Below are 54,240 nucleotides of genomic sequence, written 5' to 3'. Positions count from 1 at the left end.
CATCTCTGCGTAATCGCAAATATTCATCGATTGGAAGCTCCTGTATTTGATAATAGTTTAAGCCGGTGTGTTCATGGATTAAGCGTTCCCAGAAGGTTGTGCACTGGTATCGCTGTTCCCCTCCGTCTCCCTCCTCTCCGGGGATTGAGGGGATTTTGAGTTTGGGTCACTCACCTGCCCAGTTACAAATTTTACGTATTCAAGGAAGAATATCTGTATGTCTTCTATGTCAAGCAATTGTTCAATGTATTCTTTCGCTATTTTCTGCCCTTGTAGGTTATTAGACAAAATTTCAGCGGTTAAGCTGTACACATAATCAACTTGCTCTTTATCATCAAGCTCCAGCGATGCTAAAGCATCCTGCAAATCTACAAGCAAATCAAACACTCGTTTAGTTGGCATGCGCACCATTATTGTTGTGCCGTCCGTAAGTTTTACGCTCAAAAAGCGCTTCTTTGTCTTTGTAAAATCAAGCACCAATATTCACCTCCTAAAACGAGAGGGCGGCTTGATAGCCGCCCTCAAATTACGCAGTCGGTATCTCCTCTTCGTAAATAATTTTCGTGCCTTCGTTATCCATCGGTAGCGCCTTAAATTCGGCATCAATGACTGTCTCTTTGTCCTTGGCAAACGCCAAAGTGAAACCTGCCTGATTGTTACCCACAATTGTGACACGTATGTCTCCATCTACAGGATCCTCATGCACAAATCTGAGTACATACTTCTTGCCGTCCTGATTATTCAAACCACCAATCTTAACCGTTCGCTTGCCGGTCAAAGTATCCTCCGTTACCCTTGCAGTAGAGCACAGCTTGGCAAGAGTTGTGCCACACCAAGTCATTATACCGCTCTTAAACGTGACTTCTTCCTCTGTGAGTATAACTTTGCTTACCAGCCCTAAATCATCTTTTGCTTCGTAATACGTGGGCTTGTATTCAAGCGTTGCACCTCCTTGGATTAGCCCCAGCAAATTATCTTCTGCCTCTAAGGTCGCATCATCTGGAATCGTACCTGTAAACTCCATAATATATAACTTCCCCGACCCCAATACAATTTTCTCTTCTGCTGTAGGCATAAATTAACACCTCCTAAGTTTTTCGATTAAATCGAATTCATATACAACCTGAAAGAGCTTTTGATTGTCAATCCATGCTTCCGTTTTTCTATAATGAATTTTTGCGCTATCGAGTATAGCCTCTAACTTGGCCTCAGCCACCAAATCTTTTTTGTCCGTATAAAGTTCAACATGCACAACACTGCTTCGTATCAATGCTTCACTTGTATCGGCGCCATAGTTATCTTCATCAGGCACCCAGTACACTATGAACGGCGGAAGAGGCGGAGGATTGTTTTCGCTTGCTACAAAATGATGATAAGCCACAGGATATCCTGTTTGTTTCAGCAGCGTATACAGCTCAGCCAATGTCATTCTTTATCGCCTCCTCTATGCGCCGCCCAAGCTCTGCAATGGCCTTCTCCTCATTCGGCTTTATATGCGGTATGCCTGCTACTCTGCCACCGCCACGCTTGGCGTGGCCGTATTCCAATAGGTGTGTAAGCTGATAATGTTTGCTGTTGTATACTCGCACTTTTTTCATCAGCTTATCCTCATATTCCACTTTGGACGTCCAGCTTTTCGCATAAGCTCCGGTCCTTTTCGGGCTGTCCCGTTTCAAATTCTCCACCAGTTCTGCAGCAACATCATCAACTACCCCTTTGACCTTATTGGTCACCTCTTCAGAATATTTCTGCAACTCTTCAGCGATAACCGCAGATATGTCATATGGGCTTGCGGTTCTAACCATTTACAACCACCTTCTCGCAAAATTAATTACCAATCACTCTTTCACATGTCAGCCTGGTTCTTTCGCCCCGGGTTTCGACACGGATTATGCGGTACATAACACCATTATGTTTCAGCTTATCCTCCCCCTGATATTCAAAAGAGTATATCTCGAACATTTTTACCGGACGCAAGCCGGTCATAGCGGCGCTGTAGTATTCATTGGAGCTGACACTGTATTCATTTGCGTAAACCATACGCTCAACCGGTGTTTCAATTTGGTTGCCGATCTCATCTTCGGTAATGGTAACGCTGATTAAATAAATCACATCTTTAAACCGCATTGAGCGCCACCTCTACCGTCTCGGGGCCGTCGATATAAACGCTGCCGGTAGCAGTTTGATAACCAGCCTTCGATACCACATAATCCAAGTCAATTCCTGTCTTGGTAACAGTAAACACGGCCATGCCTTGGGAATTTGTCAATTTGGTTATGCCGTTGGCTGTAATAACCGCATCATCAATTGGCAAACCACCGGCGGTTATGATGAAAGTGATAACATAAGAGTTATAATCTTCGGCCAAAGCCAGATGCATCTTAATCATGTCGTAGCTTTTTTGTAGACGGTCGGCATCCGGGTTATCAAAACCAAAATTAGCTTTGCAGTAAGTAATAATAGCTCGTTTTATCAATGGATCAGTATCATCGTTTGCTTTTAAAGTGGTAACACCAGCCAAAATTAAATCGTACCGTGCAGCCTCAATCAGATCTAAGATCTCAGTATCGAATGCCGCGTTAGTTATCCTAAGGGCAGTTTTAACATCGTCAAGCAGTGCCATCAAATCACCACCTTAAAATTGATGGGCAGGGATAAGCCGCCCTGCCCATTAAACGTTGCTCAGTATAAAATTCATTCGCTAGCCTTATCTTTCCTTTTTCTTTTTTGTTGCGATCTTGGTAATTTAGCATCTTCGTCCGGGGCAATTGTAGCCGTCTCAATTTCAGAAAAAGTAAGCGGGACACCTTCAAGGTATCCCGCTTCTTGCAGTTCGGCAATGCGCTTTAAGTCGTCTGATTCGTACACATAGCCGGAATTGTATGGCTTATTCGTATGCTTATCGATAAACGCCTTTATGACTTTGAACTTCATTCCCTAAGCTACCACCTTATACAGCTGAAGCCTTCTTAATTCGCAGGAATCCGTTCTTGCTTACCACGTTGCCACCGGCGAAGATGACACCCTTATGAGCAATCATGCCCTGCTTGAATTTATAATCGGTAGACCGCATTACTTCCATATCGCTGAAAATGCACAACATGTAATTGGACAGCGGGCCATAAGCCATGCAGTACTCGCCAGCTGCGGTATTCGGGTCAGAAATAGCCTTGCAGGCGCTGTTGATTATGAACGGTATTCCGTCTATGGTCCCAGTGTTGCCGTTAACCACAATGTTATGCAGTTTCTTTCCGTCCGCTGTGCGCAATTGACTGAAGGCTTTGAGGTCCTTCTTGTTCAGGATTAAAACAGCAGCATCTTCGACTTCTTCATCTCCACCATAGCTGAAGATTATCTCATCCAGCGTCTTATCATCAATTGTAGCAATTTCTAGGTCAGTAGCTGGGTCAATTGCGGTAGCGGCAGTGGAGAATATACCTGCTAAGCGATTGGGCCCACCAGTTCCAATGAGGATCTCGCGCGCCAATTTCTTACGGATTGCAATACGGATGCCGCGCATTACTTCGGCATCATAATCAGCCGCAGGCAGTTTTTGAAGTTCCTCGGTATCCTCGGCATATGCCGTAATCTTAGCTTTGATAATATCGGCATAACCAAAGGCCGGCTCCGCTTCTGCATAGTCGGCCCCTTCTGCCGTATAATCACCGATGCCATAACCGACTAAATATGGCTGCTTGAACGATTCTCCACCGTTTAATACCTTAATCGTTACCCTGTCAACCAAGGAGCTTACTTCATTAAAAGTCGGTCTGATATCGGTAGCTTGATGCTGCGGCAGAATGATGTTACTGGTTCCAACGGTAACGGCACGGTTTTCTTTGAGTGCTTGTCCTCTCTTCTCGGCCTCTTCTCTCTCTTTGGCAGCACGATCTTCTACCGTTTGACCAAACTGAGCAACTTTGCGCACTTGCTTCTCTTCTCCTCCCTTATCATTCTTAGTATCGGGCTGAGATACAGTTGTACCCTTAAGCGCTTCAATTACTTGTATGCGGGCACGCAGTCTCTTTTCTTCCTCTTCCAATTGGCGAAGCTCTTCCTGGATTTTATCCAGATCAACGTCCTCACCGTTTTCTAACATAGCACGTATTTCTAATTTGCGATTCTTTATTTCCTCAAATCTCTTTTCGTACATTCTTCCTCATCCTCCTTAAGTTTTTTAAGATATTTTAGAGATAAGTTCTTAAGATCAACTTCTTCCGCAACTTTTCAGCAGCCTCCGCTGCTTGGCGTTCAGCCTCCGCCAACGCCTCGAAATAATTTCTTGCGGAAATATACGTATCTTGATATGCCGGGATATCCACCGCCGACACATCCCAGATACGCTTAAATCTCAATATCTTTCTAGTGCGGGTTTCTTTATCATAGGCTTCTTCAGCAACAGTAAAGGCGAAGCTCATCTTATCGATGTCGCCTCGCCTTATAAGCTCGTATAAGTCTCTACCTGCTGTGGTATTGGCCAGTTTAGCTCGCACTAACAAGCCTTTATCATCTGGAATAAGTTCTAGAGTTTTGTTTCGAGTCCTGGCCATAACCATAACATTATCGCTGTGATTATATTTAAAAGGCACATCTCTTAAATCTGCGCCATCTAAAGCACCTCTTACTATAACTTCGTAATACTTTATACCGTCTATTTCATACATTAATGTTGGACTATCATAAACAATCGCCCGGCCTTCGACTATCATTTCATTTTCATTATCTTGCACCGGTTCTAATGCTCTAATTTCGGCCAGTCGGATTTCTTTTTGAGCAGGATTCATCTTCTTTTCACTCCCCTCTTTAAATTGGGTCATACACACCGCATATCTTTGTTTTTCGTCAGGGAATTCGCTAATCATTGTTTCATCGCTCATACAGCGTTTTATAAATTCATCCTTCGTCTCACCGTCTTTAGGCTTGGGTATCGGCATTATCATCACCATCCTGTAAAATAAAAAGCAGTGTTTTATACTGCTTATTTGTAATAATCGTCTGCATATTTCCACTTATAGCCTCCACATGTCTGTCTTTCTCCATTACAGCATTTGGATATATGTTGCCTGGTAGCATTTGTTTGCTTTGCTGCTTCAGTGATGCTCTCAAACTCTCTAATAAATTTGCCTTCAAGCGATAACTGCACTACTCTTTTAGCCACGGGTGATAATGCTCCAGTCCTTCCCCTCCTTTTCTCTTTCTGTTCTTCAGACATTTTCCTGCCTTTTAATGCTCTACTTATTTTTTGTCTATGCTCTTCCGTAAATTTTCTGCCATACATAGGATTGTTTTTGCCCGTGAAATCAGCATGATTTTCCCTCATATTTTCTCTGGCCTGTTCGCTCCTCGGCTTTCTCATTTTAATCCTAATATATTCTGGTATTTTCTTACCCTTCCAATAATTCTTATGTCCGAGCTCTGCGCGATTTTTCCCATATAATGGATGATTTTGCCCACTAGCAGAAAAGTTTGTGGTACTTTCTGATTCGTTGTATCCATATTCTCGGTCTGTTGTTTTATAAAAATCAATATAATATTTTTCACGCTTCCTAAGTTTATCGAGACTTTTATTATTTACATCATTAACTATTTCAATTATCTCGAAAGTAAAACATTCCTCTCCGTATATATCAAATGCTCTTTGTAAATGAGTTGAATGATGTTTTCCTTTTCTGAGAAGATTAAAATGCGCATTTTTCCTTTTTTCGGGATGTATAGTGCTACCAATATAAATTTTGTTATTTACAATATTCTTTATTGCATAAACGCAAGGACAAAAATCCATAATAAAAACCACCCTCCGCATGAGTAGTTAATTGCCCGCCTATAAAATTTGCTAAACGTGGGAAAGAGCGCGGATACTCCTTGTCGCACCGGTTGATCAGGCCGGTGCTATCCCACAATTTAACTATATATCATTATCATTGTTATTATCAACTTCATTATTATCAACTTCGCTATCCTGTTCGCTGGCTTGTTTACCTAACTGATATTCATTGGCCTTTGTTGCATCAATCATATCAAGTCGTCTTAAAGGTATGTCGCCGCCTTCGATTGGCGCTAAATTTAATGCCTCTCTCCACTCATTCGGAGTCATAGCGCCACGATCGACCATTTCTTTTAAGTTAAGCTTAGTTTTCATACTTGCATATTGGAGTCTATTAGATTCAAAAATAATTTCATTGCCGAAGCCCCTCTCTCGTTCTGTAAATAGTTTTGATGTAAATTCTAGAGATAATTGAATAGCCAAAGGTTCCAATACCGATTCATAAAACGCTTCATATTCATCTTCTGTGTACTTACCCATAACGATATTTTCATTTACACCGAAATAACGAAATATTGCATCTCGAAGTTCCTTCATTTGTGGAGCATTTATTATTACGGGCTGATTTTTTAGTTCAATATAATCCGCTTTGCCATCTAATGCAGCGACACCACCGTTATTTTGAACCGATAAGTATTCCGAAACAAATCTGTCACGGCTTGCCTTTATATCTGCTTCCTTAAGCATTCCTGTATATTTCAGAATCCCACGAAGATTCGCCGATGTTTTTACAGCCTGCGCCAAACCTTGATTGGTAGTGTGTATTGCCTCCAATGTCGCATTTATCGGTGTATTGTTTTCGCCAATTATATCGTTTTTATAAAAATGCCGCCTTAAATGGATTACTTCGCTATAAGGCAATACCGCTGGTTCTCCCGAGCCTCCGAAATAAAACTTAACGTAAATTGTGCCAGTGGCATCCTCTAAAAATTCTGCCATCGTGCAATTGACGGGCCAAATCGCGACCAAATTAGTACCATCCCAAATGGGATATGCAAAAGCATTATTGTCAATCATAAGGGTGGTGACAAGTTTGTACAAGAAATCATATGCATTCATGTTTGGGTTGGGCCGAACCTGCAAAAGTCGTTCTATCTGACTATTCATGGGAATTATTTGCCCGTTCACACGGCGGATATGTCTTGCTTTAAGCTTTGCGGCATTTCTAGCGATTGCATCTACAGCGGCCCTGACCACATCTGCCTCATATGGATCACCGCCCCATGGTGTAAAAATTGGCGTATAACCATTCAATATTTGTAAACCAGATAATGTTCTTCGGGCCCGAATAGCACCAAAAATTTTTTGGAAAAAGCTTCTTTTTTCGGCCACATCATCACCACCTTTTAAATCATGGCCATATAATCCTGCAAATGATTGAACAGCACCGTGTAAGCAATCAATAAAGAAACAGCGCCATCTATGCGCTGCCTGTTTCTCTGCCCCTTGTTCTGTCCCTTAACAGGTTTTATATTGTCGTTTTCGTCCCGTTTTACTTGTACGTTCGTCAAGCACCATTTTAAAATAGGATTATTGTTATAATTGATTTTATGTGCCTTTAAATCTGCTTCCAACTCTTTCATTGGTTGAGACAATGTTTGATAGCCCTGTCTTACTTCTATCATTTGAAATCCGTAACCCTCCATCTCCTGAACCCAGTATTTAGCATTCCAGGGGTCATAACCTATCCAGAGTGGAGTTATGTCATATTCATTCATCATTTTTAAAAACCATTCTGTTACCATGTGATAATCAACTTTATTGCCAGGTGTAACAGTAAGCAAATCTCTTTCTCGCCATTTATCGTATGGGATTTTATCTTCTGTAACTTTTTCCTCAAGGCCCTCTTCTGGCAAGAAGTATCGTTGTATGCAATATTTTTTATCGCTGCCCGGTTTCATAATCAGCAATGTTGCACAGGTTAAATCTGTTGTGCTAGAAAGATCAACGCCGCCAACCGCATAAGTGTTGCGCAACTCCTCTATATCAAATGTTTCTTCGTTGTTTATTTGCTCAAAGGTCAGCCAGCTCCCCGCCACCGTTTCACGTATATTAAAGTCTTTTGTAAGCACCGTTGGCAAAAAGTTTGGATCGTCTTTAGCCCGCTCCACAAAAGCGGCTAATTCCTCATAATTCTTAATAGTTCCTAAACCCGGATTTGCCTTTTCCCAAGCCCGAAAGTCAGTCCACTCACTGCGATCATCTAGCTCATAGATAAACGCTAAAAAACGCTCATCCTCTATCAGCCCATCTAAAACTTTGCAGGCATAGCTATATATATCGTCAAAGATACATTCACGCACAAAACCCGCCGTAGTAATCATAAACAATATGGGTTGCTCTCTAGCAGTCATTGACTGCTTCATTACATCATAAAGGTTTCTATCCTTAATTGCGTGAAGCTCATCCATAATAACACAGTGGCTGTTCAAGCCATCTAGGCTATTACTCTCGCTAGCAAGCGGCTCAAATTTACTGAAAGTAACTGGAAAGTAAAGGTCAGTTTTACGTTTCTTTAGATGTTTCCTAAGAGCAGGGCTTTGGCTTACCATGTTACATGCTTCGGTAAATACAAGTCGGGCCTGATCCTTTTTTGTTGCGATCGAAAACACTTCAGCCCCGCCTTCGCCGTCCCCGACTAGCATATATAATCCCAAAGCACTTAACATTGTAGTTTTCCCATTCTTGCGCCCTAGAAGTATGAATACTTCTCTACAACGTCTCAAACCCGTTTCCTTGTGTACAAATCCATAAATTGCTTGAATAATGGCCTTTTGGAAAAGTTCTAATTTAACCGGCTTACCCGCCCACTTGCCTTTACTATGTTTACAAAAAGTCTCAATAAACTCGATGGGCTGATTGGCCTTCTCTAAATCAAAAACCCACGGGTCACGTGGGTTCTCCAATTCTTCAACAAGTTTTTGGAATTGTTGTTTTAACCTTTTGCAGGCAGCAATTTCGCCTGACTGAATTTTATTCCAATACTCCAAAATATAATTCGTCATGCTCTCTTCGCCTTCCTTACGAAGGCCATCAGCTCGTCATCAATGTTAGGCAGGCGGGCGAGCAACTCCTTTAATAAAGATTTGGGTATTTCATCCCACCAGCCCAATCTTTTTAAATATCCACCACAAACTTCACATACATTACCGTCTATCTTCTCCCAGCCTGGCTGATAATGGCCACATTCAGCACAAACACAAAGCATTTTCCTCCCTTTGAATTTAGGGGCAATAATCATCATCTCTTCATCCTTTCGCCTTCTTCACAAATGCCATTAGTTCATCCTCCGCTTGTTTCGCTTCTTCTTTTGGTAATAGTTCCAAAAGCTGTTTTATAACATTCGAGTAATTCCTTACTAGCACATTGTAAGCCTTGCTAGCAGGGTGTTCTATCAACACTCTCTGTTTCCCCTGTTCAAACAATGTCACAGGTCCTTCAGTGTTCACGATTTCCTGCAATTCCATTAACGTGGCATACATGAAAGCAGCCTGTTCTTTAAGTCCCTTGATTATCTTCTGCTTATCTTCAGGTATATTCTGGAAAAACTTATTAAGTTTTCGTAATTCCGACTTTATCAGTTTATCTTTCTGTATTTTATCCAATTTTTACCACCACCTTATTGCCCCATTAACCCCCCCTCGTGCGCGTAACCCGGTGCGGGTTTTCGGAGGTCCCGCCGCCGGTTCCCCAGCCAATCATCGATTTTCATCACTGGGGGGGGAGTGTTAATTGCTTCATATAACAATCCACACATAAACCCTTTTTGCGAAAAGCTAATTTATCCTTTCTCTGCTCGGCATTACCAATTATTCTTTTGCGCTCTTTGTGTCCACAAGAGTAAACGACCGTTTCTATTGCCGACCCATATTCAATATGGGCATCGGCCATAGCTACAACTCCAAGAAAATCAGGTAAACATTTATACATTATCATCTTTTGAAAAAAGAAATACACAATAAACAATAACCGCTTCATAATCGATTCTCCTTTACCAAATCCCCATTCTCATCAAACATCAATCCTTCCGCAACTGGCAACTTTGCGCTGTGCTCTTTGTTATGGCAATCCTGGCATAGTGCTTCTAAATTATCCCAGTTCAATGTTATATTTGGATCGTGTATGTTTTCTGGCGTTAGGCGTGTTTTATGGTGTGCTATAGTAGCAGCGCCGCCACATCGCTCACAAATAAAAAACTTGCTTTGCAAAAAAGCAAGCCTGCATTTCTCCCATGCTTTGCTATTGTAAAATCCTCTTGCCCATTCCTGTGCCATATTCACCACCAAATAGAAAACACCCATCACATGATGGGTGTTATACTCGCCATTGATATCCACATTTTAAACATTTAATAAAGCCGTAATGTTTCTTACTTGTCACAGCTCCAACAGCTCCCCATAGCGGATTGAGCAATACCGTTCCTGCTACTGCTCTGCCTATCGATAATCTTTTACGTCTCTCCACATATTGCACAGAAGTGCTTAAGCATTTAGGACAGTATACAGCGCCTTCTTTTTCTAGTTGTTCAATCCGTTCTTGTCTGGCTGCTAGTTCACGCTCCCGTTGTAACCTTGCCTGTTCTTTGCGTTCTATTTTCTTCTGCTGCTTTGCTCTGTATTCTTCATCAATATCTACTTTTTTCAGTGCTTTTACTAACAATATTACCGCATCAATCAGCCATCCAAATCCGAATATGCCGCATGTTAAGAAATAAAGAAACCCCATGCCATACTCTTTGCGATAAAACTTATGCAGTCCAAACCATCCACCAAACAAACAAAGCCAGAAGTCTTTCATATATCAATCCCTCCTTTAAGCATTTTCATGCTTTCATTATACCGCTTAAAGAAAGGATTTTCTACTGTTGTATTATCTAAACACTAGCCTATGCGGTTGCGTAATTGCCCCATGCTTTCGCACTACTCTACCCGAATACGTGCTTGGCTTCATCAGCTCAATGATATCTCTATACGTCAACCTTTCTGATTCGGATACATACTCATCCAGCAATCCAAACTCCCTGATAAGTCTAACCCATACGTCAGGTTGCTTTTTTCTGATTATTTCGCCGATGGTCATTTGCTCACCACCTTCATGGGGTTTGGGCATCCTATTGCCAGTTCTTCCAGTCGTCTTTGAGCATCTTGTAATACGGTATAAACTCTCCCTTACACCTCTTTATGGTTCCTTCGTCATCCACGTGGATTTCCACAATCCATCCGCCCACCATTGCAGCCACTTGCTTCCCTTTCATGTACGGTGTTTGTGCTTGAAAACAGCCCACTTGGAATGTGTGAATATTGCGATAAAACAAATACTCCGCCTTATGATAATGCCCTACAGCCAATACATTTGGTTTGTCGCCACCCTGCATTGCATCAATCATTTTTTGGGTTTTATATGATAATGCGTAACTTTGGCCATCAATTGGATGCCTCAATTCTAATGTACAATTAGGTGTCAACTTTATTATCGCATTGTTCATTCCCAAATACTTCATATCAGGTCGCTTAGCGGCAATAGCATATCCAATATCGAATCCCGCTCGCTTAATTAGGCTTTGGTCGTGATTGCCTGTTATGAAATGTGTTGTTATTCCTGGCCTTTGCGGGTAGTTCTTCACAATCTCTTCAACATGTTCATCTGCACCCTGGTTATAGCATTCATATTTGTGTCCTATTCTCATTTCTTCGCCTTCGTCAATATCACCGGCGAGGTATATATCTTTTATCCCCTCATGAGCGCAGATGTCATAAAAATCGTGCAGATGTGTTATCTGCACGTGTTTGCTGTTGAAATGCGTATCTCCTATCAGGCCAAAGCGGATGATTTTATCCCCCCGCCAGTCCACCTCGATGATATTTTCCTGCGGGACAATGTCCTTACAAAGCCTTATTTCATCACCATTTATTTCAATCTGATAGCCTTCTTCTTTTAGGTCCTCTATCGTGGCCAGCACCATCCGCTTGCTTAGGTTGTATTTATCCATCAATTTCTGGATCGTTGTGGGCTTCTGTATATCGTTGAATATTGCCTCCTGCAGGTCAAATTCTGGTTCTTTCCCCTGCCGGTATAATGGATGGTTTCTCACCCAGCTGCGAATCCTGCTCTCTTTCATTTCCCCGTACCGTTCTTGTACCAACCTGTATACTTCCGTCCAACTTTTGCCCTCCACACACTTTAAATGAGCAGCATAGTCTTGAGGTTTCATGGCATCACCTTATCTATTTTTTATGTGTCTTAAATGACGCCTCAAACTATTGAAAGTAATCTCTTGCATACTTGCGAATTCCTCAAGCAAATTCTTGTAGTATTCTTCATCGCTACCACGGCTTTCTCTGTTCAATCTTCTTTTGCGCACCTCTTCAATTCGCTCACGAGAAAACTTATATATTCTTTCCATATATCCACATAACTCCTTGCCAACATCTAAACATGAATAAGCAGGACATTTTTTTGTTGACACTACGTGCAGAAAAGTCCTGCGCCAAAAACTGCACTTGAAAAACAATTTGCTTATAAAGCAGTCGCTTTACCAGTTAAGTTATGTTAGCATGTGGAGCTGGAATAGGAATTTACACCCTCGGGTCCCGCCCCTACCCATCAATAGGGTGTTACACCCGCCCGTCGATTTAAACGGGCAACCAGTTTATTCTTACTCCGCATCCTTTGCGTCCTTCCGCCACTTTATCAAACCGTGCACAGCCAGCACAAAATATATCGCAAACAGTATCGCCTGCGAATATGCGCCTATCATGATGTCGTATATACACCAAAAACCGTTCGTGAAAAGCCATATAACGAAACACCAGCGTTTTTTATAAACATTTGCCACCGTGCCGATTATACTTAACACCGTCACCGCAATTGTCCAGTCCACTTTTCGCCCTCCTTTGGGCATAAATAAAAAACCGCCTTTCCGGCGGTCGCCCGCGAAACACGAGCCCCAGAAGGGATTACCCTTCATTAAACAAACTTTGAATACAATTTTACATTGTAATAATATCACAGAAAAATCGGACAAAACGGACAAGTTTATTTCTTTTTAATAGATGTCATAAAGTCATCATGTTTCCTCAACTTCTCAGTCAGAGTCGCCACAAAATCAGTGAAAAGAGGATTCTCTTTAAGAGGATTTTCTTGTTGCTTAATTATCTCATTCAATTCCCGATTGATTATCTTAAATAATTTTCTTTTTATTGCTTTTATCATTTTCTTACACCTACCCGCATTATACATTATAAATCAAAAAGTACTCCTATTCCTGCCATTTTTCTGCCAAATTGCTATTCAATATTAATTAAGCCTAATTGCTGCGCTACCGTTATAACCAATTCACGCCGCATTCGGAAGTATGTCCGCTCTGAAACTCCTAGCTCAATCATAACTTCCTGCCAAGGAAGGCAATCCTGGTATTTTAATTTAAACAGTTTTCTATGATCTTCGGTAAGCATTGCCAAACTTCGTTCAATCGCCTGTATTGTTTGCTCGGCATGTGCAATAAAAGCAGATGATACCAATTGAAGTGCTTTTTTCGCGGTAGGATCACCGGGCCCAGATTGTACTGCTACCTCTTGTAAACCCGGCGAGCTTTCCAAAATTGATTCTTTGTATTGTTCTAGCATTTGCTTGGTATTATCGTAATTATATAACTCATGTTCTACATATCTAAATACTCTTTGCGCAATTCTCACTTCTTAATTTCCTCCTTTGTATAATTATTGCTCCCATATAATGCCGTAAACATGATATTTCTCTTCAAATGCCTTCATACCGATTGTGTGAGCCTCGGTATGATGTTTACGGCATAAGCATATCTTACGATGTTTGCTATCATCAATCTTGGTTCTATCTCGCCCAATGCCTATACTATCGACATGGTGTATTTCGCCTGGCATACCGCACACGCAACAAATCCTTTTCTGCAAGCACATGATTAAGTACCTGTCCACATCATCAAAGCCGTCTGCTGGATTCTCGCTTAACGGTATGCCCATCTCAAAGCACAGGTTGATGAGGTATTCAATATAATCCGCTGCCAACTCTCGGCTACAATCTGACAAGCTGAAATCTTCCCATTGACTATTCTGTATAAATTCTTGTTTGGTCTGTTCTTTGAGGTTTTCGACGCTTTCGCCCGTATATGCCTCCATATCCCGTAGAATGGCGTATATCTTCTTTCGTTGTTCTGGTGAAATCTGTTGTAATCGTCTTGCTTGTTCTTCGTTATCTATTACTAGTTCAGCAATCAGTGGCATGTCCATAAAATTATCGATGTGTCTCAACACTTCTTTGGCCTGTTTTTTGTCCAGCTCAAGTGTCAATTTCATACTCTTTTTTAAGCCCCTATAGGTATCGATTCTGCATTTAAACCTCACCATACTCCCTCCCTTTCAAAATAGAAGGGGCACACACAACGTTATCGTTGTCGAGTGCCTCCGGTTTTCCGGTCAGCTACTTTTTTATTCCATAATAAGTATCTTTGACTTCTCCCCACCCTGGAAGGGGCGAGGCTTCTTGACAGCTCCGAATTTCAGGCCGTCTTCCCTATTGGGTGGATATCCCACTCAATAGGGCAACACAGGTGTGGCGTGTACCTCACACCTGTGGGGCAAGCCAATAGCCCTACTACTTTGTTTCTTATAACCAAGCCCCATCTTATAAAGTTCCTCAACTAAAACAGCCAGCCTTTTGTGATTCAATTCTGTCCCCACAAACCGTTTACCGTTTTTGTATGCATTTATGCCAACCAATCCCCGTCCCATGCATAAATCACCAATGCACTCATAATCTTCGTTGGCACAAATCCACGCAATGATATCTTCTTCGTCCATACCATCTAATTTCGGTTTCTTGGCCTTATTGGAGCCTCGCACTACATAGCATAGTCTGTCTTTGTTGTGATAGTACATACTATTGTAAAAGGTAACGTATTTGTATAATCTGCGCATCTCGATAATGAAATCTGCCAAGTATTCTTTGCCTATCTCAACATAGCAACTTTTTGGGTTTATCTGCGCTATGCACTCAAACAGCCGTTTATAAAACTTTTCATAGCTATCTTGATAATCCGCTCGATCTGCTTTTGTATAAAACGTATTGAGATTGCCTAAATTCCATGGTGGATCCACAAAAATTAAATCCGCTTTCAGCATAAATTCTGGAAGTGGATAAAATATATTGTGCACCTTCACCATGCTACCATCATCAAAAATGACTATTTCATTTTCTGCCAATGGATGTCGTTGATAAGCACCGCCATAATCCCACTTATTCATCTTCATCCACCTCTACAATCACCCAAGATTTTGAATATGTCTGATTCTTAAATAATTCTGCTATTCCAGTAATTTGTTTAAGTCGGTAAACCTCCTCAAGTTCCATGCCTAACCTATGGGCAATATCTTCATCGCTTAATCCCTGCTCTACCAATGCTCTCACCAAATCGCCCATTAATTCCACTTGGTGGACGCCTCTCGCTCTATTAAATTGTACCGTTGCAGCCATCCGTTGTGATATGTCATGATTTAAAACAATTATGGGAAGTTCTTTAGCGCACAAATAATCTTTCATGATGGTATAACGATGGAAACCATCTATAATCACATATTTCTCCAAATCAGGATCCCATATTGTAACCACAGGATAACAGAAACCATTAGCCATTATTGATTCTTCCAATAGTCTCATATTGTTTTCTGGCACGTGGTTAGGATTATAATTATTGGCCTGCACTTGCTCTATCGGTACAATTCTTACATCAAGACAGGGTATAGCTACATCGCCTTTTGCTGTTTTAATGTATTTCATAAAATCTCCCTCCATTTCTTAATTTTTTCGTCTCGTGGGTCTGGCTTATTATCAATCGGCAGGTTGTTTTCATAATCGTTTAATATTAATTGCCGGCATTGTTGCCTCGCCACATAATTATTATTGAGATGCTTGGCAAATCGCCTTTCAAAAATCGCTTTCTTCTCTGGATCGGGATATGTTTCTAAAAGAAAATCCCTGTACTCCATCCAGTTTTTAAAATTCTTGGGCAGTTTCCTACATCTTAAAAGCTTATTATCCTTGCCATACAAATTGCCTATGCTTATACCTTTAATGCGTTTTAATAGCTTGTCGTACGTTTTGGGTTCAAACTCCGGCAATTCCACCAATGCTTTAAATGACTTTTCATGTATCAGACTAGATACGCGTATTTCATTCATTGGCATTCCTTTCTTCCACATATAATCATAAATTTTTGAATATTGCAATTTATGGTCGTAAATATACTTCCATACATCATGATAATTCCAATCATAGAGAGGATAAAAATTATATGTGTTTTCCTTTTTTGTGCTCCAAAATATGTTTTTGTAACCGGGATTTTTGGTTACTGCCCGCCAGCGGTTGGGACTTTCCGTTGCCCTTAATCCAATTAAAAATGCCGCCCCGCTTTTATATCTTTGAAAATTTTCCAGCGCATCATAAAACCCAAAGCCTTTAACCTTATCTCTTATTGTTTCTGTCGCTGGGTCCCATGGTTTATGTTGTATTGCAAAAGGTTTCTTGCTGCGCATCCATATTTTGTGCTTTCCCGCTTCCCAGCATATTAACTGGCTTTCATTTAGACTGGTTGCGTTGGTTAAATGAAATTCTATCTGGACCCACAGCGGTATTGTGTTTTCAGGATACAAGCTGAGTATATACTCAATTTGTTTTACGGTGCTTTCATAAACAACCTCCTCATCTAAAAAGAATATGCCTATCTTGCGATTTCGTTTGTGCGCTTCTGTTAATGCCAGATGTGCCAATACTGTACTATCCTTGCCACCGCTAACCGAAACTACTATATCTTCAAATTCATCAAAAATGTATGCAATGCGCTCCCTTGCGGCTTCCAACACATTTTTATCCGTGTACACCTGTTTTAGCATAAAATTCACCTAGCCTTTCAATCCATTTTTGAAGCTCATTGAAATAATACAAATCAACCTTAAGACCGGTATTTAAAAATGTGATATGTCTCATCCCCGTTTTCTTGAGAAAATCATTAAAATCAATTCTGTTGTGCGGAAAATCAATAATTATATAATCGCCCGGCGCAGCTTCTTTGTATGTAACGACATTGGGCAGATTAAAACGTTTATTGCGTGCCACATACATGTTTTGTGGATTAATATATTTCTTTTTGAGATTGCCTGCCCAAATATGTAATTGTCTGGGAATCGTGTCTGGGTCCTTCATGCCCAAATTATCAAATAGCTTTTCCTTCTCTTTTTGATAATTTGCCTTATCTTTATCGGTAATTGGCACGTCTATTGTTTCCGCCGTATAATACACTGGTTTTATCATTACATTTTCGTCACGCACAAAATAATAGCTAAATGATTTGCCTTTATATTTTCCTTTGTTGATAAAATCTAATAATATCATAAAATCTTGCGGCTGCTCAATAAAAGGAAAATACTCAAATACGATCTTATGTGGTGTCTGGTTGCAATAATGATGTGCACAATTGTATGTTAATTCGCTTCTATTTTGCGTGCGCATACATTCATTAAATATTAGCAATGTTCTTTCATCGATAATTTCAAGTAATGGATAGAATACTTTGTACATAATGATGTCTTTATATTCCACGTATCGCATTTCAATATTTGTCTCAATAGTTAATGGAAATATTTCAGGATAGAAAACTATCATTTTAGCTATATCATGCTCTCGTAAATACTGTTTTATTATTGACTGCTTTTCAGCATTATTTAATCCTATACATATCATGTCGCCACCTCCACATTAAAACTCCATCAAGATTGCTGTTACCAAACTTGTCAAACTCAGGGTCAAAAAAGGTGGTAAGCCGTACTTTATCCCATCCTACCACTGGCGCATACTTATCATAAATGCTTGCGTAAGGAAGATCGTTGCTGAAGATAAATGCCCATACATCCTTCCAGTCCCAATTTTGTACTGGCCAGCATTCGGGCAATATTGAAATATTTTTGTTTGTTTGTAACCGCAAGCGTCTTTTTACGCTTTCCTGCTTGCGTAATCCCACAAATGCAAGGTCATATCCTTCTTCTTTGAGCTGTGGGATTAATTTGCCTATATAATCCTCACCCAAGACGTTTATTGCATTCCTACCAAGTCGCTCATATTTGGGACTAGTCTCTATGCGTATATTTACAGCTCCCATTTTTTTTGCATTCTCGATAAACTCCTTTTCTAGCCAACGAGGAATGTAATACGGGCCATAATCCCAATGCAGTACTGTAACATCCGGCTTTTGCTGGAGTACAAGATATAACATACAGGTTGAATCTTTGCCACCGGAAAACGCTACATACGGTTTTTGATACAAAGATAAAGTCTTCGCTATAATGACTTGTGCTTCTTTAACTTTGGCTTTATGTTCGTCTGTATTAGCCCATTGCTTTAGTACATCCTTGATATTCATCCTTCAACTCACACCTCGCTCCTGGTGGTACACATAATGCAACATTTTTCGGGTCCCAATACGGCCCTTTATATGCCACATAGGCTGCATCATCATATTTTTCACACATCTCTACGGGTATTGGACGCATTGCTATACCATCAGCTACAAGTGACCAATCCTCGTCCATTTCCTCAAATATTATTTCCTTTATAGCTCCCCAACCCACTCTGATATCATTGCCTAAACCAAGCATGTATTCTTCTATAAGCCGCTTAATTAAGTCCATATCTCCATTTGCATAATAAACAACTTCTTTTGCTGGAATATATACCGTTTTCATAGCATACGCCCTAAAATGCCCAGAACCTACTCGGATTTTCTTCTGTGCTAGATTTTCCGTCCAACGCTCCTCAAACCTCTTATACATTTGCGTGACACGTATGCTGTTGGGATGAAAAATGCTTACCGAGCAATGATATATGTCCCCTGTTTTCTTGAGAGGGACTAACCGTCTTGCATTTGCTTGGTCTAAATAGGGTGTGATATTTAACTTGCGTGGTAAGATGAAATAATCCTGGCCAAATGTATCTATCATTATCAAATGCCCCAGCAGGCTATCGAAATTAATCCAAGGCGTGGTAACACACACCGGTGATCGCATCTTAAAAGTGATCTTAAATGGGCGGAAGGTGCCCCACTCAAGTGGTGGGGCCTGTTCCGCTATTGCTGTAAAATATTTGATTTCCTCAAGCATACCGCTCATAGCCTTTCCTCCAATTCTTTGAGCAGTTTTACAATATCATCTTTCTTCTCTTTCACAAACTCAAGATATAAATCTGCTTCGGGTTTATTCTTATAACTCAACATCACCTTACCGTCGCCACTGGAACTACGTCCACCCACATACGGCATAGCCTCAAACAAGTCCAACACGCGCCCAAAGCAGCTTAGTTGAAGCTGATCGGGCAATTGCAACACAAAACGATGATAAAACTTCGTGCCTGGCACAAAACACTCATAGTCTACTTTCATTTGAACCGCTTGCTCATCTTCTGCACGTTCTTCGCGCAAATCATCCCTGCGAGTTATAAAGCTCTGATCCGTAAACGTGCGAATAGGTTGATTGGTGCGTGGGTCTTTCTGATACTCTTCCGGCAAATACAGCTTATATTCCTCACAAATCGGCCACATATGCTCTACAATAAGATTCCCCTGTATCATCTGGTTTCCCAGCGCACATCCGAATATCGCTACGGGTGGCATTAACTCGCGTACTTTTTTGCGAAACGCCAAGTCAATCACTCCAGTTGTGTCTGATGTGGATTCAAGCACACCACCCGAGAACAGCGCATGGTGTAATTTCGTGTTGGTAATTTCATATTCAAGCATATCAAGGAAATCTTTCGTACTCAGCCTGCGCAATTTGCCGCGGATACCATTCCCCGAAAGATATGGTATTGGTACCTCACCTATACCATCTACATACACCATAATGGTACGCAAAACTGGTGTTGACCCAGTTTTTTCGTCCCCTCCATGGAAAATCGGCGTTAAAGCTGTAATAGTACCCTCAATCTCATAAAACCGCTTATTCATCTCTCAATCCCTCCTGATTTATACTTTCAAAAAGTGTAATTTGCCCTTTGTTCTTACGTTTTTCCTTTGCTAGCATGATTGCAAGCATAGACATCGGTATATGTTCCATATACATTTTGTTTAGCACCGCCCTCTCGTAAGGTCGGAGTTCCTGAGTAAGTCGTATTGCTTCTGTCGGTAATGACTGTAACCCAAAATAATTGGACAGCTTTGATATGGCTTCATTTAAAGTTGCCCGTCTGCTGGCCGCTCGTACTCGATGATTGAAAATATCATGTGGGTTTTTACTGGTGCGCATCTTGCTCCAATTTATGGTATTGTAAACTATGGCCAGTAGTTCTACCGTCTTATCCTCAATCTCCTTTTCGGTAAACATCCACCATCACCTCCCATAAAATATCACCTTTAAATTTTGTCAGTTCTCGCAGAAAATCACGGTATCCGCCTTCGATTGCTCTTTGCCATGTTTTCGTGTTGAATTCTCCGGTTGTAAGCTCCGTTTTGGACAAGCCCTTTTGCATCGCTTCCGCTATGATTTGGATATATGTTTCTGCCTTATCTCGCTCGAATAAAATTGGTACATCATATTTTTCATGTGAAAAGAAATACTTGTGCGGATTATGCGCAACTCTGTGAATACATGATAACCACGTCTGCTTTTGTCCTGTCTTTGCAATGTGTACGAAGAATGGTGGTTCTGGTGGGCTGAACAGGATTTGCTGCGCTTCGTCGTTTTTGAATGTTCGAAATTCCTGCAGCGAAGCTACCCATGATTTTCTGCGAAACGTCTGGTCGCTAAAGAGGAATGCACATTCTGGACACATGCAATTCCCTGAAAAGAAGTAGCTCCAACCTGTAAAATTATCTGACACACATTCTTTTAGCGGTAATCCTTGCTCCGTTTCGTTACTGCAAACAACGCAGATGCCTTTTATATTACCTTTGGGCATCTCGTTTTTAGTAGCTTCTAAAAGAAGCTGACCTAAAGTCAACTAATCACCCCCCTTTCTTGCCGTTGCTGTACCCTACTATGCAGGACCATTACTATGCCAAACGCTACTTTGCCATTACCAGGCAATGCATTGCCCCAACGGTACCCAACATAGCTGCGCCAAAGCTATACATTGCCCCGCCCATGCAGTGCTTAACTATGCCTCAACCTCACATTGCCCTGCCTTATCTGTACGGAACTTTACTTAGCCAAAACACTACATCGCTAGACCTTGACTATACGGAATTTTACCCAACCATAGCATTGCCACACCTAACCTATACATGACCACACGCAGCCCAATCAAAGCTCAACTAAACCAAACAAAGCCACCACGGGACATCACAATGCTAAACCCACACCACACGCTACTTTACCTACACCATACAACGCCGCACCTTTGCTATACAGTACGTCACCAATACTTAGCAGTAGCCAATATCACCTTCACGCCACAGTACCCTACTAAAACCCTGCTTTATTTCACCTCCTGCCATTCAAACTGGCCGTATCCACCATTACGCCATTGACCTATGCCAAGAAAGCGGCCATAATCAAGCAATATGCGTATAACATCCAATGTGATTTCTTTATGTTCAATGAGCTGTATTGTGAATAATGCCTCCGCCGGAGGCTCAATGATTTCGCTTGCCACTAATGAAACACGTGGGCCTTGCATTGTTATGGCTCTTAATGGTCTTTCCAGTACGCCATCATTTTCCTTGATGATTTGGCCGTTGCGGTAAAGATATATTTTACGCTCTTTTATAAACAAATAATCATCCAATTTACTGCGCAGGTTCTTAATTTTGACACTATCTTTTAGTACATTCCCAGCATGCTTTAAAAAACCTTTGATGTGATAATTCATCAGATGAATACCTTTATTGTCACACGGAAAGATTGTAACACCTCTGTCGTAATCTCTTTCGGTGAAACTTTCTTTTTCCTCTTCTGCTTGCCATTCGCTGGGCGATTTGGATAAGATGTATCTCGTATAAATCTCTTCTTCTGCTGGCCAACTTCCTAATATTGGCTGTATAAAGTTAATTTTTACTTTCATCTCTAGCAAATTAATCATCCAAACAACCCCCTTTATTATTTTCTTCCTTTTGAGCTAATTTTACTTCTTTTACAAGCTGTTTTAATAAACCTCGCCAATCCTCATTATTGAAATAGGCTTGTACAACACGATTAATAAGCTCTTCGCGTGTCATTTTACTACCTCCCCAGTTTTTCTGTTCATAAAAAGAAGGATACTTGTTTGCCAGTATCCTTCTAAAAGGCTTTCCCATGCTTATATTCTCTTTGCCTGTTTTTCTCCATCTTCTTTTCAATCTCAATCTCCAAATCTATGTCCAATCCTCCGCATAAATCAGCTAATCTAATTGCCACGTCTGCTAGTTCTTCCGCAAAATTCTCTTTATCGTCATGCCTTAACGCTTCTAGCGCTTCACCCAATTCGCTGACAATAAGCATCAATCTTGTTGCTATTGCGTGATTGAATAGCTCTTCTATATTGAGAGTACTGTCATCCCTTTTAGGAAGCCCATCCTCCCAACAGATACTATCCCAATCCTCCCAGAAACCATGTTGCCTTGCAATTTTGTGCGCTTCTTGGCATAACTCTCTTATTGTCATCCCACCATCCTCTCCTTTGCTTCCAATATTTCTTGCACACTTACATATAAATGCCTTGCCCGAAGATATTGCTCATATAATTCCTGTACCGTCTCCCATCGCTTTGCCATTCCTGCCACAACCATGCGGGCTATAAGTTTTGTCAGCCTGTCCTCATTCTCCCCAACGTTTACACCTCCTCTATCGTTACTTGTACCTGTGGTGTTGTTGAGTAATACTTCTCAACCGTGCACTCTACGATTTGCTTATCATCCTGATAGGCTAATCCATTCAATGCGTCACAAATGATTTTGATGATGTTGTCTACATCGGGCTTTTTAGTTGGTCTTATGTTGCCTCGTGCCATGAGGGTTTTCTTTGCTTCGCTTACGCTTTGTGGAATTGGGAAATATGCAGTGATTTGCATTTTGACAGGGCCCCTGAATGGTTCATGTCGTTTATACTCTGTTGCAAATAGTTGCTTTATGTATGTTTCATAATTTACTGTCTGTGCTGGTGTGTAGGTTATGCCATTTTTGAGGACCCGTGGACGTTGTTTACCCAAAGGTTTACCAGGTATGATGAGGGTTATCACCGTATCCCTCCCCGTTCCAAATATATATTGCATTGTTTTAAATCTTTAAGAATCCTATATACTTGTTGTTTCTTTTCAGTTTCGGATAGGCCATCAAAATATGTGTCCATAGATTTGTAAATATATGTGAGCGCTGTTTTAGCGTATGTGATACGCTTGCGTGGTCTTTGGTGCTTGTACCAGTTTTCGATGTATTCCTCAAGCTTGCTTGCTATTGCGGCCAACACCATTATTTCTTCACGTTCGCACCGTCCAAGATAATCTTTATGCTGTTGTTTAGGCTTTTGCTTTTTATACTGTTTTTCTGCCTCTTTGAGTTTTTGTTTTGTGCTTAAGATTTCAGCAATTGAAACCAACCCCGTCCCCTCCTTTTCTTTCGCGTTTCTAATCACTTGCTGGTTTCGCACGTCTATTCCATGCCGCAATGGCTTCCTCGTCTGTTTTATACCGCCACGGTTGTATTTGTACATAGCAAGGCGGCTGGCCATCTGTTCTTATCGCCCCATCACACACTACAAACGGACTATGATGATTGTCATTTGTGTGATATAGTGTTGCCGTACTGCCACAAAACGGACATGGCAGTAATTCTGGTGTTTTATTCATTGTTAGCATCCTCCCTTCACCTCGCTTTCCTTATACTTTCTGCATTGCTCCGCCCCGCTACGATACAATTCTCTGCAACTCTTGATGTTCTTTAATTAGCACAGTAGGCCGTTTCTCCTTTTTCAGTCTTGCTTCTATTAGTTTTTTTATTTCGCTATCATCGCCATCGAAATACTTTTTTATAGCTGGAGCGATTTCTCTGTGAATCTTTTGTAATATCTTAGATACTTGTTTCTGGCTAATCCCACAAATACTCCCAACTTCCGCTTGCGTTTTCCCCTCATTAATCAGACAAAAGATTTGATGATCACGCTTGGAAAGAATTTGGGAAAGAAGTTGTCTTATCTCATATTTTATAACGTTTTCTATAGCTTTTTCTTCTATATCCGTTTCTTCGGATATAAGCTTGTAAAAATCCCCTTCACCATCTTTCTTTTTCTTGTTGGTAGGCACCGGCGCATCTAACCATAAAATTTCTCTTTTGGCCTTATAAGCTTTTTTGATTTCTATTAATTCATTCTCATCAACGCCAAGTATTGTGCATATCTCCTCTTCGGTCAAACCCTTCCCATAAAGACGTACAAATTTAAACATTTTCTCCTTTAAGGTGCGAGGGATTTTAACTGGATTTAAACAATCTCGGATATATCTCAAAATTTCACCTTTAATCCTAGTAACGGCGTATGTTGAAAATTCGCAAATCTCTGGGTTGTAGTTCTGGGCCGCTTTTACAAGTCCCACGCAACCTACTTGGAAATAGTCTTCATAATCTTGGCTGTTTGGATGCTTATGAAAATGTTTCTGTAACACATAGTGGACTAAATTCAGGTTATCTTCTGCTTTGACCATATTCACACCCCTCAGGCTTTATATTCCTTCCCACATCCTTGGCATACAACCTTGTCGCCGTCTTGTATCAACCTATCCCCGCACCAGAAACATTCTCCAATTTGAATAGCTTTTGCCTTATACCGCTCATACCTTTTATCAATCCATTTGTCAACGCCTTTTATTGAAGCTATAAAGAAACCTGCCATGAAACTTAATAGACACCAAAGCCAAATCATTTCATTCATCCTCCTTTCCGCTAAACGGTAAATCAAACAGTTCGGGGTTGCCCCGCTTGTTTTTGTGCGTCCATATGCATCCCAACATATTCCATATAAACGCTCTGTCGTGTGGCTCATCTTTATCCCCACGGCGCCACTTGAGATAATGACGCACACCTGAATCTATATAACAGTGAAGCGGTATTCCCTTCTCCCAGTTGCGCTCTTCATATTTTCGTGCTCCTTCCTCGTATTGCTTGCTTACTTCTAATAAAGCTGTATACAAGTCCCAAGCTGGATGCTCATAAATAAATGCCAATATTGCTCTTTCCAAACAGTCAATCTTGCCAGTCCTCACGTAATCGTTGATGTGAGGAAGCACTTTCGATTGAATCAATTCTGCCACCGCATCAAGCGGGAGCAAATCGCAACGTCCTTTGCCCTCTGCGATATCCCGAACAGCACCGGTTTCAAATACTCTTCGCACACCGCTGTCTTTAAGCATTTTCATCCCTCCTTAAAAGGGTAAGTCTTCAATATGATCTATGGATTCAAACCCTTCCGGAACTTGTACATCAGCTTGTTCTTGGTTCTTTTTCTCTCCCCATTCCAGGAATTTCACTTCCTCCGCTACCACATCAGTTGCATACCGTCTTGTTCCATCTTCTGCTTCATAACTTCCTGTTTGTATTCGTCCCACCACTGCTACCAGCCTGCCCTTTGCAAGGTATTTGGCACACGTTTCTGCAGTTCCACGCCATACCACAATTGGGATAAAGTCCGCTTCTCGCTCGCCTTGCTCGTTGGTATAGGCTCTTTGTACCGCCAATGTGAATCTAGCTACCGGAACTCCGGTGGGTGTATATCGCAAATCTGGGTCCTTGGTGAGACGCCCAATCAGAACAACTTTGTTAAGCACTAAAATCCTCTCCCTTCAAATTCTGTTTGTTGTAATACCATGCAATCTTTTATGTTCTTCAATGCTTACCACTTTCAAATTCCCATATTTGCAGTTTCTTTTGCGTTTATAATGTGTCTTTGCGTTATAATAGCTTGGTCTCTCATCCTCTTTTGCCGCTGATAATACAGCCATTATCGTTATCCCTACAAAACAGCCAGTTATAAAAGCAAATATAATCCATATCACTTTTGCTCCCCCTTATTCACTAAACATTGATAATTGCTCTGCCCCGGGTTGCTTTGTTTTGTCTTTGCGCTTTTCTTTGCAAGAATTTCTTATAGCAACCCCGTAATTTGCCTGCATAACAAGCGCTTTTTTGAGCATTTCCCACTTACCATATCCACCTTCCTGAAGCATTAAACAAAACTTATCTATCACCGGCACACCATCTGGATCCATCATCTTCAGAATGTCGGGTACATTCTCCATCACAAACATTTTGGGTTGTATCTCGACTACCATCCTTGCAAATTCATATACCAGACTATTTCTTGGATCCATTATGTTTTGCTTACCGGCTCGCGAAAATCCCTGGCATGGAGGTCCTCCAATAATACAATCCACATCTCCCTCTTTAAGTCCCAGTGTTTTCAGCATGTCTTTCCCGCTAATTTTTCGTATATCCCCGAACCAGAAATCCCTCACCGGCTCTGCATCAGGGTTATGTTTAATCCAGCCAGATCCGGCAACATCAAAATAGTGATAAACACCGTTCTTTTTGTTCAACTCGATCTGCTTTTCTATGGCTGCATTTAATCGTTCTTTGTCCGCTTCCTCAACAAAATGAATGTTAATCGGGTAACTTCCCAGATTTGTCATGTATGTTAAAGCAGCATCCGGATCATTATCGACTGCGGCCACAATCTTCCAACCGGCTTGAATAAAACCCAAGCTAAACCCACCTGCTCCGCAGAAAAGATCGATTGCTATCGGTTTTCTCACTAGGCGTGCCGGAAGTAATAAACCATTTGGCGTTATCCCCCAATCCATTTAATTTCCCCTTTCCTAATCAATTTCAACTTGTCCAAGCGCCACGTGGATAAAGCTGAAAGCCTCTCTATAGTGCTTTGCCTGAATTGTAAAATAGCTGTCATTTTTATAGATCACCTGGCCCGATATAGTACGCTTGTTGCTTCTAGCATTTAATGGATGTTCCCTAATTGTCACCCAATCACCTAGTTGGATACGGTTTCTGGCCATCTCAATTGCTCTTGCCATAGCAGATGCACTTGCTAATCTATTAGATTGGATCTGCTCTTGTTTAATTGTCATTATTAAACCCCTTCCTCATCCGCAACTGTCTTTCAGCTTCATTAAGTTTGTTAATGTAAAAATCTATTGCGCGTACGTGCTGTTTACATAACTCTTCAAGTTGCTTATTACGTTGTTGTAAAATAATAACTGTTTTAAAAAGTGTACAAATAAGCTGGTTTTGCTCTGACATCATATCAAGTAGGTTAAAAAAAGTATCATTGTCCACTATATCCACTATCGATAACCCCCTTTGCTTTAGATGCAAATTTTTGAAACTCTCCAAACCATAGCAATTCTACTGTTCCCGTTGGCCCGTTTCGCTGTTTTGCAATGATTACCTCCGCTATACCCTTCTTATCGCTGTCTGGGTTGTAATACTCATCCCTGTACAAAAACATTACCACATCCGCATCCTGCTCTATTGCTCCAGATTGTCTTAAGTCGCTAAGCTGCGGTCTTTTATTTTGCCTGCTTTCAACTCCACGGCTCAATTGCGACAATAAAATAACGGGCACATTAAACTTTTTAGCGATGTTCTTAATGGCCCGTGAATTACTCGTTACCATTTCAAATTCGCTCATTCCTTTACGTGGTGGGAGTATAAACTGCAAGTAGTCTATCAGCACCAGTGTAGGACGTCCATGTTTGGCCATAATTTGCGTGAGTTTTTGCTCTATATCGAAGGTAGTCATACCTGGCGTGTCGTCTATAATGAGATTGAATTTGCTGATAAAATTGCCCGCTTTTGAAATTTCATCCCAATCCTTCTCGTTTATTATCCCTGCACGTATGTTGTGTAGATTGATTTTTGCGTTCATTGCGATCAGCCTGTGTATAAGCTGTATTCCTTCCATCTCCAGCGAAAAAATTATACATGGCCCCTTGTCCCTGTATTTGTAGGCAACATAATTTGCTATGTTAAGTGCAAAAGCTGTTTTCCCCATACTCGGTCTTGCCGCCACAACGATTACGTCACCTGGCTCCATTCCTGTTATTATGTTGTCTATATCTGCAAATCCCGTCTGTACGCCTATTTGCTTGCCTTTGTTGAGTGTGCGTTTTTCGATGTCCAAGTGTGTTTCTATCAATAAGTCCTTTACAAGCCAATATTCGTTTTTTGTATCATCTAAAGCTATTTGCGTTATATTTTGTAGTTGAGCGTTGACTTCGTTCATTGTCCCTTGATATGCCGCTTTTAGAAGTTCATTCCCTTTTACGATGAGTTTTCGTCTATATGCATTCTCCTTTACAATGTCTAGGTAGTAATTGAAATTAGCCGTAGTAAAAAAAGAAGCCGTCAAATCTGAAAGGTATGCGATTCCACCTACTTCGTTTATTTTTTGCATTTTTGTTAGTCGTTCACCAACTGTTACTATATCAACCGCAATATTATCATCAAGTAATTGTTGTATTGCCTCAAGTATGATTCCATGTTGTTGATGATAAAAATCGTCTTTGCTAAGTTTCTTTGCTGTTAGTGCACACTCATGGTCTAACATCATAGCGGCTAGTACGGCCTGTTCTGCTTCGGTGCTATGTGGCGGCATCTTCATACTTAAACCTCCCCCAAATCTTCTCCATTAGCTTGCGCGTCTCTTCAACATTGGGTACATAGGGGCCACCTTCGCGATCCTTTTGTGGTTGTGCTCGTGGTTTGTTGCGGCCCAGCTCTTCACGTTCATAGTCTTCAATAGTCTTTATTCCCTTGCTTAACCAGCTTTCTAAAATGCCTCTAACATATCTAAAGAAACGTTTATCACGTTGAATGGCCAGTTCCATAGCATGTTTTACTAAAGCTGGCTGCATTTCGTCCATATAAGATTCGATGACTTCAAGGTGTGTCAAATTATGATCACTGAAATGCTCAATATAGAAGTTAATTACTGCTTCAATGTCATTTGCAGTTTCGCTTGCATTGCATATGCTATTATTTATTTCTTTATCATTCTTATCATTATTATCATTCTTGTATGTGTTCACTTGTTGTTCACTTGTTGTTCGCTTGTTGTTCATTTGTCGTTCATGTTCTTTATTTGAAAATCCCCTGTGCCTTGACTTGTCTGCATTGTAGTTGTTCATCTGTTGTTCAGATTTGGACTTATTTTCATTAAATAAGGCACTTTTTTCTCCAAAAGTGCTGTTCACTTGTTGTTCATTTTGCTGTTCACCATCTTGATATAAATGCCAGTTAAGTATTGTAATGAGCCTATTTTTATTGCTGGCTTGCTGTTCAATTTGCTGTGCTTGTTCAAAAGCATTTAAAATCCGTTGTACCTTACTTTCGCTGATATTTAAAAATGAAGCTATAGCTTTTCTACCGGTAATCAATTGCCCTGGTTTTAACACTATGGGTTTGCCTTTAAACATATCTTTATAGTTAGAATGTGTAGCATTTAGTAGTAGATATACCCACACTGCTAAATAGTCGGCATCTTTACAAACTACTGGGTTGTCTAGTAGTTTTCTATGCAGTTTAATCCAACCTTGTCCCGCCATTTATTTCACCTGCTTTAGCGTGAAGTTGCTATTTCTGGCATCTCGTCCCACGTCCTACCATCAAGAAGGCGGCCAGCTTTCTTTCTGCCGATTTTGACCATTAATTGATCGCCTAATTGCATTTCTGGCGGAATATGGTCCATATTCCCATCCCAAGTATCTGATATTTGGCCTAAGGGCCACCATTCACCCCATTGCTTGAAAAAGAACGGCACACCTGCTTCCTGACACTGATCCCTGAGCAATCGCACCCAATCCGGATGCATCGGCCTTGCACCAGGGCCTGTTTCACCACCGCAAATTACCCAGTCAATACTTTCAGCGGGCCACCCATTTTCAAGATGTGGCAAATACATTTTTAAATCCACCGGCCCCAGCATCGGTTCCACCGAAACAAACCTGACTGCCGCCGGAATTTGCAGCAGTATTGGTATACGTTCATCGGCTCTAGCTTGGTTTTCGACTGTGACACCAAACCATATATGCTCTCCGAAATGCCCTGCAGCTTCAAGATTGATATTTAATGGTGAATCACCAGGCCAATATTGGAACACCCACCACAGCCATTCCTCAACTCTTTCGGGCCGTTTTGTTAATATCATAAATGTGTGACCGGGATCTTCTAAAAGCGATTCATCTCCCAGGCGTTCAGCCTCTTTATTAGGCCAACGCCAGGCGCACATAACGTCAAATACTCTGGTAATATAATCAAATGGTACATCCTCATGAAACAAGTCTCCCATGCTGCATACAAACACCCGCCTTGGTTTCTTCCAACGCAATGGCTCATCGAGCTTTTCTGGATGTAGCGTTACACGAAAAGGATCATCAGTAGGATATCCGCACCGACCACGCAATCTATACGCCATACGTTTTGCATAGCAATTTTGGCAGCCTTCCGATATAGGGGTACAACCTGTCACTACATTCCATACAACTTCAGCCCATTCTATCTTGGTCTTACTCATCTTTTCACCTCCATAAAATGATTTGGCACGGGAGGCAGGACTCGAACCTGCACTTCAGGAGCCAAAGTCCTGCGTCCTACCTGTTAGACCACTCCCATGCAAATCAAGGGCGAGCAGGGCCCCAGTACTCATAAGATGATAAATACCTACCCCGCTTCACCCCGCTTATCTTTATTTCAGCCAATAATCTAGATTCGTCTTCAGTGCCATCCATCTATCTAGCATAATCTCTTTAGCTGGTTGATAGATATGGTGGATAATAACTACAAGAATGGCCAACACTATAAGCAGGAACACAACAAATCGTACTTTATTCTTGACACGGAGCCGCCGCTGCTTGGGCGGCTCCTTTCCCATTTGTATTAGCATATTTACACCTCCACCTCAAAAACTGGAGGCCGTTCTACAACCCGTACACCATATACAATCTCGCCATTCTCATCTACAACTTGTTCACCCGTTACCCTAATTGTCTTTTTAAAATTGGCCCAATCTGGAGTCTCTTTTATCTTCACGTATTCACTCATGCCCCGTTCCTTAAGCCAATTCAGAAGCTTTTCATCATCTCTTACAAACTCAGGAGCAGAGTATTTTCTTCTTAACGTTCCGCTGGGTAATTCCAGTATTTCCTGCGTCTTTGTCTTCCGTCTTGGAGCTGTTTCAAAGTATTCCTGCAACTTAGCAGTGAAAAAGTTTACTGTTCTATCTCGTTTTTCTCTCTCTTTTTCAAGCCATTCTTGCAGCTGTCTAATCTTCTCTTTTACAATCATTTCTTTCTGGCTATATTCGGCTTTGGCCTCACGTATCTTATCTAAAGCCCAATCAGCTGTAACAGCATCGGTTATCTTCCAACTCTCGTTCTCTTCAACATGCTCATTAGCAATGACTGATAAAATGTTGCTCACTTCTCGTTCCCTCCCTTTCAAAACGGCAATTCTGCTTCATCTTCGGTTGTCGCCTTTTGGCACGATTGACACAACCATTGTCCAAAGTGTTTTTCGCTGTATGTGGCCATTGCTTTTGTGATTTTCTTCTGGCATTTAGCACAGATATATTCGGTCTGGACTTTTTCGTTGCTTACTTCCGGTTGAACGGGTTGCTGAGATGATGCCTGTTTTTTCTCTGCCTGTTTATAATCGATAACCTTCGATGCTTCTTCACGAGTAATATCGTCCCAGCTGGTTACTTCTCTGCCCAGGATTTCGGAGATATTATTCAATGCTTCTTCATCATTTATGTTTCTGTAGAACGATTTCATATAATTAAGCTGTTTGCTGCTAGCCTTTTCAGCTTCTACTTTTAACCACGGCATATCTTCCACATCTTGTGTAAACATCCTAGATGCACCCGTAGCTTTCAGCACACCATCAACAAATGCCCTTTTAGCTGCCATTTTCACTAATGTGTTTTGTTGATCCGCAGGTTCAGGGTTTATGACTTTGACTTCTTCGCCGTCCTGCTCGTATTTTCTATATTTGTATTTAACCTCCCAAGAATTTGCGCTTCCTATACCAGTAGCCACTAACATGCCGGTATCTCTGTGTAAAATAGGAATTGAGATGGTATAGCTAAAAATGCCTTTTTCAAAATCTTCAATTGAAGTAATTATCTTTGGTTCACCTGGTGCAAGTCTGAATACTTGACATAGTAGCTCTGCTCCCGGTTTTAGAAGAGTGGGCTTATCTGTGCGTGGGACTCTGTCAAAATCTACGCCTTGTTGTAAAAGCTCATTAAACAATTTATCAAGAGCATTCCGCATTTGAACTGCTTTTCGGATTTCTGCATCCAGATTAGCAGGTAATATATCTACTACCACAACATCTCTTATCTCCTTATCGCTCATTAATACCCCTCCTTTTATTAAAGGTCCGATTCAACCAATACTTGTGTAGTTTCATATAGCCTATCAAGCTTTCGTGCAATGGTATGTATCGCACATCGTAAATTCTCCCAATCCCACCATGCGCACTCTTCCTCTTGACAGTCCACAAATTCCCATTTTGAGCCTTTCCATACGCCTGTTTCATCAAATACGCTTCTCTTCTCACCGTGTAATGGGCACTTCATTTTTCATCCCCCAGTTTGTACAAAATTGTTTTATAAAGATTGGCAAGGCGCATAAGTTCTATTTCACGTGGTAGGGATGTACCACTATACCAGCACATTTCTCTGTTTATTCTTTCTACTTCACTCATGACGAGGTCTTTTAAAGCCTGTTTTTCTTCGTCCGTAAACATTCTCGCTCCCCCTTCTTGTCCTATCGTACCGTGTATGGTACAATAGGGCTGGGTAGTTTTATTTGGCCGTTTTGGAAACGGCTTTTTCTTTTACGCTTCGGGCATTTCAAACACTTTTACCCCGTTTTCTATTGCTTTTTGTATCTCATTTAATACCTCAAATGCTCTCTGTTCTGTAGAATACGTGCCTATAATGCGATAATCATCTGCTCCTGCTTTCAAAGCTGCTTCTTCTATTTCTTCAAAATCTTCGCTGAAATGTACTTCGATCCAAAATTTTGTTGCGCACCACAGTTCTTTTCTGCTTTGTGTTCTAATCCAAATGCCTTCCATGCTTTTACCTCCTTATCTCTGAAAAACATACCGCCAGTATGGGCTTGTACATAAATCCTGCATTGAAATATTGCGAAAAACAAAATACGCAATGATGATGACTAAAATGGTGACTATAACCCAGAACCTTGTGGTGGTTACCCAGCGGCGCTTTTTGCGATAAGTGTATAGCTGCAGCAATGTGTTTCACCTCCGCATCTTCCGCTTTCTCTCCCCCTGCTTTCTCCTTCGTTCCTCGGCCTGGCTTGCCAGCCCGCTCCCGCTCGCCCTTTTTGTAAAAGGGGTCTTGGCGATCGCCGCAGGCCCGCCATCAGCAGTATCCAGGTACTCACAGGCTCTATATTCAGTTGTCAAGGTACAGATTAGATCTTTTCAACGTTGGTTCAGTTAAGCAATTTTACTTTCAATCCACTTTTCGACCTCTATCACTTTAACAAGGTAATCCCGCCCGTTTGGCTTGTAAGCCCGTAATTCGCCTTTCTTGATGGCTCTGTATAAAACGTCTTTGCTGACCGAGAAATATTGGGCGGCTTCTTTTATCTTCATGAAAGGTTTGGTCATACTTCATCATCCTCTAGTTTAAGGAAATCATTCGGTTGTGCGTCTAGAATTTTGCATAGCTTGATGATGTCTTTGTCGTATAACCTTCTTTTGCCATTCATCATGGTGCTAAATGTGGACTGTTTATATCCACCTTTTTCGGCTACTTCACGGAATTTTAAGCCTTTTTCCTTAATTCTCTGGCGAATCCTTTCGTAAGGTTTCATGCTTGACCCCCTTTGCTGTAAAATAAAAGAGCCTGCACAAAGCGATATACTCGCTTCGCACAGGCTCTGGCTCTGGCTCAAAGGCTCAGGCTCAGGCTCGATCTATGCTGTTTTTTCTACTGGAGCTTTCACCTCCACTTCGTTTCGGCATTTTTTACATTTAAGATAGACCCCCTTAGCATTGGGGGCTATCTTGCACAATTTCTGCCCGCATATTGGACAGAAGAACCAATCTAATAACCCCTCTGCAGAAACATTTAACAAAACTTCTCTTTTGCATCTTTTACATTTGTAAGCAACACCTCTGGCAGTATCATTTACTTTAAATAGTTTCTGTCCACAGTAGGGGCAATAAAACCAAGAAGTCACCCCCATTCGCCCCTTTCTTATGTATTTTAGCTTGGAGTCATTAGCAGAATTATTCTCACCTCCATACTAGTGATTTTCATTTGTGCAATTCCCACCCCCTTTTAGTTGTGACTGATACTCTAGCACCTTTATGGCAGCTATATCTCTTTCCATCACCAACCCATGGCGTTTGCAAAACTGTGAAAGTGCCATGGGTAAGCTCTGGGCTGTTTCAACTGTATAAGATTTACCGTTTTTAAGAAAGAATCTGTACTTGTTACACATTGTTTTCACCTCTAGTTAAGAATTTCTTATTTCGGTTACTATTATAGTTTAGAAATTCTTATTTGTCAACTACTTTTTTAAATTTTTCTCAACTCAATTGTTTACTTTTTTCAGAATTTCTGTATCATAATAAGTAAAAGGGAGGTGAAAAATTGACAAGCAAATTACCAGAGAACTTAAGAAAATTTAGAATACGAGCAGGACTAAAACAAGAAGATCTTGCTCAAAAACTCGGCAAGACAAAAAGCGTCATTTCCAACTGGGAGCGAGGTATTAACCGCCCTGATGCCGAAACAATCGCCAAAATTTGTGCTATCCTCAACGTTACACCCAATGAGATACTTGGCTGGGATGAGGAAGAAAATGAAGCAAAAGAAGAAGAAAAGGACGACATAACGATTGCAGCACATATAGAAGGGGAAGAGCTTACAGAAGAAGAGCAAAAAGAAATAGAAGATTTCATCCAGTTTGTACTCTCTAAACGAAAGAAGAAACAATAGGGAGAGGGTAGGATGGATTACGAACAACTGCTGGAAGAGGCCGAAAAGGAAGGGCTTGAAATACAAGAGAAACAATTTCAGAGCAACAACATCAAAGGGCTATACGCAGATGGGATTATAGCCCTTAATTCTTCTGTAGAAACCCAAGCGGAAAAACTGTGTGTGCTTGCAGAAGAACTTGGCCACCACTATACCACCGTGGGCAATATACTTGACCAGTCAAGGCTGGAGAATCGCAAACAAGAACGTCGGGCCCGTGCTTGGGCATATAACAGGCTAGTTGGTATTGTGGGCTTGATTAATGCGTACAGGCACGGTGTTCGGAATATGCATGAGCTGGCCGAATTTCTCGGGGTATCAGAGCAGTTTTTAAAAGAAGCGCTCCGGTACTACTGCGAGAAGTTCGGGCCATACTATGAAGTTGACAACTACACAATTTGCTTTGATCCACTCTGGATCATGGAAAAACAAGAGTAAAGGAGGAATGCAGGTTGCAAATCACATATGACAAAAAGAAAAAGACGTGGAGCTGCCGGATTTGGTATTACAAGAATGGCGTGAAGAAGAGCAAGTACAAAAGCGGTTTTAAGACTAAAAAAGAAGCCGAAAGCTGGGGCATTGATGAAAAACGTAAATTAGAACGCTTACAGGTGGGTACCGATAAGCTCACTGTAAGCGAATTTCTCGAGCGATGGATTAAGACGAAAGAAGACAAGCTGGCACCAACAACCTTAAACGGATACAAAACGAATATCAGGCACATAAACGAACATATTGGGAATATTTTGCTTTCTAAGCTGCGGCTGATCGACATACAGGAAATGGTTGATAATTTGCGTAAAAGCGGATTGAAATACAGAACAGTCAAGTACATTTGTCGGGTCCTTCATGCTGCGCTGGAGTACGCCATCAAAAACGAGTACATTGTAAGCAATCCGTGCGATGGCGTTGAAATAGCCAAGGATGAAGAAGAATTTGCGGTAAAGGTATATGATGCTGAAAACCTCCGAAAACTGCTCCTGTTGCTCAGGGAACAAGAACATCCATTGTATATCCCCGTTTTACTGGCCTCGATGAGAGGATTGCGGCGAGGAGAGTGCCTTGGCCTGCGGTGGTCGGATATCGACTTTGACAATGGTGTCGTGTACATCGAAAACAATTATGTCGTTGTGAATGGCCGACCATACCACAAAAAGGTCAAGACGAAAGAGTCGAGACGTGTGGTACCGATTGATGGATTTATCTTGGACGAGCTGAGGGCATACCGTGAGCGTATGAAGAAAGCGGGGCAAATACAAACGTATGTATGCGAAATCGATGGCAGACTGCCCGACCCGTCGCACATATCCCGACAACTTAAGACTTTTCAGCGTGCTAACGGCCTGCCTGAGTGCCGGTTCCATGATCTCAGGCACTCGTTTGCTGTACTGCAGCTTGAGCATGGTACCGACCTTGATACGCTGCGAAGGCTATTGGGGCATAGCAAAATTGGCGTAACATCGGATTTTTACCTACACAACAACATTAATCTAATCAGAAAGGCGGTATCTAATTTGGATAATGTGATTATGCTGGACGATGTAAAGCAATCAAAAGAAGCGCAACCATGATTGTGACAAAATTGTGACATTTCTCTAAAAAATGATGCTTGACAAATAAAGAACTTGTGTTCGTATAAGAGCTTGGAAGCCTTGAAAATGCTGAGCTGGCGGACGCTATCGGAAAATATCGTACAATCTTTAATACGACTGGAAATCGTGTGTACCCCCAAAAAGGGGTACCGAGGGTTCGAATCCCTCTCTCTCCGCCAGGGTAAGAGGCTTCCAGGGTTTCCTGGAAGTTTTATGTTTTAAGCAAGGCTATCTCCTTAAAAGGCACAAAGACAAGCTGTGTAGCTTAAAACAACTTGCGAAGAATACGGCAAAGCAATGCAACTGAAACGGCAGAAATCAAGCGATACAACCAGCTGTACCACACATTTACATCAATCGCTAAAAAAATGTAAGGCTTTCCATTCTGTGTTAAAATAGTTAAAGAATTAAAAATGAAAGCAACAAGGAGGAATAAATATGAGTTTCACCTTCGCGGTAATAACCTGTTCAGATAAATGCTCACAGGGATTGCGAGAGGACTTAAGTGGCAAACAACTAATTGATATACTACAAGCTCAAGGCTTTTCAAACGTCTACTACAAAATAGTACCTGATGACAAACAGCAGATAAAAGAGGCTATAGTTGAAGCAGCAAGAGCCGGAGCAAACCTCATTCTGACAACCGGCGGTACAGGGTTTTACCAGAGGGACGTAACTCCCGAAGCAACCCTTGAGCTGATTGAAAAGCAAACCCCGGGAATTTCAGAACTTATAAGACACGAAACCGGCAAGATAACAAAAAGGAGCTATCTTTCCCGCGGCATTTCGGGTATCTATAAAAACAGCCTTATAATCAACCTTCCCGGCTCACCAAAAGCTGCAGTGGAATGTATCCAGGCAGTCCTTCCCATACTGGATCATGGATTGAACATCCTTCTCGAGAATGAAAGGGAATGCGGCCGCAACAGCAATTGATAGACGGCATTCCTCAATTAATATTACTTGCAGAAAATTTACATAAACTGCCAACTACCTATACAGGCGGTGGCTTCCTGAAAAGTTTGGTAATCTAGGCTACCCTTATTCCCACAAGCTGGTCCACACGCTCATTACTGACTATCTGCTTAACAGCAGACTCGCCAGCTACTTCGAGTTTTGTACATTAGACACCAGCTGAGAAATATCTCATCTTATCACATTTTTAGCAATTCATTTCCATCTTGTAGAAGATGACGTTTTCTTGCGTATTTGGGGATAAACCCAAACGCGTACTTTTAAAAGCAATGCTCAACCCATGACCTCTATACAATCTCCTACCTTTATTTTCCCGCCCCTAATTACTCTGGCAAACAGGCCTTCTTTGGGCATTATGCATACTCCTACCGTCCTGGCTATCTCGCATCCATCCCCATAACATTTCTTGCCTATTTGGCTTATCTCAAGCACCACCTCATCCCCAATTTTAAGCCTTGTGCCAATATCAATTTTGCTTAAATCAAGCCCTTCAGTTGTAATGTTTTCGGCAAACTTGCCAAAACAAAGGCCCTTTAGCCCATACTGCTCCATTTTTCTTATGCTGGTAACATCAAGCAGGCTAACCTGTCTGTGTCCCGTTCCTGCATGGGCATCCCCCTCTATCCCGAAATTCTCAATCAGCACCGCCTCGCTTACAGGTTGTTTGGGAGTACCCTTTTGCTTGCTTATATTAATCGAAACGACCCTGCCCAGCCCCTTATCGCTTCTTGAAAATGCACCCACAAACGCCCAGTCACCCGACTTCCCGCCCTTCTTCTCGATCACCCTGACATCGGTTATCACCATGTTTTTCTCTACAGCCTTGCACATATCATATACCGTCTCCAGGAACACCAAAACAGCAGTAAGGGCTTCCATTTCGGCGCCTGTCTGAGCACTGGTCCTCACCTCGGATGTGGCTTCTATATAGCCTTCCTCCTGGTTTACAGAATACGAAATATCGATGTATGACAAAAATATATTATGGCAAAGCGGAATAAGCTCCGACGTCTTCTTGGCAGCCATTACACCGGCAAGCTTTGCAGTGGTAAATATATCTCCTTTTGGTATGTCAGAATTCTGTATTGCGGCTATAACTTTATCCCCCACATATATTCTGCCGCTTGCTTTTGCAACCCTGTGCGTTGCATCCTTTTGTGACACGTCCACCATCTGAGGTAAACCTTCACCGTTTAGATGGGAAAAATCCATTGTTTTTCAACCTCCTATCTTAAACATCATTGCGTTTGTGGTTGCGCTCCTTGTAAATTTCTTTTTCATAACGAACTGCTTTATCCTCTCGGCCAAAACATCCTCTGAGCTGAGGTGTTCTTTAAGGTCAAGCCCATCTTCATCAAAAAGGCAGTTATGAAGAATACCTTTTGATGAGACCCTCACCTTATTGCACCGGCTGCAAAAATGGTCCGATATCGCTCTTATAAAACCTACAACGCTGTCAAAATCTTTGATGTAATAGTATTTTGCAACAGATTTTTCACAGCCATCAACCTTTTGAAAATCTTTAAACCTTTTCAAGACGTCGTGCGTGCTCACAAACTCCTTGTTAAATATGCGGTTGGCCACCCCAATGGGCATAAGCTCAATAAACCTCACAACGACGTTGTTGGTTTTGGCAAACAAGATTAAATCCTCCACCTCATCGAAATTTACCGTTTTCAATAAAACCGCATTGAGCTTTACCCTCTTAAACCTCGACAGCGTTTGGATGGCATTTACCACCACATCAAGCCCGTCCACACCGGTTAATTCACGGTATTTTTGTCTATCCAGCGTATCAAGAGAAATATTGATGCCGCTCAGCCTGCTTTCAATAATCCTCTGAATACAGTCATCATGCAAAAAGCCGTTGGTGGTAACGTTTATATTCTGTATCCCCAAATCATACGCAAAGTCTATTATGTCAAATACATCATTCCTCAAAAAAGGTTCACCGCCGGTAAGCCTGAGCTTCTTTATGCCCAGCTTTTTAAAAGCGGAAATTATCCTGAACACGTCTTGCTTTGTAAGCTCCCCGGCATCAGTATCACAAGCGCATACATCCCTTGTCCTGCAGTACCTGCAGAAAAAATTGCACCTCTCGGTTATTGAAAGCCTCAAATATTCAATTTCCCTGGAGAATCCGTCTCGCATCTTACCTCTCACCTTTTTAAATCAATTTAACCTCGACAAGGCTTCCCTCTTCCAATAGATCCGCATTAACGGGGATCACTATATATCCGTCTGCCCTTTTTAAGCTCGATATCACGCTTGCACCCCTCTTGAGCACCCTGGCCAGATTCCTGCCCTGGTCATCTTCTATGCTCACCCTGATGTACTCCTCAGCTCCCATATCCGAAAAAAGCCTTCTCTCAAGCAATGCCCAAATCGTCTTTTGCTTTGGGTTTAAGTTATAAGCATTGAAGAATGCCTTCAAAAACAGCTCCATCACTGCAAAGAACATAGAAACGGGGTACCCCGGAAGCCCCATCACCAGCTTTTTGTCCACCCTGCCAATAATGGTGGGTTTGCCGGGTTTTATTGCCACGCCGTGCACAATCACCTCTCCCAGCCTGGAAATGGCCTCGGCAGTTAAGTCCATATCTCCCTTTGAGGAGCCGCCATTTATAAATAATACGTCATATTTTCTCAAGAGATTTTCCATTCTGCCTGTAAGTTCAGCAATATCATTAGGTGCTGGCTCAAAAACGCTTACATCAAACCCATATTTCTTTAGCAGATTGCTGAAGATCACCGAATTAAACTCTACAAGCTGGTCTTCTCTTTCAATCACGTCCACAAGCTCATCGCCGGTGGGCAGAAAGGCCACCTTGGGCATTTTATAAACCTCAACTTCCCTGTATCCCCCCACTTTCAAATACACCTGCTCAAACTCGGTAAGTAGCTCTCCCTTTTTCACTATCACCTGGCCTTTCTGTACGTCCTCGCCTTTCAATCGAACGTTCTGGCGTGGATAATAGCTTTTAAAAATCTTTATACCCCTATCCTCTTTTTGCGCCTCTTCAAAGGGTACCACAGCGTCAAAGCTTTTTATGCTGTGTCCCGTTTGAACGACTTCAAAGTTTTGAATCATCTTGGGCTGCGCATCGGTGGCATCATACGTTTCCTGCGCGTTTACCGCATATCCATCCATGGCAGCAACATCAACAGGCGGACAGGTATTTACCGAAAAATAATCCTGGGAGGCAAAACGATTACCGGCTTCGTATATTGAAATTGTTTCTTTCCCTAAAACCAAATATTCCTTTAAAATTTTTTCTATTCTATCCCTTGCCACATCGGGCACCACAGCAGCGAAATGATAATCCTTCACAGCAACACCACCTCAACCAAATCCCCCGGCTTCAAACCCGTCCTTGTTGCCTCAATCTTGACATACCCCGATGCATTGTTCAGAAGATTTATCGAACCGGATTTTCCGTACAAAGGCTCTGCTAAAATCTCATCCGAGTAAATCAGCTTTACAAATACGAACTCGGTCCTGCCGCTTGAAGCAGCAAAACCCGATTTCAGCCTTGCCAAAACCTTACCACCGGCTGTATCCTGTTGATGCAGCAGTATATCAAACAGCTTTTTAACAAAGAATTTAAATATAAACAGGCACGACACTGGATGCCCCGGAAGTCCAAACACTGCTTTATTACCTGCTTTTGCTATAATAGTGGGCTTCCCGGGCTTTATTGATATCCCATCAACCAGGATTCTGGCCTCATCCAAACTTTGTATGGCCCTCAGCGTGTTGTCATACGTTCCAACCGAACTGCCACCTGATATTAGCACAACGTCGTTCTCTGAAACAGCTCTTGAAAGAATGCCTACCAAAGCCTCATAATCATCCTTTACAATCCCGTACAACTTCGGAACAGCATATTCCTGTTTCAGTGCGCTGTACAGAGTGTATGAGTTTACATCGTAAATTTTTGCTCCCTCCAGGGGCTGGTCCTGCATGATTATCTCATCGCCGGTTGAAATGATCCCCACCTTGAGCCTTGAGAAAACCTCTACTTCCTTCTGGCCCACCGCTGCCAAAACGCCTATTTGTGGTGCCCTGAGCCTCTGGTATTTCTTCACGATTGTGCAACCCTTACCCACATCTTCTCCTCTTTTCAAGATGTTCTCATTCGGCCTTGCCGGCTTAAAGACGAAGACCTTCCCCTCCTGCTCAACGGTATTCTCTAGCATGACCACGGCGTCAGCACCTTTAGGGACGGCGCCACCCGTAAAAATCTTTGCCGCCTGACCCTCTTGTATTTTAAAATCCGGTATCTCCCCTGTCTTAACCTCCCCTATAAGGTCAAAAACAGCCGGATTCTCATCGTTGGCCGCAAATGTTCTTTGGCACCTAACGGCATATCCATCCACCGTTGACTTGTCAAAATGTGGGACATCTATATTTGCTTCAATATCCTTTGCACAAATTCGATCAGCCGCTTCATACAGCGGCACCCTTTCGATATCCGGGATAAAACCAGAAAACTCTTGCTGCAAGATATCAAATACTTCGGATTCGGTTTTAAAAACCTTCATATATTTATCACCCACTCCATTTTCATATTTTCAATCAACAAAACAGCGAGTTACAACCCTACAAAGTGCATAGCAATTTACAGCAACATCGCTTAAATACGCGCGGGTTTATCCTAAAATTTAACACTTTATGCAACAATCCTCAAACCAGATAGTTTTGGCCGGGACAGCTATTGTGGAATCATGGGTTACCGTTATTATGCATCTCTTACTCGAATCCTGCGATATAAGTTCAAACATAAAGTTTTTGACCCGGCCATCCAGGTATGTGTCGGGCTCATCTAGAAATAAAACCTCCGAATCAGTATAAAACGCCCTTAAAAATGCTATAAGCTGCCTTTGTCCCAGCGAAAGAGAAAAAATGTTGGCATCGGGGTTAATTGAAAACTTATCCAGCACACTACGGACTCTAGTAAGCGCGCCACATCCTGCCCCCAGGAATATGTTATAAAGCACGCTTCCTTTGAAAAAGTATGGCTGCTGAGGAAGCATAACTCTTTTGTCGAACGCATTTTTAATCACACCTTTAAAATCCCCGTCCTTGCCAAACAACATTCTTAAAAAAGTGGTCTTGCCGCAGCCGTTTGGCCCTTTTATGATATACAAACCTCTTTTCTCAAACTTTAAACTTTCGCAGTAAAACAGCAGCTTATCTCCTATGTATTTCTCTACATTCTTTACCTCAATCAACTATATCACCCTGCAACACCTGCAAAGCTGTATTGAACCCAAAAGAAATAGCAAGCAAAATCAGGCCCAACATAAGCGCTCGAGAAAACTCACCCTTTGAAACCTCATGGATTATGGCAGTTGTCAGTATCCTGGTCTCGCCCTCGATGTTGCCACCCACAATGAGCACCGCCCCCACCTCGGAGATTGCTCGGGAGAGCCCCAATACCGACGCATATATGAGTTCCCGTGAATACTCCCGTATCATAATGAGGTATCTTTTCTTGCCCCTTATATCCAGGTAATCAAGGTTATCCAGCAGTACAAAGATATTTTTAAGCCCCGATAAGGTGTACAGTATTACAATGGGCACTATCAAAATCACCTGGGCAATAACCATAGCCCACTTGGTAAAAAGGATGTTCAAAAATCCCAGCGGCCCTTTATTAGAAAGCATCATATACACCACCAGCCCCGCCAAAACCGGCGGCAGTCCCGACAGGGTATACACCGCTCTAATTATAAACCTTCGCCCTTTAAACCTTTTAATTTTGAGAATATACCCTGAGGGTACAGCAAGCAGTATCGAAATCAAAGTTGACGGAATACACACAATAAGTGTCGATAAGACAATATTGCCCACCATTGCCCCTACCTCAATGCTGTTTTTAAATTATTCGCACAATTTATAAACCTGATTTTTAAAGTACTTCTGATTAAACTCTTCAACCAGTGCCTTAAACTTGCTGCCTTTAAAAAATTCCTCAAAAATTGGCACCTCCTCTCTCGCAGAAGAAAGGGCAAAATAGTAAACATTCATCAAGACCTCTTCATTCGGGCCTTGATAAATTACATCCAAGCTGTCCAGCTTATCTTTCATCTTATAAAAAGTAGCTTCATCAGTAAGGATAAAAGCCCGCTTTTCGTTTGCAAGGTTCAAGCTCATGCCCATGCCCTGTCCCGATTTTATATAACCATCGAAATCGGGCTGGGTCCTTGCCAAATTCCATATCTCAAGCTCCCTTATATAAGTCGCCGAGTTGTCAGCGCGGGACACAAATGGCAAATCATTGTTTTTGATTATTAAAAAAGCCTCCTGAATGGAACTGGCATTTTCAAACAAACTTTTTGCATCCTTAGGACCAACAAGTATAAAACGGTTATAGACCAATGGGATATACCCATTTATATATCCTTCATCCAGAAGCTCATACAAAAATGATTTCTCGTGTATGATTATCCCATTAACGTCTTTATTCCTAAACATCTTAACGGCCTGCCCGCTGCCGACAGAAATAAAATTGAGCTTAATGCCATACTCCTCCTCAAAGGATGGAAATACAAAATCCAAAAAGCCGCTGTCGTATATGCTAGTGGTGGTAGCTATTTTTAATGTAGTTGCAGGCTTTAACCTTTGGCAGCCTGTAAATAATACAACTAACATCAAAAGTAACATCGCATACCTTTTCATTGCCAAAGTGCCTCCTCTTTAAAATTCTACATATTCTCATAAAGTAACCACCATCTACCATAGGGACATGAGCTCCAAGAGAAGCTGGACAGCCAACTCCCCCTTATTCTTCATTCTGCTGCAAAGGAACCCGTTCCAGCGACTCTCTCGTAGCTCACATACGTAATCACATGAGCATATTGGCTCTCGGGGCGAGTACCCTCACTCTCTCAGTATGGTTCACATACTCATCACTGACTGCCTGACAACATCAAGATTTGCAAGATATTTTCTTTCATGCAGTTCATCTCACACTTGCAGAAGATGAAGTCTTCTTGCCGAGTTACAACTAAAAAAGGGACGCTCCCCGCTTTAAAAAGGCAAAAGAACATCCCTTCTACCCCGTCCTTCCTTTCCAAAGCGGGAGGCGCAGCGGTTTCCCGCAAACTGCACCCTATCGGCCAAAGCACCATAAAGGAAAAACCTAAAGTATCATTGGTGTTTCCCTTCTTAGGCTGCAATGGCTCGGAAAGACATCTAAAATTCAAAAACCCTGTATTCGTTTGTCAAAAGATTGACAACCAAGCACTTGCCCGCAAGGGGCTTCCCCTTACCTGATACAAGTTTACAGAACTCGGAAAGCTCAAGGGCTGCCGTCAGCATGGGCGCAAACACCGGGTTCCCAAGCACTTTCTCAGCCCCCTGATCACTGGCGTCTCTAAAGAGCCTTTCTATAGATGGTGTATGTTTTGTTATTACCGTCACCTGCACATACCATCCCGCACATCCACCATGGATCAGAACTTTATCGGTGTCTTGCACAAACTTAGATAGCTCCTTCCTTATCTCGATATTATCAGTGGCATCAAATATATAATCTGTTTCTCCCAGAAAATCATGGAGATTCTCCAGACAGGCTTTCTGGCTGACGGACTGAAAACGCACCCTTGGATTTATTTCCTTCACCCTCCTTTCAGCCTCGATGACTTTGGGGCTGCCCAGATTGTTAACGGTGGATAAAACCTGCCTGTTTAAGTTTGTCTCATCAAATACATCCTTATCGACTACCACGATCTCTTTCACTCCAAGGCGTGCCAGCCCTTCTATCACAAACCCACCGATTCCTCCTGCACCAACCACAGCAGCCGTCGTTTGAAACATTCTTTCTTGCCCTTCGCAGGTAAGCGTACCTATGTTCTTTATATACCTCTTTTCCACTTAAGCATTACCCCCCAGTCGCAAAAGGCAAAATATACACCTCATCGCCTTCAGAAAGGATATAATCAAAGTCCACCCTTTTTTCATTTACGATTACAAAACCAATCCTGTCCAGGGGTATATTCAGTCTTTGAAGCAACTTTTGCACATTAAAGCCTGGTTCTACCTCCATTTCAAACTTTCCGGTTTTGCTGCCGTACTTTTCAAAAAAGTCATTGACCTCTACTCCAATCAGCATATTCCTTCTCTACCCTCTCTATATACATTTTTAAAAGCTTATTTAACCTTTCTTCGTCCATCCTGCCCCAAAGAGTGGGCGTCTCAAACACCCTTTTCGGGAATCTGTAATTCTCAAGGGAAAACCCCAGTTCTTTCTTGATTTTAAGCTTTGTAAAGAATATATCGTTCCCCAGCCTTGTCAGGTCATCATCCGTCCAATCAATGCCGATAGAATGCAGGGCCTTTAAGATAGTGGGTCTGTCATACACCTTTCGGGCAAACAGACAGATGCATAGCGACGTCAAAACGTTTCTTTCCTTCTCCTCCTTTATCACATAATCCACTATTTCTTCATCCCTGAGCTCTTTGGCGGTTTGGTCGTATGAATATCCTGCATTATCGAGATGCGAATGCCTTGCGCCAACCGTCTGCCCCAGCGCAAAAGCATATCCGGTATGATAACCTGCCATCTCATTACCGCCGTACAGCAGCGCAAACTCTTGGCCACCGTATTTCTTAACCGCTTCATTCAAGCCGTTCCCTATGGTATAATAAAACTCGTTTGCCCTGTCTGCAATATAATCTATGGCCTTGATGTACTCCTTAGTATTTCCAAATTCAAGGTCTACCAAGGTGTCTTGCTTTGTTATAAGCCCTTTTTGCAGGGCCTCAGTAGCCCATGCCAGCACCACTCCCGTGGTCATGGCATCAAGTCCAGCAAGCTCTACCTCTTCGATTATCTCCAGCACCTCATCGCTGGTTCTTATCCCAAGCAGACTGCCCAGCGCATATATGAGTTCATGGTCATATGAGACAGCTATTGATTCATATTCATACCCCTTGTCAAACTCTCTCCTGAATTGCCCTATGTGAATGCAGCCTATGGGGCAACCGGTGCAGGAGACCTTTCTTATGAGATTTTTCTCGGCAAACGTCTCCCCCGATATATCATCCGCATGCTCAAAAGTCGACTGTAAAAGATTCTTAGTGGGCAGAGAATTTATGGCATTAAGCACCTTTATGTTTATAGGCGTTCCAAGCTCGTGATACTTGGCCATGGCATCGGTCTGGGTTGCTTTTTTATATATCTCCTGATAAGTCTTAAAGTATTCCTTTAAGTTGGAAATTGGCAGGTCCCTCTCACCCATGATTATCATGGCTTTCAGGTTTTTGCTGCCAAATACCGTACCCATGCCCAACCTTCCAAAGTGCCTGTAGGTGTCCACATTGACGCACGAATAGGTCACAAGGTTTTCGCCGGCCCTGCCAATTCTTATAATGCTTCTTTTACCCGGCCCTGGCTCTCTTTCCCTAACCACCCTGCCTACCTCTTCTATATCAAGCCCCCACATCGCCCGGGCATCCTTAAACTCTATACTCCTATCGGTTATTGACAAATAAGTAGGCTTGTCCGCCCTGCCTGTTATAACAATAGCATCATATCCCGCATTGCGCATGGCCATGGCCAGCCTTCCACCGGCATGGCTTTCACCGTACTCGCCCGTGTGGGGCGATATAAAGGTTGCAACTGCCTTGGTTACAACAGGGAATATAGTAGAAAGCGGCCCAATTGAGATTATCAGCGGCTGCTCTTTATGTAGCGGCGGCAGGTCCTTCTTCATGTTTTCCTCAAGAAGCTTTGCAGCCACACCAGTCCCGCCAAGGTATCTATACAGGTCCTTTCTCTCTTTAATATCTGCCTTTCTGTTTTGTAGGTCTATATAGAGTACCCTTATAAAGTCATTCCCCAGCATCTACTCCATCACCTCTTCCATGCTCAAGCAGTTGTGCGGGCACATCCTCACACACGCCCCGCAGTGCTTGCATACTATTGGTATTTTTCTGTCATAGTCCATGTGAATTGAACCAACTATGCATGCAGAAACGCATTTTTCACATGCAATACACCTTTCGCGGATCAATTTCACTCCCCCACCAGGACGCCTGACAAGCGCATTTGTGGGACAAGCTTCAGCACAGGCAGGCTCCTTACAGGCAACGCAAATCGTTGCCGCAAACTTGCTTTGAAGCCCTCCCCTCGTCTTGACCTTTATGGAGCTTTTTGCAAGATTGTGATTGTTATGATTCACAGCAGCGCATGTAAGCATACACGTAAAGCATCCGAGGCACTTGTTCATGTTGTCAGCTCTCAATACTTTTGTCAATCAAATCACCACCTGAGATCTATATTGTTTTCTCACACATCGTTTTATTTTTAACAAAGTTTATTATAGCATTGAAAACGCAAGTTCACAATATTCAATTTGCTAATTTTTTAACAAAAATTATCTTGTTCATTCGTTATTCTTTATAAAAAGAGCTTACTCTAAACAAAATACAGATGAATTCCCCATCAAAGCATGGTAAAATATTATTTGTAAATTCAGACACTTAGGAGTGAAAAAATTGTGATGCATGAACCCAAATTTTACAAATTCACTAATAATTGTGTTAATGTAGCTCTATTAGGACTTGTTCCCTATGAACAAGGGTTAAGTATTCAAGAAAAATTTTTTCGTCTCCGAGAGGAACAAAAAATAGGGGATATAATGTTGTTATTGGAACATCCACCGGTGATAACCGTTGGTAGACGAGGTAAAGAATCCAATATACTGCTCTCTCAAGAAGAATTAATCGCCCGCGGTATAAGAGTATATCACATCGATCGCGGAGGATTGGAATATTTCAAATGGATTAACCCTTGCGGCATAACAGATCAAAGTATGACATCTCTGGAAAATATTACAGGTCATAAACACGATATAACTAAAGTTATGCTGCAGGTTGCTTCATACTTTGCAAAAATATTTCAAACCAATTACCAAATTATAGATAAACATGAATGGTCCAGTTGGTTGAAGGAGGATTAACATGCCTTCAAGAAAACCCGAGTGGTTGAAAATACGTGTTAGAAGCGGACATAACCAAGAACATGTGGAAGCACTGATCGATTCTCTTTCCCTTAATACCGTATGCCATGAAGCCAATTGTCCCAACCGTATGGAGTGTTTCAATAAAGGGACTGCTACTTTCATGATTTTGGGGAAAATATGTACAAGAAGCTGCACCTTCTGCAATGTTACAAAAGGCAATCCCCAGCCAATAGATCCTATGGAGCCTATACGTGTAGCTCAGGCTGTTAAAATACTACAAATTAAACACGCTGTAATAACTTCGGTTACCAGAGATGACCTTCCTGATGGAGGTGCTGCACATTTTGCAGAGGTGATAAAACAAATAAAGAGGCTTTGTCCTAATGTAACAGTAGAGGTTCTTATCCCTGATTTCCAAGGGAGTATAGAGGCTTTAATCCAAGTAATACAGGCCGGCCCTGAGGTTATAAACCATAATGTAGAAACAGTCCCAAGACTTTATCCCCGCATTCGTCCTCAAGCGGAATACTACCGCTCGCTTGACCTTTTAAAAAACGTAAAAAGGATTAATAATAATATCTTCACCAAATCAGGTATTATGGTTGGCCTAGGAGAAAAATTTCATGAAGTAGTGGAAGTAATGAAAGACTTACGAGATTGTGGATGTGACTTTCTAACCATAGGGCAGTATTTAGCTCCTTCCTCTTCCCACTATCCTGTCATTGAATACGTTCATCCTGAAATTTTTGAAGAATATAGAGCACTGGCTCTTAAAATGGGATTCTCCTTTGTAGCCTCAGGTCCCCTGGTAAGAAGCTCCTATCACGCCGAAAAAGCCCTCAAATCCAAGGATACATTAAATATCTGAATTTTGTACAAACTTTTAAAAACAAAAAGGATTTTACAAAAATACGGCGAAATATGTTATAAATGGGTATAATTTTTTGAGTATTTTTAACGTAAGGGGGATATACGAATTTATGACACTAGACCACTCAAAGATTCAAGAATATGAATCTTTCTTAAACAAAATTCCGGGGATTATATCCTCAAAAATAGTACTGAACCAAGAAGGTAACATAGTTGAACTTCATATATTGGCAAGTACAGCCCGAAATCCCAAACAAATTTCTCGAGATGTACAGTCTGCACTCATGGCAAAATACGGCATCCCCCTTGACTACAAGGTGATAAGCATTGCGCAGATACAGGATGAAAGTGAAATATGCCGTAGCAACTCCCGCCTTGTTCTCAAAAACATTTCCATAAGTATGGAGGATTCACAAATTGAAGCAAGAGTCGTCCTAACAAAAGACGACAAGGCGTTTGAAGGCATCTCCCGGGGGATAAACTTTACCCAGGGGCGCTTTCGAGCGTTAGCTGAGGCAACCATAAATGCCATACAGCAATTTCTGGGCGGCGAGTGTATGTTCAGCGTGATAGATATACAGAAAACCACAATTTCAGGGAAACCCGTTTGCATTGTGGCAGTTTCTCAAGTTGCTGAACAGATTGAAAACTTTCTTGTAGGTTCATCCCCCATAGAGCAAGATGACAATAAAGCAGTTGTGAAGGCAGTGCTGGACGCATTAAATAGAAAATTGGGTAAATATGCTTGAGAGTAAAATAACAGCCGACTTCAAAGCACCAGACGTCCTAATGTTCTTGCCAGATAGGCCAAACCCCGGTTCTTCGCTTAAATTTTCTGACTTTTATAAGCGGAGCGGAGAAAAGCCTGCCTAATTAGCGAAGGGCAGAGAACTCAAAACAGGAGGGTGTAAAGCCATGAAGAAGATTCTGGGGTTCATAGTCGCCCTGATTTCTCTCATTCTGGCAGGCGGCGCGGGATTTTTCTGGTGGTAATTTGAACTAAAAAGCTGGGGTTTGGCCATTTAAATACACAACAAAAAGCGGAGGTAGCAAAACAGGATGAACAAAAAGGCCGTTTTTTTCCTGAGCATCGTATCCATCATGGGGTTATTCCTGATATCGGTTTCGATATATAACATGCCGAAAATCCAAATATACGAACTTATACTCTGGACTCTGCTTGCAGGGATGAGCCAATCCTTTCTAGTTCTATTTATGCAAAACGGAGTGTTGAGTGTAGTTTTTGCAATTATACTTGCAGCACATCTATATCAAGGAACGTATTTCGCCGTTATAGTTGCAGCAAGTAGTGTATTATTTCAATTCTATCATCCTAGAAAAGGTGTTTATGAACACGTGTTTAATAGACCGTTTTATAAAACGCTGTTTAACATGTCAAATCTTGCAATAAGCGCATATATATCGGGCAGCGTATACCAAGCCATGTACAACACGCTGCAAGCAGGCAACAATCTCTATCTGTATATGCTCTGTTTGCTTACATACATAACCCTGTTTTTGCTTTTTAATTCTTCTGTACTTATTCTTCTCATGACCTTCCTTAAGCAGCAACCGTTTTTTAAGTTGTGGAAAAAAAATATCCTGTGGGCAATACCCAATTTCTACGCTCTCGCTCCTTTTGGGTATTTTATATACCTGCTCTACCAAATCCCCAACGGCCATATATATGTGATATTGCTGTTCGGCCCATTGCTTCTTGCGCGTTATTCATTCCAGCTTTATCTTGACTCGAAAAAGAGGTATTATCAAATCATACAAACCCTTACGGCGGCAATTGAAGCGAAAGATAAATATACAGAAGGGCATTCCAAACGGGTAGAGATGTATGCTGAAAAAATTGCACAAAAGCTTAAACTACCTTCTTCCAAGATTGAATCTATAAAAGTGGCAGCCCTGTTACATGATATAGGTAAGATAGGAATAGAAGACTTTATTTTACGTAAACCCGAATCGCTCTCCGAAGAGGAATGGGAAAAAATCAGGCAACATCCCAATATCGGGTTAAAAATACTAGAAGATGTGGATTTTTCCGATGACGTAAAAGAATTTATAAAAAGTCACCATGAAAGATACGATGGAAAAGGTTACCCCCAGGGTCTCAAAGGCTCAGAAATACCGATTGAGGCTTATATCATTGCGGCAGCCGACGCCTATGATGCCCTTACCTCTGATAGACCCTATCGCAAGGCTTTTACACCACAAGAGGCTATAGATATTATCAAGCAAAATAAAGGAACCCAATTTCATCCCCTAGTGGCAGATGCTTTAATCAGCGTAGTACAAGAAATTTGTTTAACTAAAGCACCACAGAAAGGATGAAATTCTTTGCCATGGTAGCAGCTATAGTCATTGCGTTAAGCCTTTTTTTGGCCTTCATTAGAGGAGGACAGTTAAACAGGCTAAAAAATGTTAACCTTCGTTTGCCGCATCTAGCAATTGTGTCCTTTATTTTAGATTTTTTCCCTTCTCATTTAAACCATGTCCCCTCATGGGTACTGTTTATAGTATTTATAGTTAAATACGCATTGCTGTTTATGTTCATATTCTTCAACAGCAAACATAAACACATAAAAATCATAGGAATGGGAATTCTGATGAACTTTTTAGTAATACTCTTAAATGGTGGAGCTATGCCGGTATCCCGCCATGCACTTGAAATCCCCTCGCTGGCCAAACAGATAGAGATGATTCAATCCGGCGTACTTACCAACTACACCTTGATGACCGACAAAACCCCTTTATGGATTTTAGCTGACATAATCTACATCCCTTGGCCTAAAGAGCAATTTATCAGCATAGGGGATATCACAATAATGCTTGGCATATTTCTACTTATACAGGATATAATTCTGACTGAGTAAATGCACGTTAATGCACCTCTTTTCGCCAATGTGAGGATTTTGACTGTGCAATGTCCTTTTCGTAATATTAAAAGCTTAAACACAATTACGTCTTTTTCATTCCTATTCAACATCCAAAATTCCCCATAAATTTCAAAACTATTAAATTGATAAGCTACTGTTTAAGCATTAAACACAAAGCTTTAACATTATTTTACGTTTTAAGAAAATAAAATGTAACAATTGCATGATACACTAGTTATAGAAAGATCCAATATTGAAATAGAGGTGAATCTAATGACGAAATTTAAAATACTGCTTATCATATCTGCCATCATAATGCTGGTCATAGCAATGGCAGGTTGTGGTGTAGAAAATCAAGCCAAAGATTATCTTCCTAACTCACAACAGCAAAACCGTCTCGAAGATGTTACTCAAGCCCCTTCAAACGAAGTTCCTCAAGAAGACACACAACCCCAGAAAGAGACACAAAATGGTAGTCGACCTCAAGACGAGGGAGTAAATAATGATTCTCAGCTACCCGGCCAAAAGGTTGATGACAAATTGCTTGATATAGAAAAAATAGCCCGGCTTCTTCCTATACGCACTGGTTATCAATGGTCATATTATGGCTTTGCTGAATACGGGCACCGGATGGTACTGGAAACCATATCAAAAGAAGATAACGCTATAGTTTACCACATAAGCGGAGAGGTAGACGATATGTCAGGAGGAGAATCAAAACAGGACCTATCCTTTTCGGTAACCTACACCGTAAAGCCAGGCGTGCTCATACAAAATACAACAGGCCGAGCCATGATGGATACCCCATTCAAAGACCTGGACCTCATCAGGGCACCGTTGCAGAAAGGAAACAGTTGGCTCCAAAAAACCGCTAAAAAAGACGGCACTGAAATTACCTTAAAGTCGACTATTACCGACATCAGGGAAGAAAATGGCCAAAAAATATATACGGTGCTCTACGAAGATACGCAAAGCGAGTATTACGAAAAGCGTGAGATAAAGGAAGGGGTAGGGATCTTATCCTACGAAAAGCTCTACATGGATCCAAATGGCAATTTCCCTATAGGATATTATATTTACTATCCCGGCACAGGCTACAGAAACAAGTTGGAAATAGATGCCTATTTACCTAAACTCAATACCCCGCTCAGATATTTCGGCCTTGCCGAATACGGGCATGTAGGCGTCCTTAAGAAGATCTCAAGCACATCAGACAACGCCATATATGAATTTCAAGGAAAGTACCAAGACGGGTCAGGAATAGATGATGAATTTAGAGTGAGGTACTATATTGACTACGTAAAGGGCACAGTAACCGAGAGAGTTATGTCGAGTACCCGATTTGATCCACCCGAAGTAAACTCCAAGCTGCACAACCTGGTCATATTAAAAACACCATTCAAAGAGGGAGCAACATGGAGCCACAGCACTCGGATAAACGGGAAGGAATATAAGGTAACAGCTAAAATAAAGGAATATGACCCCACAACGGGCAGAATAAAGGTAACCTATACAGTCAAGGGCGTACCCGGGTATTTTCAAAATACCTATATAGAGGAACGCATATTTGAGCGTGGTCGGGGCATGGTAGGTTTTTCTAACCTTATGCCAGGAGATATACCTATAAGTGAAGCCGATGCAAAAGACAGTAAAAAGCTAGAAGAAGCCCTTATCAATCACATGTTTGGATATTCACTGAGCCCTGAATCTTAAAAGCCGGAGCATTTGGCTCCGGCTTTTTCACGTACACCGATTTCAAATCTTTTTAAAAAGGCGGCATCGCAAAATTATCGCAAGATTTTACTATAATATTCATCAACCGGCAAGCTATAACCCCTCATAGGGGTATTACACAAGCTTTTTTGTCCATTTTTGATAATTTAAAGAGTTTCTTGCTTATTAGTCCTATAGATATTGTAATACCGAGTCTCCGCATGTCAAAAACAGGTAATTAAATTACATATATTACCAAAAGGATTTTTGGATTTTTTGTCGAATATATATCCCCTGTAGAAAGATGCAGGGGTGATTGTGAATGGATATAAATG

80 protein-coding genes, 1 tRNA gene, 1 pseudogene and 1 riboswitch are annotated in these 54,240 nt (G+C 41.6%); of the genes and pseudogenes, 11 read left to right on the top strand and 71 right to left on the bottom strand.

The genetic code is table 11. The features are described 5' to 3' along the window. Positions 1–78 precede the first annotated feature (78 nt). From KVG29_RS05245 to KVG29_RS05095, 31 genes and pseudogenes are all read right to left on the bottom strand, one after another. Entirely contained in the window at positions 79–477 is a 399-nt protein-coding gene (locus KVG29_RS05245) for a hypothetical protein (RefSeq protein WP_252227161.1), read from the bottom strand. Positions 478–526: 49 nt separating this feature from the next. Continuing rightward, positions 527–1,075, bottom strand: coding sequence for a hypothetical protein (locus KVG29_RS05240; RefSeq protein WP_252227160.1), 549 nt, complete (start codon positions 1,073–1,075; stop codon positions 527–529). 3 nt (positions 1,076–1,078) lie between these two features. Further along, complete coding sequence (locus KVG29_RS05235) at positions 1,079–1,429, bottom strand: hypothetical protein (protein WP_252227159.1); 351 nt, start codon at positions 1,427–1,429, stop codon at positions 1,079–1,081. Next, complete coding sequence (locus KVG29_RS05230; protein ID WP_252227156.1) at positions 1,416–1,805, bottom strand: HK97 gp10 family phage protein; 390 nt, start codon at positions 1,803–1,805, stop codon at positions 1,416–1,418. The genes KVG29_RS05235 and KVG29_RS05230 overlap by 14 nt, the downstream gene beginning before the upstream one ends. 22 nt (positions 1,806–1,827) lie before the next feature. Beyond that, positions 1,828–2,127: a phage head-tail adapter protein gene (locus tag KVG29_RS05225; RefSeq protein WP_252227155.1), complete on the bottom strand. Its 300-nt coding sequence runs from the start codon at positions 2,125–2,127 to the stop codon at positions 1,828–1,830. Between the two features lie 226 nt (positions 2,128–2,353). Beyond that, positions 2,354–2,623: pseudogene (locus tag KVG29_RS12595) on the bottom strand (head-tail connector protein); the annotation flags it as partial. Positions 2,624–2,694: 71 nt separating this feature from the next. Further along, complete coding sequence (locus tag KVG29_RS05215; RefSeq protein ID WP_252227153.1) at positions 2,695–2,934, bottom strand: hypothetical protein; 240 nt, start codon at positions 2,932–2,934, stop codon at positions 2,695–2,697. Between the two features lie 16 nt (positions 2,935–2,950). Beyond that, positions 2,951–4,153 carry a phage major capsid protein gene (locus KVG29_RS05210; protein ID WP_252227151.1) on the bottom strand — a complete coding sequence of 401 codons (1,203 nt, stop codon included), beginning with the start codon at positions 4,151–4,153 and terminating at the stop codon, positions 2,951–2,953. A 34-nt stretch (positions 4,154–4,187) separates the two neighbouring features. After that, positions 4,188–4,946 carry an HK97 family phage prohead protease gene (locus tag KVG29_RS05205; protein WP_252227149.1) on the bottom strand — a complete coding sequence of 253 codons (759 nt, stop codon included), beginning with the start codon at positions 4,944–4,946 and terminating at the stop codon, positions 4,188–4,190. Between the two features lie 32 nt (positions 4,947–4,978). Beyond that, positions 4,979–5,782, bottom strand: a complete 804-nt coding sequence (locus KVG29_RS05200; protein WP_252227147.1) for a GIY-YIG nuclease family protein — start codon at positions 5,780–5,782, stop codon at positions 4,979–4,981. Between the two features lie 123 nt (positions 5,783–5,905). Further along, a complete protein-coding gene (locus KVG29_RS05195; protein WP_252227141.1) occupies positions 5,906–7,156 on the bottom strand; it encodes a phage portal protein in 1,251 nt (416 codons plus the stop codon). Positions 7,157–7,170: 14 nt separating this feature from the next. Next, on the bottom strand, positions 7,171–8,829 hold the full coding sequence (locus KVG29_RS05190; protein ID WP_252227139.1) for a terminase large subunit: 1,659 nt from the start codon (positions 8,827–8,829) through the stop codon (positions 7,171–7,173). Beyond that, positions 8,826–9,068, bottom strand: a complete 243-nt coding sequence (locus KVG29_RS05185) for a hypothetical protein (RefSeq protein WP_252227136.1) — start codon at positions 9,066–9,068, stop codon at positions 8,826–8,828. The genes KVG29_RS05190 and KVG29_RS05185 overlap by 4 nt, the downstream gene beginning before the upstream one ends. 4 nt (positions 9,069–9,072) lie before the next feature. Next, complete coding sequence (locus KVG29_RS05180; protein ID WP_252227134.1) at positions 9,073–9,429, bottom strand: hypothetical protein; 357 nt, start codon at positions 9,427–9,429, stop codon at positions 9,073–9,075. Between the two features lie 106 nt (positions 9,430–9,535). Then, positions 9,536–9,802, bottom strand: coding sequence for a hypothetical protein (locus tag KVG29_RS05175; protein ID WP_252227132.1), 267 nt, complete (start codon positions 9,800–9,802; stop codon positions 9,536–9,538). Continuing rightward, the gene (locus tag KVG29_RS05170) at positions 9,799–10,098 is read right to left on the bottom strand and encodes an HNH endonuclease (protein WP_420840528.1); all 300 of its coding nucleotides are present in this window, start codon (positions 10,096–10,098) and stop codon (positions 9,799–9,801) included. Before KVG29_RS05170 ends, KVG29_RS05175 begins: the two co-directional genes overlap by 4 nt. Before the next feature lie 40 nt (positions 10,099–10,138). Further along, positions 10,139–10,621, bottom strand: coding sequence for a TM2 domain-containing protein (locus tag KVG29_RS05165; RefSeq protein WP_252227131.1), 483 nt, complete (start codon positions 10,619–10,621; stop codon positions 10,139–10,141). A 72-nt stretch (positions 10,622–10,693) separates the two neighbouring features. Then, positions 10,694–10,903, bottom strand: a complete 210-nt coding sequence (locus tag KVG29_RS05160; protein ID WP_252227129.1) for a hypothetical protein — start codon at positions 10,901–10,903, stop codon at positions 10,694–10,696. Between the two features lie 31 nt (positions 10,904–10,934). After that, positions 10,935–12,035, bottom strand: coding sequence for an HTH domain-containing protein (locus KVG29_RS05155; RefSeq protein ID WP_252227127.1), 1,101 nt, complete (start codon positions 12,033–12,035; stop codon positions 10,935–10,937). Between the two features lie 444 nt (positions 12,036–12,479). After that, positions 12,480–12,704: a nicotinamide mononucleotide transporter gene (locus tag KVG29_RS05150; protein WP_252227126.1), complete on the bottom strand. Its 225-nt coding sequence runs from the start codon at positions 12,702–12,704 to the stop codon at positions 12,480–12,482. 406 nt (positions 12,705–13,110) lie between these two features. Beyond that, complete coding sequence (locus tag KVG29_RS05145) at positions 13,111–13,518, bottom strand: hypothetical protein (RefSeq protein ID WP_252227124.1); 408 nt, start codon at positions 13,516–13,518, stop codon at positions 13,111–13,113. Positions 13,519–13,542: 24 nt separating this feature from the next. Continuing rightward, positions 13,543–14,202, bottom strand: coding sequence for a putative HNHc nuclease (locus tag KVG29_RS05140; RefSeq protein ID WP_252227122.1), 660 nt, complete (start codon positions 14,200–14,202; stop codon positions 13,543–13,545). Between the two features lie 189 nt (positions 14,203–14,391). Next, positions 14,392–15,102, bottom strand: a complete 711-nt coding sequence (locus KVG29_RS05135) for a class I SAM-dependent methyltransferase (RefSeq protein ID WP_252227121.1) — start codon at positions 15,100–15,102, stop codon at positions 14,392–14,394. Next, the gene (locus KVG29_RS05130) at positions 15,095–15,634 is read right to left on the bottom strand and encodes an IbrB-like domain-containing protein (protein ID WP_252227120.1); all 540 of its coding nucleotides are present in this window, start codon (positions 15,632–15,634) and stop codon (positions 15,095–15,097) included. Before KVG29_RS05130 ends, KVG29_RS05135 begins: the two co-directional genes overlap by 8 nt. Then, positions 15,631–16,746: a phosphoadenosine phosphosulfate reductase domain-containing protein gene (locus KVG29_RS05125; RefSeq protein ID WP_252227119.1), complete on the bottom strand. Its 1,116-nt coding sequence runs from the start codon at positions 16,744–16,746 to the stop codon at positions 15,631–15,633. Before KVG29_RS05125 ends, KVG29_RS05130 begins: the two co-directional genes overlap by 4 nt. Next, a complete protein-coding gene (locus KVG29_RS05120) occupies positions 16,721–17,593 on the bottom strand; it encodes a hypothetical protein (protein ID WP_252227117.1) in 873 nt (290 codons plus the stop codon). Before KVG29_RS05120 ends, KVG29_RS05125 begins: the two co-directional genes overlap by 26 nt. Beyond that, positions 17,571–18,269, bottom strand: coding sequence for a phosphoadenosine phosphosulfate reductase family protein (locus KVG29_RS05115; protein WP_252227115.1), 699 nt, complete (start codon positions 18,267–18,269; stop codon positions 17,571–17,573). The genes KVG29_RS05120 and KVG29_RS05115 overlap by 23 nt, the downstream gene beginning before the upstream one ends. After that, positions 18,235–19,014 carry a hypothetical protein gene (locus tag KVG29_RS05110; protein WP_252227114.1) on the bottom strand — a complete coding sequence of 260 codons (780 nt, stop codon included), beginning with the start codon at positions 19,012–19,014 and terminating at the stop codon, positions 18,235–18,237. The genes KVG29_RS05115 and KVG29_RS05110 overlap by 35 nt, the downstream gene beginning before the upstream one ends. Beyond that, positions 19,011–19,847 (bottom strand): hypothetical protein, encoded by an 837-nt coding sequence (locus tag KVG29_RS05105; protein WP_252227112.1) that lies wholly within the window; start codon positions 19,845–19,847, stop codon positions 19,011–19,013. Before KVG29_RS05105 ends, KVG29_RS05110 begins: the two co-directional genes overlap by 4 nt. After that, positions 19,840–20,223, bottom strand: coding sequence for a hypothetical protein (locus tag KVG29_RS05100; protein WP_252227110.1), 384 nt, complete (start codon positions 20,221–20,223; stop codon positions 19,840–19,842). Before KVG29_RS05100 ends, KVG29_RS05105 begins: the two co-directional genes overlap by 8 nt. After that, positions 20,201–20,839, bottom strand: coding sequence for a hypothetical protein (locus tag KVG29_RS05095; RefSeq protein WP_252227108.1), 639 nt, complete (start codon positions 20,837–20,839; stop codon positions 20,201–20,203). The genes KVG29_RS05100 and KVG29_RS05095 overlap by 23 nt, the downstream gene beginning before the upstream one ends. 17 nt (positions 20,840–20,856) lie before the next feature. On the opposite strand from KVG29_RS05095, the gene KVG29_RS05090 reads away from it, so the two are divergent. Beyond that, positions 20,857–21,126, top strand: a complete 270-nt coding sequence (locus KVG29_RS05090) for a hypothetical protein (RefSeq protein WP_252227107.1) — start codon at positions 20,857–20,859, stop codon at positions 21,124–21,126. 190 nt (positions 21,127–21,316) lie between these two features. Here KVG29_RS05090 and KVG29_RS05085 read toward each other — a convergent pair whose 3' ends face one another. The 29 genes from KVG29_RS05085 to KVG29_RS04955 all read right to left on the bottom strand — a co-directional run bounded on the left by KVG29_RS05085 (position 21,317) and on the right by KVG29_RS04955 (position 34,357). Then, positions 21,317–21,919, bottom strand: a complete 603-nt coding sequence (locus tag KVG29_RS05085; RefSeq protein WP_252227105.1) for a hypothetical protein — start codon at positions 21,917–21,919, stop codon at positions 21,317–21,319. After that, the gene (locus KVG29_RS05080; protein WP_252227103.1) at positions 21,912–22,133 is read right to left on the bottom strand and encodes a hypothetical protein; all 222 of its coding nucleotides are present in this window, start codon (positions 22,131–22,133) and stop codon (positions 21,912–21,914) included. Before KVG29_RS05080 ends, KVG29_RS05085 begins: the two co-directional genes overlap by 8 nt. Continuing rightward, on the bottom strand, positions 22,117–22,479 hold the full coding sequence (locus KVG29_RS05075; RefSeq protein WP_252227102.1) for a MazG nucleotide pyrophosphohydrolase domain-containing protein: 363 nt from the start codon (positions 22,477–22,479) through the stop codon (positions 22,117–22,119). The genes KVG29_RS05080 and KVG29_RS05075 overlap by 17 nt, the downstream gene beginning before the upstream one ends. Continuing rightward, positions 22,476–22,604, bottom strand: a complete 129-nt coding sequence (locus tag KVG29_RS12390; RefSeq protein ID WP_276576404.1) for a hypothetical protein — start codon at positions 22,602–22,604, stop codon at positions 22,476–22,478. The genes KVG29_RS05075 and KVG29_RS12390 overlap by 4 nt, the downstream gene beginning before the upstream one ends. Positions 22,605–22,648: 44 nt before the next feature. Then, positions 22,649–23,053: a RusA family crossover junction endodeoxyribonuclease gene (locus KVG29_RS05070; RefSeq protein WP_252227100.1), complete on the bottom strand. Its 405-nt coding sequence runs from the start codon at positions 23,051–23,053 to the stop codon at positions 22,649–22,651. Continuing rightward, positions 23,050–23,541, bottom strand: coding sequence for a hypothetical protein (locus KVG29_RS05065; RefSeq protein ID WP_252227098.1), 492 nt, complete (start codon positions 23,539–23,541; stop codon positions 23,050–23,052). The genes KVG29_RS05070 and KVG29_RS05065 overlap by 4 nt, the downstream gene beginning before the upstream one ends. Further along, complete coding sequence (locus tag KVG29_RS12590; protein WP_420840525.1) at positions 23,438–23,659, bottom strand: Lar family restriction alleviation protein; 222 nt, start codon at positions 23,657–23,659, stop codon at positions 23,438–23,440. The genes KVG29_RS05065 and KVG29_RS12590 overlap by 104 nt, the downstream gene beginning before the upstream one ends. A 57-nt stretch (positions 23,660–23,716) precedes the next feature. Next, the gene (locus KVG29_RS05060) at positions 23,717–24,508 is read right to left on the bottom strand and encodes a sigma-70 family RNA polymerase sigma factor (protein WP_252227097.1); all 792 of its coding nucleotides are present in this window, start codon (positions 24,506–24,508) and stop codon (positions 23,717–23,719) included. Positions 24,509–24,519: 11 nt separating this feature from the next. Beyond that, entirely contained in the window at positions 24,520–24,735 is a 216-nt protein-coding gene (locus tag KVG29_RS05055; protein ID WP_252227095.1) for a hypothetical protein, read from the bottom strand. Then, positions 24,728–25,213, bottom strand: a complete 486-nt coding sequence (locus tag KVG29_RS05050) for a dATP/dGTP diphosphohydrolase domain-containing protein (RefSeq protein ID WP_252227094.1) — start codon at positions 25,211–25,213, stop codon at positions 24,728–24,730. The genes KVG29_RS05055 and KVG29_RS05050 overlap by 8 nt, the downstream gene beginning before the upstream one ends. Before the next feature lie 12 nt (positions 25,214–25,225). Then, a complete protein-coding gene (locus KVG29_RS05045; RefSeq protein WP_252227092.1) occupies positions 25,226–25,627 on the bottom strand; it encodes a single-stranded DNA-binding protein in 402 nt (133 codons plus the stop codon). Positions 25,628–25,642: 15 nt separating this feature from the next. Next, entirely contained in the window at positions 25,643–25,855 is a 213-nt protein-coding gene (locus KVG29_RS05040) for a hypothetical protein (RefSeq protein WP_252227090.1), read from the bottom strand. Between the two features lie 12 nt (positions 25,856–25,867). Next, positions 25,868–26,659: a DNA cytosine methyltransferase gene (locus KVG29_RS05035; protein WP_252227089.1), complete on the bottom strand. Its 792-nt coding sequence runs from the start codon at positions 26,657–26,659 to the stop codon at positions 25,868–25,870. A gap of 15 nt (positions 26,660–26,674) precedes the next feature. Further along, positions 26,675–26,887, bottom strand: coding sequence for a hypothetical protein (locus tag KVG29_RS05030; RefSeq protein ID WP_252227088.1), 213 nt, complete (start codon positions 26,885–26,887; stop codon positions 26,675–26,677). Positions 26,888–26,930: 43 nt separating this feature from the next. After that, entirely contained in the window at positions 26,931–27,158 is a 228-nt protein-coding gene (locus KVG29_RS05025) for a hypothetical protein (RefSeq protein ID WP_252227087.1), read from the bottom strand. Next, on the bottom strand, positions 27,139–28,476 hold the full coding sequence (gene dnaB / locus KVG29_RS05020) for a replicative DNA helicase (protein ID WP_252227086.1): 1,338 nt from the start codon (positions 28,474–28,476) through the stop codon (positions 27,139–27,141). Before dnaB ends, KVG29_RS05025 begins: the two co-directional genes overlap by 20 nt. Continuing rightward, positions 28,457–29,419, bottom strand: coding sequence for a DnaD domain-containing protein (locus KVG29_RS05015; protein ID WP_252227085.1), 963 nt, complete (start codon positions 29,417–29,419; stop codon positions 28,457–28,459). Before KVG29_RS05015 ends, dnaB begins: the two co-directional genes overlap by 20 nt. Before the next feature lie 14 nt (positions 29,420–29,433). Then, the gene (locus KVG29_RS05010; RefSeq protein ID WP_252227084.1) at positions 29,434–30,387 is read right to left on the bottom strand and encodes a phage Gp37/Gp68 family protein; all 954 of its coding nucleotides are present in this window, start codon (positions 30,385–30,387) and stop codon (positions 29,434–29,436) included. A 23-nt stretch (positions 30,388–30,410) separates the two neighbouring features. Continuing rightward, a tRNA-Gln gene (locus KVG29_RS05005) sits at positions 30,411–30,485 on the bottom strand. A 73-nt stretch (positions 30,486–30,558) separates the two neighbouring features. Beyond that, positions 30,559–30,756: a hypothetical protein gene (locus KVG29_RS05000; protein WP_252227083.1), complete on the bottom strand. Its 198-nt coding sequence runs from the start codon at positions 30,754–30,756 to the stop codon at positions 30,559–30,561. A 2-nt stretch (positions 30,757–30,758) separates the two neighbouring features. Next, the gene (locus tag KVG29_RS04995) at positions 30,759–31,292 is read right to left on the bottom strand and encodes a host-nuclease inhibitor Gam family protein (RefSeq protein ID WP_252227081.1); all 534 of its coding nucleotides are present in this window, start codon (positions 31,290–31,292) and stop codon (positions 30,759–30,761) included. Between the two features lie 17 nt (positions 31,293–31,309). Beyond that, a complete protein-coding gene (locus KVG29_RS04990) occupies positions 31,310–32,230 on the bottom strand; it encodes a hypothetical protein (RefSeq protein ID WP_252227079.1) in 921 nt (306 codons plus the stop codon). A 17-nt stretch (positions 32,231–32,247) separates the two neighbouring features. Further along, positions 32,248–32,454, bottom strand: coding sequence for a hypothetical protein (locus KVG29_RS04985; RefSeq protein WP_252227078.1), 207 nt, complete (start codon positions 32,452–32,454; stop codon positions 32,248–32,250). Next, a complete protein-coding gene (locus KVG29_RS04980; RefSeq protein ID WP_252227076.1) occupies positions 32,451–32,624 on the bottom strand; it encodes a hypothetical protein in 174 nt (57 codons plus the stop codon). The genes KVG29_RS04985 and KVG29_RS04980 overlap by 4 nt, the downstream gene beginning before the upstream one ends. 90 nt (positions 32,625–32,714) lie before the next feature. Continuing rightward, positions 32,715–32,957: a hypothetical protein gene (locus KVG29_RS04975; protein WP_252227075.1), complete on the bottom strand. Its 243-nt coding sequence runs from the start codon at positions 32,955–32,957 to the stop codon at positions 32,715–32,717. Between the two features lie 387 nt (positions 32,958–33,344). Further along, the gene (locus KVG29_RS04970; RefSeq protein WP_252227073.1) at positions 33,345–33,518 is read right to left on the bottom strand and encodes an excisionase family DNA-binding protein; all 174 of its coding nucleotides are present in this window, start codon (positions 33,516–33,518) and stop codon (positions 33,345–33,347) included. Continuing rightward, on the bottom strand, positions 33,515–33,724 hold the full coding sequence (locus KVG29_RS04965) for a helix-turn-helix domain-containing protein (RefSeq protein WP_252227071.1): 210 nt from the start codon (positions 33,722–33,724) through the stop codon (positions 33,515–33,517). Before KVG29_RS04965 ends, KVG29_RS04970 begins: the two co-directional genes overlap by 4 nt. 102 nt (positions 33,725–33,826) lie before the next feature. Next, complete coding sequence (locus KVG29_RS04960) at positions 33,827–34,093, bottom strand: hypothetical protein (protein WP_252227069.1); 267 nt, start codon at positions 34,091–34,093, stop codon at positions 33,827–33,829. Between the two features lie 66 nt (positions 34,094–34,159). Continuing rightward, on the bottom strand, positions 34,160–34,357 hold the full coding sequence (locus tag KVG29_RS04955) for a hypothetical protein (protein ID WP_252227067.1): 198 nt from the start codon (positions 34,355–34,357) through the stop codon (positions 34,160–34,162). A gap of 152 nt (positions 34,358–34,509) precedes the next feature. On the opposite strand from KVG29_RS04955, the gene KVG29_RS04950 reads away from it, so the two are divergent. From KVG29_RS04950 to KVG29_RS04935, 4 genes are all read left to right on the top strand, one after another. Continuing rightward, positions 34,510–34,857, top strand: a complete 348-nt coding sequence (locus KVG29_RS04950) for a helix-turn-helix transcriptional regulator (RefSeq protein ID WP_252227066.1) — start codon at positions 34,510–34,512, stop codon at positions 34,855–34,857. 12 nt (positions 34,858–34,869) lie between these two features. Beyond that, entirely contained in the window at positions 34,870–35,334 is a 465-nt protein-coding gene (locus tag KVG29_RS04945) for an ImmA/IrrE family metallo-endopeptidase (protein WP_252227064.1), read from the top strand. A gap of 14 nt (positions 35,335–35,348) precedes the next feature. Continuing rightward, positions 35,349–36,467, top strand: coding sequence for a site-specific integrase (locus KVG29_RS04940; RefSeq protein ID WP_252227062.1), 1,119 nt, complete (start codon positions 35,349–35,351; stop codon positions 36,465–36,467). A 459-nt stretch (positions 36,468–36,926) separates the two neighbouring features. After that, positions 36,927–37,424, top strand: a complete 498-nt coding sequence (locus KVG29_RS04935) for a MogA/MoaB family molybdenum cofactor biosynthesis protein (RefSeq protein WP_252227060.1) — start codon at positions 36,927–36,929, stop codon at positions 37,422–37,424. A gap of 312 nt (positions 37,425–37,736) precedes the next feature. Here KVG29_RS04935 and KVG29_RS04930 read toward each other — a convergent pair whose 3' ends face one another. The 11 genes from KVG29_RS04930 to KVG29_RS04880 form a co-directional block, all read right to left on the bottom strand. Continuing rightward, a complete protein-coding gene (locus KVG29_RS04930; protein WP_276576401.1) occupies positions 37,737–38,675 on the bottom strand; it encodes a cyclic pyranopterin monophosphate synthase MoaC/MOSC-domain-containing protein in 939 nt (312 codons plus the stop codon). Positions 38,676–38,681: 6 nt separating this feature from the next. Then, on the bottom strand, positions 38,682–39,614 hold the full coding sequence (locus KVG29_RS04925; RefSeq protein WP_252227058.1) for a GTP 3',8-cyclase MoaA: 933 nt from the start codon (positions 39,612–39,614) through the stop codon (positions 38,682–38,684). Positions 39,615–39,630: 16 nt separating this feature from the next. Continuing rightward, positions 39,631–40,794 carry a molybdopterin molybdotransferase MoeA gene (locus tag KVG29_RS04920; protein WP_252227056.1) on the bottom strand — a complete coding sequence of 388 codons (1,164 nt, stop codon included), beginning with the start codon at positions 40,792–40,794 and terminating at the stop codon, positions 39,631–39,633. Then, on the bottom strand, positions 40,791–42,008 hold the full coding sequence (locus KVG29_RS04915) for a molybdopterin molybdotransferase MoeA (protein ID WP_252227055.1): 1,218 nt from the start codon (positions 42,006–42,008) through the stop codon (positions 40,791–40,793). The genes KVG29_RS04920 and KVG29_RS04915 overlap by 4 nt, the downstream gene beginning before the upstream one ends. A gap of 120 nt (positions 42,009–42,128) precedes the next feature. Then, positions 42,129–42,698 carry an ATP-binding cassette domain-containing protein gene (locus tag KVG29_RS04910; RefSeq protein ID WP_252227053.1) on the bottom strand — a complete coding sequence of 190 codons (570 nt, stop codon included), beginning with the start codon at positions 42,696–42,698 and terminating at the stop codon, positions 42,129–42,131. Further along, positions 42,691–43,323 (bottom strand): ABC transporter permease, encoded by a 633-nt coding sequence (locus KVG29_RS04905; RefSeq protein WP_252227051.1) that lies wholly within the window; start codon positions 43,321–43,323, stop codon positions 42,691–42,693. Before KVG29_RS04905 ends, KVG29_RS04910 begins: the two co-directional genes overlap by 8 nt. A gap of 27 nt (positions 43,324–43,350) precedes the next feature. Then, entirely contained in the window at positions 43,351–44,148 is a 798-nt protein-coding gene (locus KVG29_RS04900; RefSeq protein WP_252227050.1) for an ABC transporter substrate-binding protein, read from the bottom strand. A gap of 371 nt (positions 44,149–44,519) precedes the next feature. Next, a riboswitch (molybdenum cofactor riboswitch) is annotated at positions 44,520–44,670 on the bottom strand. Beyond that, positions 44,665–45,345: a HesA/MoeB/ThiF family protein gene (locus tag KVG29_RS04895; RefSeq protein ID WP_252227048.1), complete on the bottom strand. Its 681-nt coding sequence runs from the start codon at positions 45,343–45,345 to the stop codon at positions 44,665–44,667. It overlaps the preceding riboswitch by 6 nt. Before the next feature lie 7 nt (positions 45,346–45,352). Continuing rightward, positions 45,353–45,583, bottom strand: coding sequence for a MoaD/ThiS family protein (locus KVG29_RS04890; protein WP_252227046.1), 231 nt, complete (start codon positions 45,581–45,583; stop codon positions 45,353–45,355). Next, complete coding sequence (locus KVG29_RS04885) at positions 45,558–47,318, bottom strand: aldehyde ferredoxin oxidoreductase N-terminal domain-containing protein (RefSeq protein ID WP_252227045.1); 1,761 nt, start codon at positions 47,316–47,318, stop codon at positions 45,558–45,560. The genes KVG29_RS04890 and KVG29_RS04885 overlap by 26 nt, the downstream gene beginning before the upstream one ends. After that, positions 47,319–47,729, bottom strand: a complete 411-nt coding sequence (locus KVG29_RS04880) for a 4Fe-4S binding protein (RefSeq protein WP_252227044.1) — start codon at positions 47,727–47,729, stop codon at positions 47,319–47,321. Between the two features lie 246 nt (positions 47,730–47,975). Here KVG29_RS04880 and KVG29_RS04875 point away from each other — a divergent pair, with 246 nt between their 5' ends. The 6 genes from KVG29_RS04875 to KVG29_RS04850 all read left to right on the top strand — a co-directional run bounded on the left by KVG29_RS04875 (position 47,976) and on the right by KVG29_RS04850 (position 53,905). Next, entirely contained in the window at positions 47,976–48,434 is a 459-nt protein-coding gene (locus tag KVG29_RS04875; RefSeq protein ID WP_420840527.1) for a lipoyl protein ligase domain-containing protein, read from the top strand. A 1-nt stretch (position 48,435) separates the two neighbouring features. Then, complete coding sequence (gene lipA, locus KVG29_RS04870) at positions 48,436–49,305, top strand: lipoyl synthase (protein ID WP_252227041.1); 870 nt, start codon at positions 48,436–48,438, stop codon at positions 49,303–49,305. A gap of 112 nt (positions 49,306–49,417) precedes the next feature. After that, entirely contained in the window at positions 49,418–50,056 is a 639-nt protein-coding gene (locus KVG29_RS04865; RefSeq protein ID WP_252227039.1) for a hypothetical protein, read from the top strand. A gap of 310 nt (positions 50,057–50,366) precedes the next feature. Further along, the gene (locus KVG29_RS04860; protein ID WP_338084617.1) at positions 50,367–51,647 is read left to right on the top strand and encodes an HD-GYP domain-containing protein; all 1,281 of its coding nucleotides are present in this window, start codon (positions 50,367–50,369) and stop codon (positions 51,645–51,647) included. A gap of 11 nt (positions 51,648–51,658) precedes the next feature. After that, positions 51,659–52,189 (top strand): DUF5317 domain-containing protein, encoded by a 531-nt coding sequence (locus KVG29_RS04855; protein ID WP_252227035.1) that lies wholly within the window; start codon positions 51,659–51,661, stop codon positions 52,187–52,189. 276 nt (positions 52,190–52,465) lie between these two features. Continuing rightward, positions 52,466–53,905: a hypothetical protein gene (locus KVG29_RS04850; RefSeq protein WP_252227033.1), complete on the top strand. Its 1,440-nt coding sequence runs from the start codon at positions 52,466–52,468 to the stop codon at positions 53,903–53,905. The last annotated feature ends 335 nt before the right edge of the window (positions 53,906–54,240 follow it).

Origin of the sequence: Caldicoprobacter algeriensis (genome assembly GCF_023838525.1) — a bacterium.
In the GTDB taxonomy this organism is placed as follows: Bacteria; Bacillota; Clostridia; order Caldicoprobacterales; family Caldicoprobacteraceae; genus Caldicoprobacter; species Caldicoprobacter algeriensis.
Note: the sequence above shows the minus strand (reverse complement) of the source record. Positions and strands in the feature narration are given on the sequence as shown.

Bases quoted from the DNA above. Each gene is read 5' to 3' on its own strand.
- KVG29_RS04930 (WP_276576401.1), bottom strand. From the start codon at position 38,675: ATGGATTTTTCCCATCTAAACGGTGAAGGTTTACCTCAGATGGTGGAC.
- KVG29_RS04970 (WP_252227073.1), bottom strand. From the start codon at position 33,518: ATGACCAAACCTTTCATGAAGATAAAAGAAGCCGCCCAATATTTCTCG.
- KVG29_RS04925 (WP_252227058.1), bottom strand. From the start codon at position 39,614: ATGCGAGACGGATTCTCCAGGGAAATTGAATATTTGAGGCTTTCAATA.
- KVG29_RS05115 (WP_252227115.1), bottom strand. From the start codon at position 18,269: ATGAATATCAAGGATGTACTAAAGCAATGGGCTAATACAGACGAACAT.
- KVG29_RS04885 (WP_252227045.1), bottom strand. From the start codon at position 47,318: ATGCTGGGGAATGACTTTATAAGGGTACTCTATATAGACCTACAAAAC.
- KVG29_RS04905 (WP_252227051.1), bottom strand. From the start codon at position 43,323: ATGGTGGGCAATATTGTCTTATCGACACTTATTGTGTGTATTCCGTCA.
- KVG29_RS04865 (WP_252227039.1), top strand. From the start codon at position 49,418: ATGACACTAGACCACTCAAAGATTCAAGAATATGAATCTTTCTTAAAC.
- KVG29_RS05205 (WP_252227149.1), bottom strand. From the start codon at position 4,946: ATGGTGATGATAATGCCGATACCCAAGCCTAAAGACGGTGAGACGAAG.
- KVG29_RS04850 (WP_252227033.1), top strand. From the start codon at position 52,466: ATGACGAAATTTAAAATACTGCTTATCATATCTGCCATCATAATGCTG.
- KVG29_RS05130 (WP_252227120.1), bottom strand. From the start codon at position 15,634: ATGAAATACATTAAAACAGCAAAAGGCGATGTAGCTATACCCTGTCTT.
- KVG29_RS05160 (WP_252227129.1), bottom strand. From the start codon at position 10,903: ATGACCATCGGCGAAATAATCAGAAAAAAGCAACCTGACGTATGGGTT.
- KVG29_RS05190 (WP_252227139.1), bottom strand. From the start codon at position 8,829: ATGACGAATTATATTTTGGAGTATTGGAATAAAATTCAGTCAGGCGAA.
- KVG29_RS05185 (WP_252227136.1), bottom strand. From the start codon at position 9,068: ATGATGATTATTGCCCCTAAATTCAAAGGGAGGAAAATGCTTTGTGTT.
- KVG29_RS05050 (WP_252227094.1), bottom strand. From the start codon at position 25,213: ATGCTTAAAGACAGCGGTGTGCGAAGAGTATTTGAAACCGGTGCTGTT.
- KVG29_RS04980 (WP_252227076.1), bottom strand. From the start codon at position 32,624: ATGTTTACGGACGAAGAAAAACAGGCTTTAAAAGACCTCGTCATGAGT.
- KVG29_RS05165 (WP_252227131.1), bottom strand. From the start codon at position 10,621: ATGAAAGACTTCTGGCTTTGTTTGTTTGGTGGATGGTTTGGACTGCAT.
- KVG29_RS05100 (WP_252227110.1), bottom strand. From the start codon at position 20,223: ATGTTTACCGAAAAGGAGATTGAGGATAAGACGGTAGAACTACTGGCC.
- KVG29_RS05175 (WP_252227132.1), bottom strand. From the start codon at position 9,802: ATGAAGCGGTTATTGTTTATTGTGTATTTCTTTTTTCAAAAGATGATA.
- KVG29_RS05075 (WP_252227102.1), bottom strand. From the start codon at position 22,479: ATGACAATAAGAGAGTTATGCCAAGAAGCGCACAAAATTGCAAGGCAA.
- KVG29_RS05055 (WP_252227095.1), bottom strand. From the start codon at position 24,735: ATGAATGAAATGATTTGGCTTTGGTGTCTATTAAGTTTCATGGCAGGT.
- KVG29_RS05110 (WP_252227114.1), bottom strand. From the start codon at position 19,014: ATGAGCGGTATGCTTGAGGAAATCAAATATTTTACAGCAATAGCGGAA.
- KVG29_RS05235 (WP_252227159.1), bottom strand. From the start codon at position 1,429: ATGACATTGGCTGAGCTGTATACGCTGCTGAAACAAACAGGATATCCT.
- KVG29_RS04975 (WP_252227075.1), bottom strand. From the start codon at position 32,957: ATGGAAGGCATTTGGATTAGAACACAAAGCAGAAAAGAACTGTGGTGC.
- KVG29_RS05225 (WP_252227155.1), bottom strand. From the start codon at position 2,127: ATGCGGTTTAAAGATGTGATTTATTTAATCAGCGTTACCATTACCGAA.
- KVG29_RS05200 (WP_252227147.1), bottom strand. From the start codon at position 5,782: ATGGATTTTTGTCCTTGCGTTTATGCAATAAAGAATATTGTAAATAAC.
- KVG29_RS04900 (WP_252227050.1), bottom strand. From the start codon at position 44,148: ATGAAAAGGTATGCGATGTTACTTTTGATGTTAGTTGTATTATTTACA.
- KVG29_RS05010 (WP_252227084.1), bottom strand. From the start codon at position 30,387: ATGAGTAAGACCAAGATAGAATGGGCTGAAGTTGTATGGAATGTAGTG.
- KVG29_RS04915 (WP_252227055.1), bottom strand. From the start codon at position 42,008: ATGAAGGTTTTTAAAACCGAATCCGAAGTATTTGATATCTTGCAGCAA.
- KVG29_RS05125 (WP_252227119.1), bottom strand. From the start codon at position 16,746: ATGCTAAAACAGGTGTACACGGATAAAAATGTGTTGGAAGCCGCAAGG.
- KVG29_RS04955 (WP_252227067.1), bottom strand. From the start codon at position 34,357: ATGTGTAACAAGTACAGATTCTTTCTTAAAAACGGTAAATCTTATACA.
- KVG29_RS05065 (WP_252227098.1), bottom strand. From the start codon at position 23,541: ATGGCCAGCCGCCTTGCTATGTACAAATACAACCGTGGCGGTATAAAA.
- KVG29_RS05215 (WP_252227153.1), bottom strand. From the start codon at position 2,934: ATGAAGTTCAAAGTCATAAAGGCGTTTATCGATAAGCATACGAATAAG.
- lipA (WP_252227041.1), top strand. From the start codon at position 48,436: ATGCCTTCAAGAAAACCCGAGTGGTTGAAAATACGTGTTAGAAGCGGA.
- KVG29_RS04945 (WP_252227064.1), top strand. From the start codon at position 34,870: ATGGATTACGAACAACTGCTGGAAGAGGCCGAAAAGGAAGGGCTTGAA.
- KVG29_RS04990 (WP_252227079.1), bottom strand. From the start codon at position 32,230: ATGAGCGATAAGGAGATAAGAGATGTTGTGGTAGTAGATATATTACCT.
- KVG29_RS04855 (WP_252227035.1), top strand. From the start codon at position 51,659: ATGGTAGCAGCTATAGTCATTGCGTTAAGCCTTTTTTTGGCCTTCATT.
- KVG29_RS04875 (WP_420840527.1), top strand. From the start codon at position 47,976: ATGCATGAACCCAAATTTTACAAATTCACTAATAATTGTGTTAATGTA.
- KVG29_RS05230 (WP_252227156.1), bottom strand. From the start codon at position 1,805: ATGGTTAGAACCGCAAGCCCATATGACATATCTGCGGTTATCGCTGAA.
- dnaB (WP_252227086.1), bottom strand. From the start codon at position 28,476: ATGAAGATGCCGCCACATAGCACCGAAGCAGAACAGGCCGTACTAGCC.
- KVG29_RS05135 (WP_252227121.1), bottom strand. From the start codon at position 15,102: ATGAATAAGTGGGATTATGGCGGTGCTTATCAACGACATCCATTGGCA.
- KVG29_RS05060 (WP_252227097.1), bottom strand. From the start codon at position 24,508: ATGGTCAAAGCAGAAGATAACCTGAATTTAGTCCACTATGTGTTACAG.
- KVG29_RS04860 (WP_338084617.1), top strand. From the start codon at position 50,367: ATGAACAAAAAGGCCGTTTTTTTCCTGAGCATCGTATCCATCATGGGG.
- KVG29_RS05030 (WP_252227088.1), bottom strand. From the start codon at position 26,887: ATGGCAAGAGCAATTGAGATGGCCAGAAACCGTATCCAACTAGGTGAT.
- KVG29_RS04985 (WP_252227078.1), bottom strand. From the start codon at position 32,454: ATGAAGTGCCCATTACACGGTGAGAAGAGAAGCGTATTTGATGAAACA.
- KVG29_RS05085 (WP_252227105.1), bottom strand. From the start codon at position 21,919: ATGATTAATTTGCTAGAGATGAAAGTAAAAATTAACTTTATACAGCCA.
- KVG29_RS05000 (WP_252227083.1), bottom strand. From the start codon at position 30,756: ATGCTAATACAAATGGGAAAGGAGCCGCCCAAGCAGCGGCGGCTCCGT.
- KVG29_RS05170 (WP_420840528.1), bottom strand. From the start codon at position 10,098: ATGGCACAGGAATGGGCAAGAGGATTTTACAATAGCAAAGCATGGGAG.
- KVG29_RS05015 (WP_252227085.1), bottom strand. From the start codon at position 29,419: ATGGCGGGACAAGGTTGGATTAAACTGCATAGAAAACTACTAGACAAC.
- KVG29_RS04890 (WP_252227046.1), bottom strand. From the start codon at position 45,583: ATGCTGATTGGAGTAGAGGTCAATGACTTTTTTGAAAAGTACGGCAGC.
- KVG29_RS05240 (WP_252227160.1), bottom strand. From the start codon at position 1,075: ATGCCTACAGCAGAAGAGAAAATTGTATTGGGGTCGGGGAAGTTATAT.
- KVG29_RS12590 (WP_420840525.1), bottom strand. From the start codon at position 23,659: ATGAATAAAACACCAGAATTACTGCCATGTCCGTTTTGTGGCAGTACG.
- KVG29_RS05105 (WP_252227112.1), bottom strand. From the start codon at position 19,847: ATGAATAAGCGGTTTTATGAGATTGAGGGTACTATTACAGCTTTAACG.
- KVG29_RS05120 (WP_252227117.1), bottom strand. From the start codon at position 17,593: ATGATATGTATAGGATTAAATAATGCTGAAAAGCAGTCAATAATAAAA.
- KVG29_RS05210 (WP_252227151.1), bottom strand. From the start codon at position 4,153: ATGTACGAAAAGAGATTTGAGGAAATAAAGAATCGCAAATTAGAAATA.
- KVG29_RS04965 (WP_252227071.1), bottom strand. From the start codon at position 33,724: ATGAAACCTTACGAAAGGATTCGCCAGAGAATTAAGGAAAAAGGCTTA.
- KVG29_RS12390 (WP_276576404.1), bottom strand. From the start codon at position 22,604: ATGGTTGTGGCAGGAATGGCAAAGCGATGGGAGACGGTACAGGAATTA.
- KVG29_RS05080 (WP_252227103.1), bottom strand. From the start codon at position 22,133: ATGGGAAAGCCTTTTAGAAGGATACTGGCAAACAAGTATCCTTCTTTT.
- KVG29_RS04935 (WP_252227060.1), top strand. From the start codon at position 36,927: ATGAGTTTCACCTTCGCGGTAATAACCTGTTCAGATAAATGCTCACAG.
- KVG29_RS05035 (WP_252227089.1), bottom strand. From the start codon at position 26,659: ATGGATTGGGGGATAACGCCAAATGGTTTATTACTTCCGGCACGCCTA.
- KVG29_RS05155 (WP_252227127.1), bottom strand. From the start codon at position 12,035: ATGAAACCTCAAGACTATGCTGCTCATTTAAAGTGTGTGGAGGGCAAA.